This is a genomic window from Cognaticolwellia aestuarii, assembly GCF_002000025.1.
Taxonomy (GTDB): Bacteria; Pseudomonadota; Gammaproteobacteria; order Enterobacterales; family Alteromonadaceae; genus Cognaticolwellia; species Cognaticolwellia aestuarii.
In genome coordinates this window covers 1-57671 of the sequence record NZ_MUZV01000014.1, presented here as the reverse complement: position 1 = coordinate 57671, position 57671 = coordinate 1, and the positions used below count along the sequence as shown (strand labels likewise).

Genomic DNA, 57671 nt, shown 5'->3' with positions numbered 1-57671 from the left:
TTGCTTTTGAAGGTTTTTTACCGTCAAAATCAGGTGCAAGACAAGCAACATTAAATGAGTTGGCTAACGAAACTCGCACTTTAGTGTTTTATGATGCACCGCGTCGCGCTATTGATACCGTCGAAGATATTGTAAAAACGCTTGGCGGTGAACGCTATGTGGTGATGGCGCGTGAGTTAACCAAAACATTCGAAACTATTCACTCTGACACAGCTGAAAATTTATTAGCTTTTTTACAGGCGGATCCCAATCAGCTTAAAGGTGAAATGGTACTAATTATCGAGGGGAAAAAAGTTGACCCTAATGACATTCCTGCTCATGTTATTGCAACATTGAAGTTGCTGTTAACTGAAATGAAGCCTAAAAGGGCCTGTGCCATAGCGGCTGAAATTCATGGCGTGAAGAAAAATGCTCTGTATGACTACGCACTTGCCATGAAAGATTAACAGCTAGCTTATTGCTACCGGCTTTATGGTGTAATTACTGATGTCTTGGCCAATATCTTTAACTGCCATAAAGCCCGCTCTGTTTTTCAGCCTTTGCAAATAAGCCTGTGTTTGTGGCTGGTACTGCTTGGCTAAACCCAATAGCTCGCCTAAATAAAGTGCATAGCCTATGCTGATATCCGCAACGGTAAATTTATCATCAATCAGATAATCTTTGTTTTCTAAATGAGCATTTAAGCGCTTCAAACGTGCTAAAAACCAAATGGCATAGTCTTTAACCACTTGTGATTGTTGGCGTTCAGGTTGCTCAAATTGGCTGTACCTTAACACTAAGGTTTGTGGAAAAGTCAGTGTGGCATCACTAGTAAATAGCCAATTCAAATAATTGCCATATTCCGGGTGTGTTACTGGTACGCTTAAGTCATGATGGGGATAGCGTTCAGCGAGATATAGCAGCATAGCACTCGACTCGGTTAGCGTAGTGTCACCATCTTTTAAGAATGGCACAGTACCTAACGGATTAATTGCTAAATATTCTTTTGCTAAAAAGCGCGGCGGGAAGGGCAATGAGTGTAGTTTATATTCAAGCTGCATTTCTTTTAAAGCCCATAAGGCACGCAGTGAACGGGTATTATGGCAATGCCAAAGTTCTATCATAAATACGCTCCATTTTATGTTTTGAAATTACTATAACAGCAGATGCATGTCGACGATATTTAATTTCGCCTTTAGTAAATAGACCTTAGTGTTGATTTGGGGTAGAATGCGCGCCGAGTTGACGAGACAATCGCTGCTTCATCGTTGTGCCTTCGGGTAGACAGATGGGGGGGAGGAAAGTCCGGGCTCCAATGAGCAGGGTGCCAGGTAACGCCTGGGCGGCGTGAGCCGACGACAAGTGCAGCAGAGAGAAGACCGCCGATGGTTGTTCTTAGGAACCTCACAGGTAAGGCTGAAAGGGTGCGGTAAGAGCGCACCGGATTGCTGGTAACAGTAATTGCAGGGTAAACTCCACCCGGAGCAAGACCAAATAGGGTTTCATGACTAGGTTAATGCAAATTAGCATAGTATAAGCGTGGCTCGCGTGGAAACCGGGTAGGTTGCTTGAGCTATAGAGCGATTTATAGCCTAGACGAATGATTGTCACTTTTCTTCGGAAGAGATACAAAACCCGGCTTATGCGTCAATCTCACCAATTTTAGATGCCGCTTGATTATCTAATCGATAGTTAAGCGGCTTTCTAAAATCTCTTCAAATAAAATCATTTCGTTAAAAAAGTACTCTGCGACTCACTATGTTGCACTTGCTTTTGCATTCTATATTAAGTTGTTCACGCTAAAGTCGCGGTATATATTTTACGTAGCATTATTTGTCTTCAACTCTTTTGAATTGCTTTAATGTCGAGATGCTTAGCAATATTTATAATTGATGAATTCATATTTATTTGATGAATTTTTTAAATGGTGCATCTACGGGAGTATCAGCAAGGTGATTAGTGTAGTTACTCATCACTTTTTGCGATAAACCGACAATAATCTCAAGTAATTGCTGTTTAGCGTAACCTGCTGCAAAAAACGCCTCAATTTGTTCGTTGCTGATAACGCCACGCTCGCGTGTCATCGCTAATGTTGTTTCACGTAGCACTTCTAATTTAGGGTTCGCCAGTGGTGTTTTGTTGACCAGTGCATCAACAATAGCTTGGTCAACATTCATAGAAGCTGCAATTGCGCTATGCGCTGGTACGCAGTAGTGACAGTTATGTTCAACGTTAATTGACTGCCATACCACGGTAAGCTCTTCAGCATTGAATGATGTTTTTTGAAATAAATCATGCAGCACTTGATAGCCTTTAAGCAATGTTGGTGCTTCAGCCATTACGGCGTGTAAGTTGGGTAACATACCAAATGCCGCGACTGAATCAGCCATTAAAGGTTTTGCTTCTTCAGGTGCGTTTTCTGCTGTGTATAAAGTAAATTCTGTCATGTTTAGCTCCAATAATTAATTAAGTTTAACTAGCTTGTTGCACATAGTATTTGATTTTGAGCGACTGCTCAAGTTAAAATTGAGCGAATGTTCAAGTTGATTGGCAATAATATGGTTAATAAAATTAGATTTGAACGCGATAATGTCATTCGCGTTGCTAGTCAGCTATTTTGGCAAAAGGGTTTTTATGCAACATCAACGCGCGACTTACAAGAAGCCGTTAATATGCGCCCAGGTAGTATTTACGCCGCATTTGGCTCTAAAGAAGGGTTATACAGTGAGTCATTAAAAGATTACACCGTACAAATGAAAAGTCAGATAGAAGGCTTTTTATCAAGCGCTGATTCGGTGCTTGGTGGCTTACGTGCTTTTGTAGAAAATGTTGTCATTGAAACAAAAGATTGTTGCCCAAGTGCTATTTGTATGTTGGTTAAAGCCAACAGTGAGTTTTCTGAAAAGCACTCAAGGTTATACACTTTAAGTGTAGAGTTAGCGGCTGAATTTGAAAGCTATTTAACCCAGTTATTCGAACAAGCGATCAACAACGGTGAATTAAATAATACGCTTACTGGCCTTGAATATGCCCGCTTTTTTCAGGTGCAATTTACCGGTTTACGCGGTTATTTTAATCGCCCTAATGTAGATAAATTAGCTCAACCCATGATTAATCAAATGTTTATGCTAATGAAAACGTTATAAATATATTAACAGTATTGTTATAAAGATAAGTTAAAGAATAAAGCTAACGTATCATACAAGTAGCACCCGAAAGAGAAGTTTCCGTAGGGCAATGAGCCAGTTTATTTGACTTTCAAAAATTGAAACACAAGGCCAAGTTATGAAACCCATCGTAGCATTCTGTTTTTACAGCAAACCTAGCTGCACAATAAATCATTACGCCAAAGGTTGTTGAGTTTCAATGTACTTTATTGTTTAGAATTACTTTTGAATGTAAAAGATTAATTTTTATATTGCTGTTCTTGATTAAAAACAGCATCATTTAGTCCGTTACAAGCAGACTGAACATTATAATCATGCCAAGTAAAAATGTCTTTAAACCAAAGCAGCAAAGAAGCCAAGATACTCAGCGTAAGCTGATTGCTTCGTTACATTTATGCTTGCAAGATAAGTTCTTTGAGCATATTTCTATTAAAGAGCTAGCTGAGCGTGCAGGGGTTTCGGTAGGAACTTTCTATCGTCGTTTTAAGGATAAAGAGTCGCTATTGCCATTGCTCTATCAGGACTTTGGTGATGATCTTTTACAATGGGTTGGCCGCCTTGAACTTAATCAATATAGTGATCTGACAGCAGCAGTAGAGCAACTTTCAGTAGAGGTTTATAATTTTTTAGTTTCTCGGAAAAGTATTTTTCGCACCTTACATTTAAATTCACGATTACATTCATCATTACTCGACTCAGATGAGCTTGTTGATCGTCGAGCAATATACCGCCGATTAGCTGCTGTATTGTTAAAGTTTGATACTGAAATCAAGGTGGCTGAACCACGCAAAGCTGCTGATATGGTTATCTTTATGATGATCACCAGTTTGTTAGACAAGGTGCTTTACCCTTCATTAACACCTGCTATTGCAACTAACGCCAGCGCTGAAGAGTTGACGCTTGAGCTACCCAAAATTTTACTACCCTATCTAAAACTAGAATCAATATAGTCAATTAGTACTATTTGCCGAAAATAGTTTGCAAAAGCTAATCGGAGACATTAAGTTATTGCGAATCAATATTCACCTTAGAGCTACTATGAAATTTACTAAAATATTCGCGTTATTAGGTCCTGGTATTGTCTGGGCTGCCACCAGTATTGGTGTTTCTCATATTGTTCAAGCAACACGTGCTGGCGCTGACTTTGGCTTTGCCCTGTTAGGCTTTATTATCCTTGCGCATGTGGTTAAGTATCCATTTTTTTTATTCGGCCCTAAATACGCAGGGCTTACCGGAAAAAGCTTACTTGATGGTTATAAAAGTGTCGGTAATTGGGCATTTTATTTGTTTTTATTTTTAACCTTTGTCACGATGTTTTTTGTTCAATCGGGTGTCACGATAGTGACATCAGCACTAGCAATGAACCTGTTTGGTGATGTGCTTTCACTATCGCAGTGGGCGGCGCTAACCTTAGTTATTGTTTGCGCGGTATTAATTATTGGCCACTATAAATTATTGAGTTCTTTACTTAAGTGGATGATGCTTATTTTAGTTATATCGAGCATTATTGCATGGTTTGCAGCGGTTAATCGCTTAGGGTTTAGCCCTTCAGCTGAAGCGCCGGTTATTTCATTAACCTCTGCTGCGAGTATTGCCTTTATTGTTGCGCTAATTGGTTGGATGCCGACGGCTATTGAAGTGTCGGTTTGGCACTCTATTTGGACCACATCACGTGTTGAAAAACCAGGTAAATCATCAGCTAAAAATGCGACTTTAGATTTTAATATTGGTTACTTAACGAGTTTTTTACTAGCAATTATATTCTTATGGTTAGGGGCGCTATTAATGTTTGGCCAAGGAGAAGGCTTTGCTAAATCAGCGGCAGCTTTCGCGGGGCAATTAGTAGGAATTTATAGTAAAGCTTTAGGTGATTGGAGTTGGTTGCTGATGGCTCTTGTCACCTTTATTGCGTTATTCTCAACTACTTTTGCGGTAGCTGATGGCTTTCCACAAGTATGGCGACGTGCTGCTTTGCTTGCTAGCAATGAACAAAGTGAGGCTACAGACAAAAGAGCAAACAAAATTTATATTGGCTCGTTATTAGTGCTAGCGGTGGGGAGCTGGTGGATTATTAGTGACTTCAGTGCTGACATTAAAGCGCTGCTTGATTTTGTTACCACGGTTTCTTTTGTTAGTGCGCCAATTTACGCTTGGCTAAATTATAAGGTGATGATGGGGGCTGATGTTTGTCAAACGCAAAAGCCGCAAGGCTGGTTTAAAGTATATACTTTAGTATGTTTGACCGTGCTGACCTTATTTAGCGGCTTCTTTTTGTGGTGGAAATTTTTATCTTAATATCATGCTAAAGCGTTCCGGTTTTTATAACTGAAAAAAGCCTGTGTTCAAGCGCTCACGTTATTGAGCGCAACACATTTTATTAGCCTATATTTAACGTGCTTGTTAGCCAACTAGCTTAATTTGTCAATTTAGCGGGGCTATTTACAAGCTATTGTTAACAAACAATTAGTCATGAAAGATGATGAATAAACAAGGTTGTTTTTAGCCATATTTAATACAAGAGAGAAGAAGCATGATGCAAATTAACGGTGGCTGCCATTGCGGCGAAATAGAATTTGAAGCTGAAGTTGACGAAAATAAAGTGATTGTTTGCCACTGTCTTGATTGCCAAAAGTTATCAGGAACAGCATTTAGAAGTGTTGTGGTATCTGAGCCTGACGGAGTTAAGTTTACTAAGGGTCAGGTGAAAGAGTATATTAAAATTGCTGAAAGCGGCAATCAACGAGCGCAAGGGTTTTGTGCAAATTGTGGTAGTGCACTTTATGCCACTTCAGTTGAGCCATTAAATAGAGTGTATGGCATCAGAGCGGGTTGTATTGAGCAACGTAATTTATTAACGCCAAAAAATCAAATTTGGTGTCGTTCAGCTGTTCCCTGGTTAAAAGATATTGCCGATATTCCTATGTACGATACGATACCGATGAAGTAGTCACATATACCCAAACCACTTGAAAATGCAGTTTCAGAGTTAAGCTAGGAAATCAGCGCAAGGCACAGCACGCTGATAATGGTTATTCCCTTATCAAGTGCTGCAACGCTGCACTGATTTTCTAGCTTAGCTCCCGCAGGGCAAGGCGACAAAGGGTCATCTCCGGCGTTATTGATTTCGACAATGGAACAACCATTCCTTTCAATCAATGCCTTGGTGCTAACCCTTTTTCGACTTGCTGAATCCTGCATTTTCAAATGGTTTGGGTATAATCAGGCCTTTACTGTGAAAAGGGCATGAATAAACAGGGGTATTTAGGGGGTGTTTACTCGCTAACGAATTTTACAGCGAAATTTCAAAAGGTCATTCAACCCGTAATGAAAAACGGGCATCTACTGATGCCCGTTTTTAGTTACAACGTTCTGCTTAATGGACTTAGCAGCTAATCTTCTTCAACCAAAGTCATTAATGACGTATTACCACCAGAAGCGGTAGTATCAATACTGACGGTTTTTTCTGTTAATAATCGTTGGATCAAACTATCAAAATATTCAGAGCTGATCACCGGTAATATTGCGCCTTGACGTTCAGCTAATTTTTCACTGATATAATGTTTACGATCACAGTTACTGTCTACTACAACGCCTGATAACGCTGGGTGCGTTAACATCGTTGATAAGTGACGTAAGCGAGCAACTTGGAAAACACCAGCATCAGCGACTGTCGAGAGGAATTTATCTCTAAAGGCGATAGCTTCGTCATAATACAAGTCAGATACCACACTAATAACGGTATTACCGGTTGCCAATGCCGTTACAATCGAAAGTACCCAGAAGTGAAAGCTAACCGTAGAGTCAGCAAAACAGATAATATTGCCGCGATTTTCTAAATAAAGCACGTTTGACTCGCCCGTTGGCCCGGGTAAAAATGTTGGCTTTTTCATGCGTTTTTCAATATCAATCAACTGTGATCGTGCTGATTTCAAGGTGCGATTTAAATCGTCGGCTAAGTCATCAACAATATCAACGTGGGCAATTTTTGCTAACAATTGTCGCACACAAGAAAGGCGAGTATTTAACTCGGTTAAGCGCCAAGCTTTTTCTGCTGCATTGGCCTTATCCATGAATAAAATAGCTTCGTTTTCTGATTGCACATCACCATCTAATGCTTCTACTTGCGAAGGTAATAAGTTAAATTGCTCGGCATCTGGCGTTGCTTTTTCTATCACTAAACGGGTTAAATAATTCGGTCCACCTGCTTTGGGTCCAGTACCTGAAAGGCCGCGGCCACCAAAAGGCTGAACACCAACAATCGCGCCGATCATATTACGGTTAATATAAACATTACCAGCACGTGAAAGTTTAGCTAAATCAAAGGCGCGATGCTCAATACGGGTATGAATGCCCATTGTTAAGCCAAAGCCCGTGCCATTAATTTTATCAATAACCGCTTCTATTTCGTTACCTTTAAAGCGCACAACATGCACACAAGGACCAAAAACTTCCTGCTTAAGTACGCTAATATCGTTAATTTCATACAGGCGTGGTGCGAAAAAGAAATGTTCATTATCAGTCACGTCATCAGCAATCGAGCATTGGTATAACAATTTACCGTGGTTTTGCATGTAGTCGCTGTGAGCATTCAGAGCGTCTAGTGCTTTTTGATCAATCACCGGGCCGATATCAGTGCTTAGTTTTGCAGGGTTACCTACATGCAACTCAGCTAAGGCGCCTTTGAGCATAGTGATCACGTCATCAGCAATATCTTCTTGTAAAAATAGTACGCGCAGCGCTGAACAACGTTGACCTGCTGATTGAAAGCCTGAAGAAATAACATCATCAACGACTTGTTCTGGTAAAGCGGTTGAGTCAACTATCATACAGTTTTGACCACCGGTTTCGGCAATTAATGGCACTTGATCGCCACCACGCTCAGCTAAGGTTTGTGAAATTAGCGTACCGGTTTGTGTTGAGCCAGTAAACATCACCGTTTGAATGCGTTCATCAGGAATGATCACGCTACCCACTTCGCTACCACGGGCAATAACGGCTTGCACAACACCTTCAGGTAAGCCTACTGACTTCATTAAATCAATGGTGCGTAAAGCAATTAAGCTGGTTTGTTCAGCTGGTTTTGCTAATACAGTATTACCGGTAGCAATAGCGGCGGCAACTTGACCTAAAAATATTGCTAGCGGGAAATTCCATGGACTAATACATAAGATAACGCCACGGGCTTCTAAACGTTCATCGGCGGCAATTTCAACGGCTTTTTCAGCATAGTAGCGACAAAAGTCAACCGCTTCTCTGACTTCATCAATACCGTCTTGTGCTATTTTACCGGCTTCTTTAATGCATAACGCGATCAACTCGTCAGTATGACGCTCAAGAATATCAGCAACACGACACAGTAAAGCTGCTCGTTCAACGACTGGCGTGGCTGACCATGAAGGAAAGGCAGTTTCAGCAACGTCAATCATCGCTAACATGTCGGCTTTGTTATGGTGCTGATGAAAGCCAATAATTTCACTGTGATTAGCTGGGTTTTTCACCGCAACACTGCCTGATGGTACATCATTTTTATTGAGCAAATTGTCAACAAACCAATTATCTAATGACGCTTTCAGTGGGGTAATAACATTGATATCAGTTAAATCTAAACCCTTTGAATTATCACGGCCTAAACCTTTTGCGTCATGGTATAAAGCAATTGGCTTGATGATTTGATTGTTGTATTTATCTTTTAAGCGTTGAGTTTTTTCAACAGGGTCGCCCAGTAATGACTCAACCGGTTGTGACTCATCAACAATGGCATTAACAAAAGAAGAGTTAGCGCCGTTCTCTAATAAACGACGGACTAAATAAGCTAAAAGGTCCTCATGTTGACCTACTGGCGCATAGATACGACACTGAATTTTTTCACCAGCTACAATTTGATCGTACAAAGAATCGCCCATGCCATGTAAGCACTGGAACTCAAAGCCTTCTTTATCATCGCCAGCCAGTTCAACAATAGTTGCTGCGGTATAAGCATTATGCGTAGCAAATTGTGGATAAATAGTATCTCTGTATTCTAATAGTTTATTGGCGCAGGCATGATAAGAAACATCGGTTGATGACTTACGAGTAAAAACAGGAAAATGAGCATGGCCATCTTTTTGAGCATTTTTTATTTCGGTATCCCAATAGGCACCTTTTACCAAACGCACCATCATTTTTCGGTCAACACGAACGGTTAATTCTCGTAGCCAATCGACCACAAAAATAGCACGTTTTTGATAAGCTTGTAGTGCGATACCAAAACCGTCCCAATTGCCTAATTCATTATCACTAAATACCGCTTCAATAATATCAAGTGAAATGTCTAACCGTTCAGACTCTTCAGCGTCAACGGTTAAACCAATGTTATAACTTTTCGCCTGTAAACAAAGTGCTTTTAGTTTTGGCACAATTTCAGCCATTACCCGTGTTTTGTGGGTAAACTCATAGCGAGGATGAATAGCAGAAAGTTTAACGGAAATACCTGGTACTTTACGTGGATCGTTTTTACCTGAAGCAACGGCAACTTTACCGATAACTTCTATCGCATCTTGATAGGCTTTTAAATACCGGTCAGCGTCGGCCATGGTGCGAGCGCCTTCGCCTAGCATGTCGTATGAATAAACATAGCCTTTTTGCTCTTTCTCTGCGGCACGCTCAGTTGCTGCGGTAATGCTCTCGCCCATAACAAACTGTTTACCCATAATTTTCATGGCATAGTTCATTGATTTACGAATAACGGGTTCACCTAAACGACCAATGGTTTTTTTCAATAAACCCAAACTGTCTTGTTTACGTTTATCAGCATAGTTAACCATAGTGCCGGTAATTAATAAGCCCCAAGAAGATGCATTCACGAATAAAGAATCGCTGCTGCCCAAATGGCTGCTCCATTGGCCTTGCGATATTTTATCGCGAATGAGGGCATCTTGCGTGTGCTTGTCTGGCACTCGAAGTAAGGCTTCGGCCAAACACATTAATACTACACCTTCTTCACTTGATAGTGAGTATTCATTTAATAAAGCATCTATTGCGCCATTACCTGATTGGTCTTGACGAATTTTTAATACCATTTTTCGAGCTCTTTCCCAAGCTCGGCTTCTAGCACTGACATTAACTTCAGCTAGAGGGAGAATATGATCTACTGCGATGTTTTCATCAATACGATAAAACTCACGAATTTTCTGACGAATAGGGCAGTCTGTGATAAACGAACCATTAAAAAGCATATGCTTTTCCTCAAAATGACTAAATAGTAGCCTGTTACTAGTTAGCGAAAGTTACAATAGAATAATTCGTGCATTCTAAATAAAACTTAACCGTATGTGCTAGCTAAATTTGTCTTTTAAGCCATTTAAAATGCCGTTAAAGTTTAATGCCGCAGTAGAATGTATTTGATGTTAATAAATTTAACATCTGTAAAATTGAATAACGGTGTTTTCAAAGCAAATAAAATGCGGTTCAGATTGAAAAAATAGCGACATTATTTTCTTCGCAACGCCATATTCGTAGTTAACGTCATCTTTAATGCTATGCTTGATACTTGTAAAAAATAAAAGTCACTGTCATTAGACAAATGTACTTGATTGCTTAGCTAAATAAGGCAAAATAAGGTTTAACATTTTAATTATATCGTCATTATTTAATGTCGCTTAGTAGTGATAACTTGTCATAATGTGCTTGTTGTTTTACTCGTGATTAAATAAACGTTGGATTAACGCTGATAGCATAAAAGAGGAACTGATGGCCGTTTTAATTAACAATCAAACGCAACAACGTTGCCTACTGCAATCTCATCATAGCTTTGGTCGACTTAAAAGCTCAGTTAATACTTACGTCAGCGATGCATATATCTCTAAAATACATGCTTTTATTGAATGGAATGAGCAGCACTGGCTACTGCGTGATGTCAGTAGTAATGGTACTTGGCTTAATGGTAATAAATTATCTCGTGAACAAGTTGCCCAGCTTAATGTTGGTGATGTGATCACCTTTGCAGGTAAATCTAATAATGCATTTGAGGTGTTTGATGTTAGCCCTCCTTGTGATTGCTTGATTCCCGTGGCGCATAACAGCGATGCTATTCAATTAGAGTATTTACATTTATTACCGAGTCAAAAGTCGCAAAATATCGTCCTCAGCTATAACAACCAAACCTACTCTTGGTGGCAAGAAATTCTTGACGATAATTTGAATCAACCAATTTCTGCCAGTGAACTTGATGATCAAGCGTATTTAGATATTGACGGCTTAACATGGCAGCTACAAATTAACCGCAGTATTGCTGAAACACAATTGCTCAGACCTAGTGTAACTTCGCTTGATGAATTAAGTTTTTTATTTCAAACCAGTTTAGATGAAGAAAGCACCCATGTTGTTATGCAAAGCGGCGAAGAGCAGATTGATTTATTAGTACGTAGTCATCACTACCTTATGCTAACACTTGCTCGTCAACGTGCGAAAGATATGCAAGCAGGTCTTGATGATAGTGAACAAGGTTGGGTATATGCCGAACACCTTGCGAAAGATTTAGGACTAGATGCTAGTCATTTAAATATACAAATTTACCGTATTCGTAAACAGTTCGTTGATGCCCTAAATAACGCTTGTGAGTCAAATAACATTATAGAGCGCAATGCCGGTAAGCTACGTTTAGCCAGTAAGTCTTTTTGTATTCATAAAGGCGATAAAGTGGAATGTGATACGCGTCAAGTAAGTTTACTGGAAGTCGAGCCAAACGATAGTTATAAAATGAGTCAAAATATCACCAGTTATGCTGGCCAACGAGCTCATTAAGTTACTGATTATTATGCGTGTATTGGCGAAATGATATGCAATAATATTGAGTTAAATAAAAATAAAAATAACTTCAATTCGGGCATATCAATAACACTTGGTATGAAAATGAATTAATACATAATCAACTGAATATAAAATATCAAGTGAATCCAGATAACGACACCCTCATCATTGCAGATACTCAATGCAGCGAAGTGACCTTGCTTTCTGAGCAGGAACAAGCGGCTCAAGCACAGCAAGTTAATCATAACAGTATGACGCACTTTAAAATTATCGATATTCTCGGTAAAGGCGGCATGGGCGCTGTTTATAAAGCTAAAGATCTGGCTTTAGAGCGCTTTGTTGCGATTAAAATGCTGCGTATTAGTGATGCACAAGAGGCTTTAATACTGGCAGAAGCGAAAACCATTTCTAAACTAAATCACCCTAATATAGTGACCATTTATGATATTGCTCGTGACGGCGATAGCAATTTTATTGTTATGGAATGGGTAAATGGTCGGCCATTAAATGCTGTTATTCCGCCACAAGGTTTGGCGCTAAATATCGTTATTGATTATGCCAAGCAGATGGTGGCGGCACTTGCTTGTGCCCATCAGCAACAGGTTATTCACCGCGATATTAAACCGCAAAATATTATGGTCGATATAAATGGCCAGATTAAAATACTCGATTTTGGCATTGCTGCCTTGTTAGAGCCAAATAGAAGTGTCGAGCTAGAGCAAACGCCAGAGTCAGCACTAAAAACCGCGTCAACACCAGCGAAAATACCGTTAGTAGCCACTATTGTTGGCGATGAAAATAGCGATAAAAAATCGTCATCATTAGCAATAACAGGCTCTGTACAGTATATGGCACCGGAGCAAATTCAAGGGCAAATGGGTGATGCGCGGTCAGACTTATTTTCTTTCGGCATTGTTTTGTATGAAATGTTGGCCGGTGTTAAACCTTTTTTAGGTTTTAATTTGGCGCAAATTACTGACGCTATAACGCAGGGAAAATACACCCCGTTAGCCGAACTTATCGCTGAACGTGAGGTTGAGCGCAAACTTGTTGATAAAAATATTGCGGAAACCGGCGGCAAACCGCTCCAGCTTAGCGTACCAGTCGAACTCATCGCTGTGGTTGATAAGTTACTGCAAACTAAGCCTGATGCACGTTATCAAAATGCGCAAGAGTTAGCGCAAGATCTTGCCGGCATTGATCAGCAGCTGAGAGAGAAAAAAAATTGGTGGCAGCAGCAACATTGGCTGACCCAAAGCTTATTTATTTTACCGATAATCGCTGTTTTAGGTTGGAGTGTACGCAGCGTTTTATTCCCGCCCAGCACGCAAGAGTTGATTGCTCGGCAACTGGTGGAAGCAAAAAAAATTGCTTTTTTACCGTTCGATAATATTAGCGGCGATCCGGTGTTACAAATTTTTAGTGATGGTGTCGCGACTATGCTCAGTAGTGATTTAGCGGAAGTCGGTTATCAGCAAGGTGATGGTAGCACTTGGGTACTACCAACAAGTGAAATTAGACAACTTGACGACCCGAGCGTTAGTGGAATTTATAATAAATATGGTGTTGATACTATAGTGACTGGCAGCATTCAGCATATGGGCTCTACCCGCAGTTTGCATTTGAGTTTAGTGAACGGCGCTGATGGTCGGCAGTTAAAGTCTATTCAACTGACCTTAGATGCAAATAATTTATTCGCAGCGCAAAGTGAAATACGCCAACAGGTAATGAACTTACTCGGTTGGCAAATACCTGCGGAGTTAACCGCTCGATTTGCTGCGCAAAAACCGGCCTTTGACGGTGCTTATAAACACTACTTAGCTGGCCGAGGCTACCTATACCGCTTTGATCATGAAGACAATATAGCTAAGGCATTGGCGGCTTTTAATGCAGCGATCAGTCTCGACCCTAACTATGGCGATGCTTATGTCGGGTTAGCAGAAGCCCAGTTACGCAGTTTTATTGAGTTTAAAGATACTCATTTTCTTAAGCAAATGGAAAGTTCGGTAGAGCAATTGCAGCAAATAGATGCTAATCACCTTTTGCTAAGTTATTTGCAAGCTGAGCTGAAACTTAATCAAGGCGAATATGCCCAAGCGGTAGAATTATTTAAGCAGAGTATTGCTTTACAACCACGATTTTTAAAGGCTTATACCAGTCTTTCGCTTGCTTTTATGCAGCTAGGCAAAGGTACTCAGGCAGAGCGAGTATTGATGAAAGCCTATGCTTTAATGCCAAACAACAATGCGATATTAGTAGAGTTAGGGCTTTTTCATTATAGCAATGGTGATTATCAGCAAGCGATTAGTTACTTTGAAGTACTGGCACAACAAGCACCGAATAACTATATTGCCCATCTCAATATTAGTGCTTGTCACTACCTTTTGGGTGATACTGAACAGGCTATTTTTTCAGCAAAAAAATCACTTGAAATTCAACCGAATGCCGATGGTTTTGCTAATCTTGGTACTTACTATTTTATCTTAAAAGATTTTAATAAGGCGGTAAACGCCTATGAGCAGATGATCATCTTAAATGGTAGTGATTATATTAAATGGGGAAATTTAGCCGATGCATATCGTTTTGCTAATAATCCTAAATATACGGAGACCTTTCAGCAAGCAATTGAGCTTGCTGAAAAAGCTTTTGAGTTAAACTCTAATAATAAAAATGCTATTGCTTCGTTAGCTTATTATTATGCCAATATAGGTAATGTTGAGAAAACATATCTTTATGCTAAAAGGATCGATCAAAAAGATACAGGTGCTGATAATTTTCTCATTGCTGCAGCTTATGCACGTTTAAAAATAAAATTAGCGGCACTGAATTACCTAAAATATGCTATTGCTAATAACTATTCCATTGCCGAAATTACTTCATCACCTCTATTGGAGCACTTAGCAAGCGATGAGGAATATCTTCGATTAATATCAGAGTAGTTTAATTTATCGCTTTACAATAACTTGAGGATCCCAAGCGATTGAAAACTTATCACCATTAAGTTTAAAGTGAATATTAATGATCACCGTATCAGTTTCAGTCGCCCCTTCGGTGATTACTGCTTTATAAGTTACTTGCGCTTTACTTTCTGTTGATACCTGATGTAAATCAAAACGATTTTGCAGAATGTTTTTCCATTTAAACTTCGCTTTGCTGCTATCGCTGCCGTCGCCATTATTCCATGCTTGTAGCCAACAGGTCACAGTATCGCCGTCGCTCATTTCAAACGGCGGTGTTATTTTATCTTCACCGGCGCTGTCTGATGAGTAGTAAAAATAAGTCGACTCTTGCTCAGCAGTTAGATAAGTGACTTTTCGGCCTTTGCCATTAAATTGGTGCGCAACATTACCGTTATTAATGTCGTTAGCAAGTTTACTAAAGTCCATATTGACATAAAAAGTGATATCTTCAGCGGCTGTTTCGTTGGCGGTCTGCTCAGTGGTCATAATCTTGTTCTCTTCAGTTGTTATTAGTTATTAGTTATTAGTTATTAGTTATTAAGTATCTAAGATAAGTGTTTAGTGACGCTTGTCAGAAAAATTATCGATACGAGAAAATGGTTAATTAGCCTGAAGTAATATGCAGATATATTTATGAGTTGTGTTTTGCTAACACTACTTCTCAATAAAAGGCTGAACAATAAACTAGCAACCGAGAATGAATAAATCAATACTTAAAAAATCCGGTTAATGAAAGCAATAGTGAGTAGACACTCTTTATTGATTTTTATTGAGCTTAAATGTTGGGTTTTAACTTAAGCTATTGAATATTAGTTTTTTATGCGGTGTTAATTCTGTGCGAAGTCTTGCCTTAATATTATCAATAAAGCTATTGCTATTATTTGGACTTTTGACTGAAGTTAGTCACCATAGTAGAAAAAGCAGTTTTAAATTTTTTCGCCAAAACTGAAGTTGTTTTGCTTGGTGTTAGTGGCTGTTGACTAAGCTTGTTTAGCCTGTCATTTTGCCCAAATAAATCAATAGTGGTAATTTCTGTTTTTGCAATAGTATTTTTTGATAATAATTTAACATTGCTTGGTTTAACAATGCTTGGTTTAACACTGCTTGGTATCGGCTGTTGATTTTTTTTTATCTTGTTGTTACCGATATCATTTATGTTGCGATCAAAATTATCGTTACCAATGAAGCCATACGAGCTGGCATCAACTTCGATATCATCAAAGTTAAAGTCTTGAGGCACAGGGTCTTGGCGAGTTGCGCCAGACTTATAATATTCACGCATAATTTTCATATAATTGATAAATGACCTTGGTACGCTCATGTCTCTCTCCAATCGATAACTATTCATGGTTATTTTGGCTCTACTTATATTTTATGGTTGATAACAGTTGAATTTTTACGATCTATTCGTACTTTATTGAGCAACTTGTTTTGTGTGCCTACAGGCTAACTAAAAACATTCACTTCAAGTTTGATATCATAGTAGTTGAGCACTCAAGATAACCATTACACGACATTACATGGGCTAGGTAATGGCATTTGTTACATGGCGTATAATCTCTAAAACTCAGCCATAGCTGGCATGTGATTAGAGGCTAGGGATAGTGGCAAGTTATTATTTTATAGTGTGTAGTTGTGAGAATAGTGATTGAATAATTCAATAACTCTTGTATCATTAACGGTAATTAATCTTACTTTGGCTACTCGTGATTTTTAACCTTTCTAAATCATTAATGATATTGCTGCTATGTTTGACTTTCATCGGTCAGTCAATGGCAACGACAGCTATGTCTTATCATATGATGAGCATGTCGGGGAAGGGCGAGCACACACAAAGTCAAGAGATGATGGAACATTGCAACCAAAGTATGGCGATGGACTCAAGCGTTGAAGCAGAAGCTAGTTCAGAAAATTGCTGTGTTAAAAGCTGTAATTGCTTTACCGGCGGTTGTGCAACCGTTATAGCATTAATTAAGTACACAGGGCATTACGCTTTTTTTTCCTCGCCTAGAATTCCTTCATATGCTGACTCGATAACTAGTCAACAGCCAACCTCTCTTTATCGTCCACCGATATTAAGCTAAATACAGCATAATTGTGTCCAAAATTTGGCACATTTATTTTCATCTTTTCTGTATTAGGCTTTTTGATTTTGTGCTTTAAACTCGTATTACACACATCAAATTACCCTAATTAATCGTAAATTATTAATTATTATCTCTATTGGGGAAATTATGTCTTCAAATAAAATTATCTTAAAATTCACGGCAATTTTGGTCTTGGCATGGCTTGTTGCTAGCTGCTCAGATAACGAGCCCGTAGCTGATAAATTAGCGACTGCTAGCGTTAATGCTACAGCGGTTCATTTAGAGGTTTATAAAAGTCCAAGCTGTGGATGCTGTGAAAAATGGCTCAATCATATTAATGGGCACGGCTTAACCTCAACGGTATATAACCAAGATAACTTATCGTTGATCAAAACCGAAAAAGGCATTGCGCCTAGATATCGCTCTTGCCACACCGCTATTTCGCAACAAGGCTATGTTTTTGAAGGGCACGTGCCAGCCAAGTTTATTGAACAGTTTCTGCAAGAAAAACACCCGAACGATATTATCGGTTTATCCGTTCCCGCTATGCCTGTTGGTAGCCCTGGAATGGAAGTTGACGAGAAGTTTCAACCTTACCGAATTTTGTTACTGAAGTCTGACGGTAGCTATCAGGTATATGCCAGTATTCAGTCGTATGAGGAACAATTCTAATGCTCAGAAATCGTAACAATAGCTTAGTAACGATAAAGTTAAGTCTTGGCTGGTTAATGATGGCGAGCTTGACTGTTTTTGCACAGCCTTCAGTAGCAACCACAAAGGTTTTGACCTTTACGCAAGCGATTAAAGCAGCACAAAAACACGACCCTTGGTTACAAGGTAATCGTTATCAACAAGACGCTGTTGAGTCTGCCAGTATTGCCGTTGATACCTTGCCAGCTCCCAAAGTGTCGTTGGGGGTGGCGAATTTACCCATCAATGGTTTCGATATCAATCAAGAGGGGATGACGCAAATTAAAGTATCCGTTGCCCAAATGTTCCCTCGTGGCGAAACATTAAAGTTTACAAGCCAACAACTTAAGCTTGAAAGTGAAGTTTATCCTTATCAGCGTTTAGACCGAGAAGCAAAAGTAGCGGTCACGGTAGGTGGTGCGTGGTTGGATGCTTTTAGAGTACAGCAGAGTATGGTGTTAATTGAAAAAAACAGAGCTTTGTTTGAACAATTAACCGAGGTTGCTACGGCCAGTTACTCATCAGCGCTAGGGAAAACTCGTCAGCAAGATTTGGTTAGAGTACAGCTTGAATTAACTCGATTGGAAGAGCGGTTAGATCAACTTGCACAACAGAAAAGTAACTATGATGGCGTGCTCTCACAGTGGGTAACAGAATTAACCACAGAAAAAAATACCACTGAAGAGACTGATTTATTCACCGGTTTGTCATGGCATAACTTTACACTTAGCCAGCAGTTACCGACCATTGATTTGCTAAATCGTCAGTTAATTTATGCCGAGACCTGGCTTAAGCCACAAGCGTTAGTGGCTTACTTTTTTTCGCATCCTGCTGTAGTAGCGGTTAATAAAAAAGTTAATGCGACAAAAACAGGTATTAAACTCGCTAAACAAAAGTACAAGCCTGAGTGGGGCGTTAACGCTAGCTATGGCTATCGTGGGGATGATCCTATGGGGGCAAGCCGAGCCGATTTATTTTCGGTTGGTGTTACTTTCGATTTACCTATTTTTACAGAAGATCGTCAAGACAACGAAGTACGCTCGGCTGTCTCTAAAACTGAAGCGATAAAAACAGAAAAGTTATTATTACTGAGACAGTTACTCGGCGCTTATTCTAGCGCTAAAGGTCGACTTTTACGTTTAAAAAACAGACAACATTTATACCAAACAAAGCTACTGCCACAAACGCATGAGCAAGCGGAAGCTGCATTGACGGCTTATACCAATGATGACGGCGATTTTTCTGAAGTGGTACGTGCACGTATTGCGCTGTTAAATGCCGAAATAGACCACTTAACGCTCAATGTTGAAGAACAAAAAATACACCTGGAATTAAATTACCTTTTTATCGGCGGTATTAATTCAACGATGACTAACAATGGCCCGCATGCTGATAACAGTCGCCAATATGCAATGATGTCTGGAGAGAGCAAATGAGCAGTAACACAGAACAAAATAATAAGCCGATAACAATTGCGGTGGTCAGCGGCATGGTGATTGGGGTTATATTAACATTTTTTGCATACAGCCAATTTGCTCCTATTACCGATGGGCAAGACGTCAGTATGGCACCCGCAGAGCAAAATCCACTCTATTGGGTTGCACCTATGGATGCTAATTATCGTCGTGATAAGCCTGGTAAATCACCTATGGGCATGGATTTAGTACCGGTTTACGCTGACGATGGTAGCGGACCTGATGAAGGCGTGGGTACTATTCGAATTTCTTCCAATGTCATTAATAACTTAGGCGTGCGTACGGCTGAGGTGAGTTATCAGCGCTTAACGACAGAAATTAATACCGTTGGTTATGTGACTTATAACGAAGATAAGTTTACTTATATTCACCCGAGAGTAGCAGGTTGGATTGAAAAATTACATGTTAAAGCTGTTGGTGACCCAATAAAAAAAGGCCAAGCGTTATACGACATTTACTCACCAGAATTAGTTAATGCTCAAGAAGAGTTATTACTAGCATTAGCTCGAAAAAATAAGTCATTAATTCGTGCTGCTGAGCAAAGGTTAAGTGCGCTGAATTTGCCGAAATCTGATATTGCACAACTTAAACAAAGCCGAAAGCCCCAACAAAAAATTACTTTTTATGCACCGCAAGATGGCGTGGTAGAAACATTAGCAATACGTGAAGGTGCTTATGTTCAGCCCGAAACTATGATGCTGTCGATTGTTGATTTAAGTGAAGTTTGGTTAAAAGCTGAAGTATTTGAGCGACAAACTGCGCAGTTATCGATGGGAGACAGAGTGGTGATGCGTTTAGATTACTTACCCAACAAAGAGTTTATTGGCAGTATTGAACATATACACCCGATGCTAAATGCCAACACCAGAACGGCCATTGTACGCTTACGATTTGATAACACGACAGGCGAGCTAAAGCCGAATATGTTTGCACAAATAACTATTCAAAGTCGTGATAGTGCTAGCGCTTTAGTAATACCTAAAGAAGCCTTGATCAGAACGGGTCATCAAGACCGAGTTGTTTTGGCATTAGGACAAGGCAGCTTTAAATCTGTTGCGGTTGATGTTGGTCGGTTCGATCGTGATAGCGTTGAGATACTTGCTGGGCTAAATGAAGGTGAAAAAGTCGTCAGTTCGGCGCAGTTCTTACTGGATTCTGAGTCAAGTAAATCATCTGACTTTAAACGAATGAATCATGATGATATGTCGAATTCCATGGCTGGCATGGCGATGTCTCAGGCTCAAGAAGTTGCTGGCTCAAGCGCTGACGTATCTTGGGCAAGCGCTACCGGCACGATTAATTCATTAATGCCTGATCATGGCATGATTAACATCAGTCGTTCAGCTATCGAAAAGTGGCGGCGACCGGCAGCAACGGTAGATTTTATTACTGATGATAACGTTAGTTTGACTGGGTTGAGCCAAGGCATGTCGGTTAAGTTCAGTTTTGAAATTCGCGATGGTAACTTTGTTATTGTTGAAATATCTCCACTAACTGATGAAGAAACATCAGCAGCCACTTCTCATGATGAAGCCAGTGCTGTTGATCATTCAAGCCACGAGTAAAGGAGCTAAACAGTTATGATTGCTGCGATTATTCGTTGGTCCGTTACTCACCGTTTTTTTGTGCTACTGGCTACGCTGTTACTGGTGGGGGCTGGTTTATTTGCAATAAATAAAACCCCTATTGATGCTTTACCTGATTTATCTGATGTACAGGTGATCATAAAAACCAACTACCCCGGACAAGCACCACAAGTGGTCGAAGACCAAGTGACATACCCGTTAACAACGGCCATGTTGTCAGTACCTGGAGCGGTGACTGTACGAGGATATTCTTTTTTTGGTGATTCCTATGTTTATGTCATTTTTGATGAAGATACTGACTTATATTGGGCTCGCTCGCGGGTACTAGAATATTTAAGCCAAGTAGCCCCAAGTCTACCAAGTGATGCTCGTCCACAACTCGGCCCTGATGCTACTGGTGTTGGTTGGGTATATTTGTATGCCTTAGTTGATAAAACTGGGCAGCATGATTTAAGTAAACTACGAAGTATTCAAGATTGGTTTTTAAAGTATGAGTTGCAAACTGTGCCCGGCGTTTCAGAAGTTTCTGTGTTGGGCGGCATGGTTAAGCAATATCAAGTCAGGGTTAATCCCGATAAATTAAGGGCATATGGTATTCCGCTGTCGTTGATTCAAACGGCTATTAAGCAAGGTAATCAAGAAATAGGCGCATCGGTTGTTGAAATGGCAGAAGCCGAATATATGGTGCGAGCGACCGGCTACATCAAAAGTATTGCGGATCTTGAACATATTCCATTAGGTGTTAATCAAAATGGCACACCATTATTGCTAAAAGATGTTGCTGAGATTGGCACTGGGCCACAAATGCGTCGGGGTATTGCTGAACTTAATGGCGAGGGCGAAACCGTTGGCGGAATTGTTGTGATGCGTTTTGGCGAGAACGCTCAGCAAGTGATTAATCGTGTAAAAGCAAAACTAGCGCAACTTAAAAAAGGTTTACCAGCGGGTGTAGAAATTATACCGGTTTACGATCGTTCAGCGTTAATTGAGCGTGCGGTTGATAACTTAGCGTACAAGTTGTTAGAAGAGTTTGCTGTGGTTGCACTGGTTTGTGTTATTTTCTTGTTTCATGTGCGCTCATCTTTAGTGGCTATTTTCAGTATACCTGTGGGGATATTAAGCGCTTTCTTAGTCATGTACTGGCAAGGACTGAATGCCAATATCATGTCATTGGGCGGTATCGCTATTGCTATCGGCGCCATGGTTGATGGTGCTATTGTGATGATAGAAAACATGCATAAACATATGGAACGGCTGACGTCACAAGGCAAAGCCTTAACCAAAGAAAACCGTTGGCAAGTGGTGATTGATTCAGCCAGTGAAGTCGGTCCGGCATTATTTTTTACTTTATTAATTATTACCGTGAGTTTTATTCCGGTTTTTACTTTGGAAGCACAAGAAGGGCGAATGTTTGCGCCATTAGCCTTTACCAAAACTTATGCCATGGCAGCAGCTGCGGCACTGGCGATTACTTTAGTACCGGTTTTAATGGGCTATTTTATTCGTGGCAAAGTGTTAGCTGAGCATAAAAATCCGGTCAATAAACTTCTCACTATGCTTTATCTGCCAGCGCTGAAAACGGTCTTACGGTTTCCAAAAGTAACCCTGTTAACGGCTGTCGCGGTGTTAGCGATTGGTTTTTATCCGCTCGATAAAATCGGCAGTGAATTTATTCCGCCATTGGATGAAGGCGATCTGATGTATATGCCGACAACGTATCCTGGAATTTCTGTCGGGCAAGCTCGTCAGTTATTACAACAAACCGATAAACTGATCAAAACGGTACCTGAGGTTAACACGGTATTCGGTAAAATTGGCCGAGCCGAAACCGCAACTGATGCCGCGCCATTAACTATGATTGAAACCTTTATTCAATTAAAACCGCAAGCACAGTGGCGCGAAGGGGTTACCACCGAAAGTTTAAAGCAAGAGTTAGATGCTTTAGTTAAGTTGCCAGGCGTGACTAACGCTTGGGTGATGCCAATAAAAACGCGTATCGATATGTTAGCCACCGGCATTAAAACCCCGGTAGGTATTAAAATCGCAGGACCTAAATTGGATGTTATTCAAGATATTGGTCAGCAAATCGAAAAAATATTGGCTGATGTTCCAGGTACCGCTTCGGTTTATTCCGAGCGTGTTGCCGGTGGTCGTTATATCAAAATTGATATTCAACGTGCTAAAGCCGCTCGTTATGGTTTAAATGTTGCTGAAATTCAACAAGTTATTGCAACAGCTATTGGCGGTATGAATGTGACTCAAACGGTGGAAGGTTTAGAGCGTTACCCCGTAAATTTACGTTATTCGCAAGATTATCGCGACTCACCTGAACAGCTCGCCCTATTGCCGATTGTTACGCCTAATGGCCAGCGTATTTCATTAGGTGATGTGGCTAATGTTTTTATTGAAGATGGCCCACCAGGCATTAAGTCGGAAAACGCGCGTTTAAATGGCTGGGCATTTGTTGATATTGAAGGTGTCGATATCGGTGGCTATGTTGCTGCGGCGCAGCAGGTGGTTGACGATGAGCTTGTCTTACCTGCGGGTTATTCGATTGCTTGGGCTGGCCAGTATGAATATATGGAACGCGCAAAAGCTAAGTTGGCATATGTGGTGCCGTTAACCTTGTTTATTATTATTGTTTTACTCTACTTAAACTTTAGAAATGTGATTGAAGTTGCGATGATCATGGGGACTTTACCGCTAGCAATGGTGGGCAGTATTTGGCTAATGTATTTGGAAGGTTATAACTTTTCTGTGGCTGTTGGTGTTGGTTTTATTGCGCTGGCAGGTGTGGCAGTAGAGATAGGCGTGATTATGTTAGTGTACTTAAATCAAGCCTATCAAGCTATGCTCATTGAGCATCATGAAAAATCTATCACGACGACTAAAACTGATGTGTTACAAGCAGTATTACATGGCGCCGGTATGCGTGTTAGGCCGGTAATGATGACCGCAGGCACCGTCATTGTTGGCTTATTACCTATTTTATACGGTACTGGCACAGGCTCTGAAGTGATGAGTCGAATTGCTGCACCTATGGTTGGCGGTATGTTTAGTGCCGTAATTTTAACCTTACTGATTTTACCTACACTTTATTACCTGTGGCGATCAGCGTTAATTAAGCCGGTATAAGTATCAGCGTATTTCGTTTCAGCTCGGAGGAATGCGCTTTATAACGCATTGATTTTTAGCATTATTGGCTTAAGTCGCTTAATCCGAGCTGGAGTTGTTTTACCACTTGACCTGTGTCTTAGACACAGGTGTAAGATGAGTTATTATTTTATTAATATTGCACAAGGTGTGGATAATGAAAGTAACTGAATTAGCAAATGCATTGCATACCACCGCCGATACGGTGCGTTATTACACGCGAATCGGATTTATTAGTGCCAGTAAAAAAGCCGAAAACGGCTATAAATCATATGATAAAAAAGCTCAACAACGACTTAAGTTTATTTTAAGTGTTCGTCAATTAGGCTTCACGGTTAAAGAAATCAAAGATATTTTATCTCAATCAGATCAAGGGCACACTGCATGCCCGCTAGTAAGAGAAATTGTCGAACGTCGATTGGCCGAAACCGAAAAGCAATTTCAGCAGGCGCTGCTATTAAGGGAGAAGTTAAAAAAATCAATTACTGACTGGCAACATAAGCCAGACAAAGCACCTACTGGGCATATGATTTGTCATTTAATTGAAGGCGATATCACTGAGGCTAAGCTTGATAGAGGTACTAGTCATGAATAAGTTTGAGCGTAATTTAGCTAAAAACAAAAGCCAAGAACTACTGGTTGAAGGGGCAAGCTGTGCCAGTTGCGTTAATAAAATAGAAACCGCATTGCAGCAGGTCAAAGGTGTTGAGCATGCTGAAATGAACTTTGCCCTGCGCACTGTTGTGGTGACGGGTGAGGCTGACGTTGATAGCCTGATCAATAAAATTGAAACTATTGGCTACAGTGCCAAAAGTAGCCATCAAGCAAGTGATGAGCAGTTATTAGATGACAAAGAAATTGCTGATGAAAAATATTACGCTCAATTAATCAAACAAGTGTGGATAGCCATGGGGCTTGGTGCGCCATTGATGATTTATGGTATTGCCGGTGGCCCTATGACTGTTGATACATCATTAGCGCGAGCCGTTTGGTTGTTAATCGGATTGTTATGTCTTGGTACTATGTACTTCGCTGGTAAGCACTTCTACATAGGAGCTTGGAAGTCTTTTGTTAATCATAATGCGAATATGGATACTTTGATTGCTTTAGGGACAACGACCGCTTGGCTATATTCAATGATTGTCGTGCTTTTTCCAATGGTATTACCTGAGATGGCGCGTCATGTTTACTTTGAAGCTACCGCGATGATCCTCGGGCTGATCAACCTTGGGCTTGCCTTAGAGGTGAAAGCAAGAGGACGAACCAGTGAAGCGATCAAGCGTTTAATTGGCTTACAAGGAAAAACCGCACGTGTTATTCGTCTTGTTGCCGGTAAGGAACAAGAAATTGATATCGCCATAACACAAGTGCAGCTTAATGATATTGTCCGTGTTCGACCTGGCGAAAAAATCTCTGTCGATGGTGTCGTGGTACAAGGGCATACCACCATTGATGAGTCTATGTTGACGGGTGAGCCAATGCCGGTCGAGAAAGCTGAAGAAGACGAGGTTGTGGCCGGCACGTTAAATAAGTCAGGCAGCATTTTATTTAAGGCGACTCGGATAGGTAAAGATACGGCATTAGCGCAAATTATTACTATGGTAAAACGAGCGCAAAATGCTAAGCCACCCATTGGGCGTTTAGCGGATGTGATCTCAGGATACTTTGTGCCGATGATTATCATCATCGCTATTGTTAGTGCTTTAGCTTGGCTTAATTTTGGCCCTGATCCTACTTTGGCTTTTGCCGTGGTTTCTGCCACAACGGTGTTAATTATTGCTTGTCCATGTGCACTAGGATTAGCCACACCAATGTCGGTGATGGTCGGTGTGGGTAAAGCCGCAGAAGCAGGCGTGTTAATTCGTAATGGCGAGGCCTTACAAAGTTCGGCGAAAATCACCGCCATGATCTTGGATAAAACCGGCACTATTACTGAGGGAGCACCAACGGTAACTGACATTATTGTTATCGATAAAACCTATACAGAACAGAATATTTTAACCATGGCCGCCAGTATTGAAAGTGGCTCAGAACATCCATTAGCACAAGCGATTGTTAATGCCGCTATTAAACAAGGTATAGATCCTGAAAATGCGAGTGACTTTAAAGCCATTGCCGGTCACGGCATTCAAGCTAACGTTAATGGTCAGCAATTGTTATTTGGTAATCAAAAACTGATGCTAAGTAAGCATATTGCGCTTAATGGTTTTATTAGCCAAGCACAACAGTTTGCTGATGAAGCTAAAACGCCAATGTACCTTGTTGTTGATAAAAAGTTAGCCGCAATTATTGCCGTATCAGACCCGATCAAAACCGACTCTGTTGCTGCCATTAAACGTCTACAAGCCAGTGGTATTCGCGTGGTTATGCTCACCGGTGACAATAGAGCAACCGCAAATGCTGTAGCAAAAAAAGTAGGTATTACTGAGGTTTTTGCTGAAGTGTTACCAGCTGAAAAAGCTAATAAAGTGGCAGAGCTGCAAGCGCAAGGTGAAATTGTTGGCATGACTGGCGATGGTATTAATGACGCGCCGGCGCTGGCGCTGGCCAATGTTGGCTTTGCAATAGGTACGGGAACCGATGTTGCTATAGAAAGTGCAGATATCACACTAATGCGAGGCTCGTTACATGGGCTTGCTGATGCGATTGCCATTAGTAAAGCAACATTACAAAATATTAAACAAAACTTGTTCGGTGCTTTTATTTATAACGTCGCGGGTGTGCCAATTGCTGCTGGTGTGTTGTATCCATTTTTTGGCTTGCTATTAAATCCAGTTATTGCCGGCGCCGCAATGGCCTTTTCGTCACTAACGGTTGTCAGTAATGCCAATCGTTTACGATTTTTTAAAGCTAAAGAGCATTAATAACAGTATTGGAGAATATCGCATGATAATTGTTAATATCATTGGTTTAGCGCTTATTGCCATAGTTATATGGTGTTTTTGGTTATATAAGCCGACTAAAGTTGCCGATAGGCGTAAACAAGTCCGTTGAATTACCTGCCATGTTAGCAGGCGAATACGCTTTTTATTGCTCGATGAAAATGTACATAGGCACACTAGTTGTTGAATAAAAAGCACGAATACAGCAAGGGCTTTCGCAACTTGATTAGCTGTTTTTGATCATTAAAGGCAGCTTAATTGAAATTGATTTCTCCCTTTTCTTTTTGCTTCATATAAATATTGGTCAGTTAATTCAATCAATTTAGCGCTGGTGATTTTGGCGCTTTTAGATTTTAACGTGGCACCGACTGAAACAGAAGTTTGCACATTTTTTTTGTCAATTTTTAAATCAAAAGTAGCGACATCTGCGACTATTTCTTGGCAAACACTTTCAAGGGTTTTTTCATCTGCTCCGTAAAGAATAAGTGCAAACTCATCACCGCCGATTCGAAAGCCAACATCTGTTGAGCGACGACATTTTGCATCGACGACTTGGGCTAATTTTTTTAATAGGTCATCACCAGTGCTGTGACCAAAAGAATCATTTACTGCCTTGAAATAGTCGGCATCAATAAAAATAAGTCCAATGCTGGTTTCGTCACGCATTGCGATTGAGGTAAGTCTCTCTATTTGCTCTTGAAAAGCTCTTTTATTATTAAGCTTGGTTAAGCCATCAGTTATCGACTCGTTATATAGCTTATTGATTAATAAATAGTTTTGATAAATAGTTTTTTGGCCGACTAAGCTAACGGTTAAGCAAATGCCGGTGACAAAGCTCAAAATAATTAAGATAAATAATAAATCTGAAAGTTGATGGTCGGCATGCAGTTTGACTAAGGTATAGACAGATAAAATAATAACGGTTGCAGCACTTGCTTGCTTAATAGGTAATACCAACAACAAACAACCAAACATAATGATCAGCACGATACCAAGCTCAGAAAATGCAAAGCCATTTAATTCAGAAATATAATAAATTAAGCTGTGATTCAAGCCGCTGCCTAAATAGATGATCAGCATTAAGAAGACATTTGAGCGGATAGATTTAGGAGGTTTGATCCAATAAAGAAAATTTAAATACAGCAGGGGAATAATGACAAAAATAAACCGTGTTGATAGTGTTATTTTATATATTTCACTTGGAAATTTTATGACGTCCATGACAGCAAATGCGATATATAAAAGTAATGCCACGATCAAAGCCCAACGGCGCATGCTTAAACATTGCGACATTAAAAAGGTTGAAAAGCTTTCGGGTTTATTAAAATTTTTTTCGCTAACGGCTGTATTCATATAATTTGAAGCATAATAGAGGCTAAGCGGGAATATTCGTTTTTGTATTGTTGTTACAAAATTACCCCTTTACCTATACAGTACACCTTAAGTTTTTATCCGTACCCGTGTTTCTAACACTTTTACTATTTTGGTGCAATCAGCAAATACATGAGCTGTGCGTTTATTGTTCGACTGTTGAATGTAAATGATGACGGTTAATTAACGCTATTTTTAAAATGAAAAGTAGATAAAATTAGTGGATTTACCCGTAGCCGTTATTTGCAATAATGAGTTTAAAATTCAGACGAAAGCAACGATTTCCCTCCTTTTTTATAAGCCTTGTAATTTAATCATGGTTTATGAATGGCAATAAAATCATGCTTTACGGACTAAATAGGTAAAAAAGTATTTTTAGAGCCGCTAAGGTTTGCTATTTGTGATGTCCTAGCATATTTTAACAAACAATTATCAGCCTATTATTTGGGCTGAAGACTTCTTTAAGGCACTTATTATGAATCTAGACAAATCGACAAAACGTATCGCAAAGAAAGTTAAAAATGGTTTTCAAGGTTATCCGCAAATAACACTAGCTTATTTTGGTCCCACAGAAGATTGCGCGACACAAGTGGTGGTAAGTTTTATTTTAGAGGCAGGAGCAAGTGCTCAAGAAGAACGTTTTTCGAGTGAACATGATGTTAGAAAAGACGAAACGATCCAAACCACGTTAGTTAAAATTATTGAACGTGCCGAGGCTAAAACTGTTGTTGAAGTTGCAGGCGTCGCCATTATCGAATAAAGCATTAAATAACTGAGTTATTCAGGTTAAGTAAGGAAAATAAAGTGAATAATTGAGAGCTTTGCTATTCATCACCTCAGCTAATTTAGTGAGATATCGTCGAGTATGGTATTATCGCAAAATATCTCTTCGCAAATATCTCAGTATTATATTGCTATGCCAAACCTTGAATCTTGTTTTACCTCATTTTCTCAGTCTGTTGCCGATATTAGCTTGCCTGAAAAGTTTACCTTTCCGTTCTATTATCAGCCACAGACACTTGCTATTGCTGCGGTTGAACAATTGCAGCAGACGCTAGAAAAGCACCCTGACATTATGGGTGGTGCAGGCGATGCAGGTAAAATGTTAGGTGTTTTGGTGGTTAAGAATGCTCAACAGCAGTTAGGTTATTTATCGGCTTTTTCAGGGCAGTTAGCATATGATAATACAGCAATAAATTTTGTTCCTGCAGTGTCTGATATGCAATTACAAGATGATGCTTTTCTAGCTGAAAATCGTATTATTAACAACATTAATGCTGAAATTGAGCAATTAGAAACCAGTGAGCAACTCACAAATGCAACGAATGCGCTTAATGAGGCGACTAACCTTTATCAACAGGCGTTATCAGCGCAGCAACGGTTAATAGTTGCTAATCGCCAAGAAAGAAAAAAGCAGCGAGATGAAGCCGTTGCGCAGTTAGCCGCGGATGAATTTGAGCAGCTAAAAATTGTATTGGCAGGGCAGAGCATTTACGAAAAAAAACAGCTACAAGCCTTAAAGCAAGATGGACAAAGTAAGCTGGCATTATTGCAGCAAACCTTAGACAACATTACCAGCGAAATTGCCAAATTAAAGAAGCAGCGTAAAGCCCGTTCTAAAAATTTACAGAAAAAACTTTTCGCGCAATATCAGTTTTTCAACGCCAACGGTGCCACTAAAGACCTCAACGCTATTTTTGCTGAGCTACCTGATCATACTCCACCAGCAGGTGCGGGCGATTGTGCTGCGCCTAAATTATTGCAATATGCTTATTTACATAATTTAACTCCCGTTACTATGGCTGAGTTTTGGTGGGGCGCGGCACCTAAGTCAGCTATCAGGCAGCATAAGAATTACTATCCTTCTTGCTACAGTAAATGCCAGCCTATTTTAGGGCATATGCTTCAGGGCTTAGATGTTGAAGATAACCCCTTGTTGATCAATCCCGCACAAGGTAAAGACTTAGCCATCGTCTATCAAGACGACGATCTGTTAGTGGTTAATAAGCCGGCTGAGTTTTTATCAGTGCCGGGGAAAACCATCACCGACTCTGTGTATATGCGAATTAAAAACCAATTTCCAGAGGCGTCTGGGCCTTTAATTGTGCATCGTTTGGATATGTCGACTTCAGGACTGTTGATTATCGCCTTAAATAAGCGCGCTCATAAAGCGCTTCAAAAACAATTTATTGAGCGCACCATAGAGAAACGTTATGTGGCTTTAGTTAGCGGTAATGTTGAAGCTGATTTTGGCACGATTGAATTACCACTACGGCTAGATTTTGATGATAAACCACGGCAAATGGTTTGTTATCAGTACGGTAAACCGGCATTAACAACTTGGCAAGTATTGGAGCGAAAAAATAACACCACGCGTTTACACCTATTTCCTAAAACGGGACGTACGCATCAACTACGCGTACATTGCGCTCATCAAGATGGTTTAAATATGCCGATTGTCGGTGATGATCATTATGGTTCAAAAGCACAGCGACTGCATTTACATGCCGAGTACTTGTCGTTGCAACACCCCATTAATCATCAAGCTTTAGTTTTTGAAGTTGCTGCAGACTTTTGAGTTAGTTGATTGGCAACCTTGTTGCTGCTATAAAGCCGTTAGCAGCTAATAAATTATACTTAAATAACCTGAACTCTGGATAATGAGTGCTTGATATTCAAGTGCTGCTTATCCAGAGTTCAAGTTAAATAGACTGGCCTTGGTAAATTAACCTTTCTAATTTATTGAAATTATGGGATATTCATTAGCAACTAATCAAAGTTACGGAATGATATTACTGAGAAATTTCAGTAATAAGTAGTTAATTGCAAGGATAAGCATTGAGTATGCTCAACGATATAATAACTGAAATCAGAGCACTAATTTCTGATGTTGCGACAGGTTTTAATACTCAAGATAAAGATTTATACCCTTTAGGTGATGTTAATAATAGCGATGTTTACCACTCTATTATTGCTTCGCTTTGCCTCCTAGAAGCTACCGAAATTACAAAACGCATTGAACTACTTGACGCTAAAAATGATGATTGCGGTTTATGCTAATTGTTATTTTATGGCTGGCTAAATAGTGTGAACATACAACACGAATAGCAATACTGATCTGTCAGTTACAAGCAGCACAAAGTGCTAAGAGCCGACTGATATTTTTGGTTATCTTAGAGTGCCATGAGCTAGCTAGAAGAAACTTCCGTGGTGATTTAGCTACTCAGGTTAATGGCTTTAAAGCTAAGACTCTATTGTTGATAAGTTTTTTGGCGATGAGATACCGAATTGAGTAAGCCAATACAACAAGTGCTATTCGTAATACGATTGAGAGTAGCTAGGTTACAAAACTTAAAGCGAGACTGTTTAGCGTTTGCTCAGTTTCGCTTCGTTTCACATTTTAGCAAACGATTATCAGGCTTTTAAAAGGGCACAAACTATTATGTCAAAACTAGGTATTATTCTACTACTGTGCAGCTCTTCTGTATTTGCAAGCGAGACAAGTGACTGCGGAAATAACGAGCAGGCTGTCCTCTTATCCAAATTGATCATGGAGGATAGCGAGCAAAAGCGAAGCAAAATTCGCTGTAATAGAGTATTAACTGCTGTCGCTGAGGCTAAAGCTATCAAAATGGCAGATTTTGGCCTTGTTATGCATAATCTGGGCGGAAGCCCCAATGATCGATTAAGGGAGGCGGGCTATAAATTGCCTAAACATTATGGTGGTGACTTTAATAGCAACCAAGTTGAAGCTATTGCCGGTGGCTATTCAAATGCAATAGCAGTATGGGATGCTTTTAAGAGTTCAGATGCCCATAGATCGCATTTGCTTGGTGAACATGAATTTTATTTAGAGCAAGATGAAATAGGTGTTGCGTTTATAAAGAAAAATGAGTCGCCTCACGTCGAGTATTGGGTAGTATATTTAACAAAGGGATATCAAAAAAATCAATCTTATCCTACTGATGCTAGTGAAATACCGAATAAGAGTTTGTTTATCCTACAACAAAAAAAACAATAAAATAACACCGGTTTAAACATTAAGCTCAGGTAGTGCTTATGATTTCGTTTAGCCGTAAATTATAGTAAATGAATAAAAAGCACTTTAACGGGGCTTGTTATTTTAAGGAAATTTTTATGGCTGAATTAAAAAAAGAGTTACCGTTTTTGACAAGGTATATGGCACTCATCTTTACTTTAATTGGCGCTGATTGGTTACTTTTTACCATCGGTGTTAACTATAACATGTGGTCTGATCCTTTTGATCTTTTTAAATTTATCATTAAGATTATTACTATATTGGCTTTATATTTTACAGGGATTAAATTTTTCAGTTGGTTATATAGTGCATCACCACAAAAGATTGAAAAGTGAATGGGTTGCTTTCATGCAGTACCGTGAGTAAGTTAACTACTCAGTGTAAATGAGTTAGTATTTTGTACTTTGGATTCATTTTTTTAGCCAACAATTTTATGCTCGTTATTAATGGGCTATACGGATGGGAGACTGCAGTGCATGGATATTTTTATTCCACTGGGCATTATTATTTTACTCGTTTTTATCCAAATCAAACTATTTAGAGATATGTGTAAATACTTATCTGCTGCTTATTCAGAAGAATGGGAAAAACTATCAGAAAACGCTATGGGAGCATCAAAGCGGTCAGTCACAAGTGCTAATTTGTCAGCGTCACTTGAGACAGGTTTTTTCTCTACGGTTACTGATGTTGAAGTCGTCAGGTTTTTGAAAGCTAGAAAGTTGATTATGTATATAATGGGCGCTATGGTTTTATTGCAACTAGTTATGGCATATTTACATTAATATCAGTGGTTTAATCTAAAAATCACTCTATCCTCTGTGTTAACGTATACCTCCTCAGCATTTTGAGGAGGTAAGCACAAAGCAAACGAAATTATAGTTTTCGACCTAAGCGTTTTTCTATTTGCTTTTTCTCCCAATCAGCGCCAAAAAAGCTATAAACTTCAAACACACTCAAACCGTGTGATATCACACCAATTCCCCAACCTAATGCAGCCCACCAAGCCCAATAATAACCAGGGCTAACAAGAAAGTTCAGTAAGAATAAACCGAGTACAACAACTGCATAATTAATCAGATGGCTATAAAATCCCTTAATGTCCTGAACATGTTCGATAATTCGAGTTTCTTCATCGTTGTAGGTGTCCGAGTTGCTCATATCCTTCTCCTTTAGTAATTCATCAAGTTCAACCTCAAAAACAGCGGCAAGAGATTTAAGTGATTCCAAACCTGCTTTTTGACCACGTTCAATGCGTTGAATTGTTCGAATACTCAAACCACTAAACTGGGCTAATTGCTCCTGAGACCATGCTCGTTTAAGTCTTAATTTTCGAACGGTCATTTACTTCCCCTTGTTGCTGTTCTGGTTAAATTATTGATTAGTTACTCTTCTTTTACTACGACTTTTACCTGACAACTTTGTGACAGTTGTTAAAATTCAGTAACTTATAGTGTTGTTGAGCAGGCTCATCATGACATGTTAATTTCCTTGAGTAACGTGGCTGCATCGTCAAATTCGTATATTTCAACCTTTGTCATAATATCTTTTAGTTGTTGATGGTAGCGCTGTTGATGTGTCATCGATAATAATGTCTGAATGGTATCTATGGCTGCTACATCATAATTATCTACATCTATAATTAATTGCTCAAATAATGCTTTGCAATCATTAACGTTAAAGGTTTGCTCAACGACGGCTTGCTGTTCGAGTTGAGTTAATGATAATTGAATACGGTTTAGTTCATTTCGACACTGTTCAAGTCGTGAGGCTTTTATATCATGCTGTATGGCATCATCTTCTAATTGCTGGCAAAGTGTATAAAGTTGTTGAGCACCGATATTACCCGCAACACCTTTTAAGGTATGAGCCAGCTGTTCAGCTGTAGCAAAATCATGGTTACCCGCTGCCAGTGCTATAGGCTCAATAGCTTGATTGTAGTTATGCTTAAACTTAAGCAGCAGTCGCAGATATAATGGCTGATTATATTGTGCTATTGCTAAACCTGCGGCGGTGTCGATACCCTCAAGCTCAGGTAGGCTAAGTACGTCATTTTCATATGAAGGCGTTTGCTGTTGATGATTACTTGGCTTGCTCGGCACAACCCATTGAGCTAATTTACTAAAAAGTTCGCTAGTATTAATGGGCTTGCCAATATGTTCGTTCATACCTGAACGTAAAGATTTTTCTCGATCGCCAGCCATGACATTGGCGGTCATGGCAATAATAGGTAAATCGATAAAGCGTGCATCTTGGCGAATTTCTCGTGTTGCAGTGTAACCATCTTTTACTGGCATTTGGCAATCCATCAGCACACCGTCAAAGCTCTCCTGTTGCAAATAATCTATCGCTTCTTGACCGTTATTGGCTACGGTTACTGCAATGCCGTGATGGCTTAATAGTTCGGTTGCCAATTCTTGGTTTATCTCATTATCTTCAACTAACAATATTTTTGCCCCTTGCAAGGCATTGATTGCCGACTGCTCAATAAGCGGAGCTGAGGTATATTTAATGTTTCGTAGGTTTTCATGCCCTAAAGCAATTAATAAGCTGTCGAGTAAATTCGAAGAAGTAATTGGCTTACAGGTAACGTAATATTTATCATCGCTATTGAGTGCTTGGTTTGCTACTTCTTGTCGGTTCGGCAAAATATGTAATATGGGTAAATCGATGCTAGCATCCCGAATTGAACTGATATCACGACAACTTTGCTGATCAGTGCAATTAACCAGATCAAAAACTAAAGCATCAAAAGTTTGGTTGCTTTGTTTTAACTCGGCCAGCGCGCTGGTGACTGAGTTGAAGTGCTCGACAATAAAGCCAAACGATTGCAACATGCGCAGTAAAATAGGTTTATAGCTCTCGTTATCAGCGATTAAAGCAACTTTTCCACCTTGAAGTGATGATAAATAAGGCCTTTTGGCTTGGCTTTGGGCTAACGATTGGCATTGATAATCGACAGTAAAATGAAATTGACTGCCTTGTCCTTCTTGGCTTTCTAGCCATATTTCGCCACCTAATAGCTCAACTAAGTGTTTACATATTGCTAACCCTAAGCCTGTACCACCGTATTTTCTTGTGGTTGAAGCGTCAGCTTGGCTGAATGATTGGAAGAGCTTTTCTTGCTGTTCGGTGCTCATTCCTATGCCGGTATCACAAATAGAGAATTGTAAGGTTACCTTGTTATTGTGCTTTTTAAGGCAAGATATATGAATTTTTATTTCACCGTGTTCTGTGAATTTCGCGGCATTACTGCCGAGATTGGTCAGTATTTGACTAAGACGTAAAGGGTCGCCAATTAAGTCAATAGGAACGGCTTTTTCAACGTCAAAAATAAGCTCAGTTTGTTTCTCTGTTAACTTATCTACTAACATATTACCGAGGTTATCGAGAATATCGTCTAGGCAAAATGGAATAACTTCGATATCGAGCTTATTGGCTTCAATTTTTGAAAAATCCAAAATATCATTTACTAAGCCTAATAAAGACTCGGCAGCACGATTAACTTTAAAAATATAGTTTTGTTGTTGCGGCGATAAATGGGTTTTCAGTGCTAACGCTGACATGCCAATTATCGCATTCATTGGCGTACGTATTTCATGCGACATATTAGCCAAGAAGTTAGATTTTGCTTTTACCGCATCTTCAGCTAAACACTTAGCATGTGCTAAGGTTTGCTCGGCCATTTTTTGTTCACTGATATCAACAAACGTACCTAGTAGGCCGCCAATACTACCATCGGCTTTGGCAAAGCTTTTTACCCAGTACATGGTTGAATGGGTTAAACCATCGCCGTAAACCAACGGAATTTCTTTTCGAACCATGCCCATTGAAGCAATAAGAGCGGTATCTTCTGCTTGGTAAGCTTGTCGATCAGCCAAGGGTAGATAGTCAAGGTCGAGTACCGTTTTACCAATAACATCTTCGCGCCTGACATTGAACGTTTCTTCATATGATTTATTAACGTTAATAAAGCGCGAATCGGTGCCTTTAACAAAAATAGGATAAGGAATAGTATCAGCCAACGCCTGTTGAAATAGCACTTGCTCTGCCAGTGCTTGATCATTAAGTTTACGTTCGGTGATGTCTCTGACAATAGCAACGATAAAGCGCTCGTTGTGAATATCAATTGAATTTACGGTAACCTCGGCGGAAAATTCATCGCCATTTTTACGTTTGCCGAGTAATTCTAAGCGTTGTTTTTCAGTGTGGGGTGCGTTCAGTAGACGTTCGAAAACCTGTAAACATTTTTCTTCGGGTAATAAGCGTTCAATTTTCTCACCTATAAGCTCATCTTTGTCATAGCCAAACATCGTTAATACTTGTGAGTTTACAATACGGTGTTCGCTGTTTTTATCTAACATTAAAATAGCGTCAGGTGCCGATTCCATCAACGCAGCAAATTGTGCTTTAGCGGCGTTTCGTTGTGTTACATCGATAAGGGTTAGTCGTACCTCAGTCAGTTGGTCATTTTCATCGTAGACAGGTAAAGCCGATAGCATGGTATCTATGGTTTGGCTGTCACTAATTCTTACTGGAATTTCACATTCCAAAAGATGAGACTTATTCTGAAATATGCGATGAACATAGTGCTTTGGATCGACAAATTCTTGCCAATTTAAGGACACAAAAAGCTCTCTAGGGCGCTTGAACATCTTGGCAAATACACAGTTGTGCTTGATAAACTGGCCTTGGCTATTTAACGTGGCGTAAGCAACGGGCGCGTATTCATAAAGCTCCCACATTGCCCGTTCACGTTGATGTAATTCGGTGGTGCGTTGCTTAACTATTTTTTCTAATTCAGCTTTTGAACGTCGCATATATTTTGTTGAACGTTGGCCAACAGTAACGGTAAATATATTAGCGGTTAAGGTCAGTAATAATGTGAAAAATGAAATTAACATTAATTTATTACGCAGCGAGTTTAAGCCTAACATTGCTTCATTAACGTCGATTTCTGTTGCTATACCAAAGCCGTATTCTGAGTGCCATAACCAAGCCCCGTAAACGCTTACGCCACGGTAGTCGTTGTAACCTAAAACATTGGTCGCTATTTTGTCTTTTACTATTAAGTTACTGTTATTCTTATACATTGTATTTATAAGGTGATTAGCCATATAGGTAAATGGTAAAGCTTGAGTATCAATAACGGCATTCGGTGCTTCGGTAATATTAATTTGCGGGTCTTTTAGCGTGATCAGTTGGTTATTTTTACTATGATCTTGAAAGTACTTTAATATCGACAGTCTGGCTTCAAAACGACTTTTAGAGAGCATTTGCCCTTGCTCATTCACCAAGTAACTATCGCCTGATGCCCCAATACGACCTTGCTGCATAATGTCAGAAATTTGGCCGCTAGTTTGAATTTTTAGTGCTAATGCTGCAATAACGTGTTGATTATCATCAAATATAGGGATAACAATAAACATGTTGAATTGATCTATCGGGTTACTGCTATTACCAAAAAGGACGTTCTGATCGGTTTTTATTGGCGAGACAAAGCGTGTTTCGCCAGCAAATACGCTACTTAGCAGTTCAGGTTTTTGTTGTGCGATGACATTGATTTTCCCCAAGTTTTCATTGTGATTTGAAGCAATGCTTATATTGTCTCTATTGATGATAGAAAAGCCTTGGCCTTGCAGGTTACTTTGTCGAAAATATTGTCGTATATCTTGCAATGCTGATGAGGTGATTAGTTTTTCTGCTTGTGGCGCTTGCTGATTTAATTTTTGGGTTAATTGAATAATTTTTTTGTCAGCACTCATTTGCTGTAATAAGTATTCTTGTTCACTTACCCAGTCATTAAGTCTGGTTTTTGTTGCACTGACAACAGACTCAAGATTTTTCTCTATGCTGCTTTGTGTGCTTTTTTCATTATCTTGTAAGGTGAGATATATTACGCTGAAAATAATGGTGATATTCAATACTGAAATTGAATGCACAATAAACGGAAATTTTCGTGACGCCATAAAGGCAACTAAGCGTTGTTGGGTTATAAGCTTAGGTAATACTAAAGTGATAGATATTAATAATAATGATATCAATACCATAGATATTATTAATAACGTGCTACTGTCGTGACTAATATGCTTATCTGCAAAGTTTTCTAAAGCATCATCTAGTAAAATGTTTTCAGGTAAAAAAGGTGAGTTTGTCATACCAAGTTGATGATAAATTTCGTTTATTTTTTCCATTCTGGTACGAGCAATTGAGCCAATAGCAATAAACTTAGCCAAAATAACTTTACTGATTTCCTCGGCTTCAAAGCTTAAGTGCTCATGAGATTTACCTTGGCTGTTATATTTTTTTTCGATCAGTTTAATAACTTCAGCTTTATGGTTTAGCGCGTATTTCCAGCCTTTGATGGTTGCTTGACGAATAGCTTGCACACGTTGTGGGTTATTTTTTACTTCTGATTCGCTAGTAAATAGGTTGTCACCATAAAAATCGATGCCGTAATCTCTAGGATCGATTGTAAAAATATCTATGTTAGCGCGGGCAAATTCAAATGGTTCATTGGTGTTATAAATTAAAATTGCGTCCGTTTCACCGTTAATCAGTGCCGAAAATTGTTCGTTATTGTCTTGCCAAGTAAAAGCACTCATTTTAGCCTGAGCTTGTGCTTGCAAGAGCATAGCGGTGACAGGATCGAAATTTTTTGATGCTGAGCTCATCATGATACGTTTACCGATGAGATCAAATGGGCTAGAAATATTAGAAGATCGCAAAGTGGCAAGGTTTGCCGGTGAGTGCTGAAATATTTGTGCAACGATAACAACGGGTTTGCCTTTGCTTTTTGCTACCAGTAGGCTGGAATTGCTGATGCCATAATCGGCTTTACCTTCAATAACATAATCGTCAATGCTTCCTTGGCCATCAAACTCTCTTAACTCTACATCTAAGCCTAGTTCTCGATAAAAGCCTTGTTCTTTGGCGGCATAGTAGCCAGCAAACTGAAATTGATGTAACCAATTCAGTTGAATCGACACTTTATCGAGCGCTTGTGCCGAGCCTTGGCTACTAAAGACAAAAGCAAGTGTGCATAATATGGCGATGAAGCAATTTCTCAGCCCCAAAAAATTTGACATTTTATTTGTGCTCAGCCCATTGCTTAATAATATCGGCGAGTTGTTTAACACCGTCGGTTAATGCGGCAGGACCTGGTTGCAAGATATCGGTTGAGTTGACCTCGTAAATATCGCCATTTTTTATTGCGGGTATTTCCTGCCAACCGACTCTAGAGGTAACTTTGTCTTGATCAAATTTACGGCCACACCAAGAGGCAATGTAAATGTCAGGTTGTTTGGTAATAACATCACTAGCATCGGCAACAATACGGTTTTTAGCTAAAGATTGTGTCGAAAACTCACGATAACAGTCAATGCCACCGGCAATTTCGATCAGTTCACTGACCCAACCAATGCCGGTAATTATGGGGTCAAACCATTCTTCAAAATAAACTTTCGGCCGTACGGGTAATTCATCAGCTTGTTGTTTGATAGTGTTTAAATTATTTTGTAATTCAGCAACCAATTTTTCGCCTTTTTCTGGCTGGCCAATTAAGCCTGCAAGTGTGCGGATCATTTGCAAGGTTTCGCTAATACTTCGATGATTAAAGCAATGTACTTGTATACCTTCCTTTATTAAATCAGCGACAATATCAGCCTGCATATCAGAAAAGGCTAAAACTAAGTCAGGTTTTAATGCTAGAATTTTCTCGGTTCTGGCGGTGATGTAAGCACTTACTTTGGTCTTTTCTTTACGTGCTCGTTCAGGGCGCATCGTGTAAGCAGAAATACCAATAATACGATGATCTTCTTCCATCAAGTAAAGTGCTTCTGTGGTTTCTTCTGTTAAACAGATAATGCGTTCTGGCCATTTAGGTGCAGGAACAGGAGACATGTATTTTCCTTGTGGCTTATAATTTGGCATGTTTATAGATCAGATATTAACTGAGATATTTTTAGCTTACCAAAAGGTGAGCGACAAAGATCAATTTTTTGTGGTTTATATAAAAATATTTATCATATTAATAGCATAAGCTTTTTTGCTAAACTGTTGGCAATAATACCGATCGAAATAGGAAGAGTAGCTTGTCAGTATTTAATATCTACTTATTGCGTCATGGCGAGCTTGTGCAAAGCGGTATCCTTTGCGGTCGCAGTGATATTGCCTTATCTGATACGGGTAAGCAGCAGCTTATTAAAGCCACGCAAAATTTACCTGAAATATCCTACTGCTATAGCTCGCCGTTGCTTCGGTGTCGTGAATTTGCCGAGCGATATTGTCAGCAACAAGGGCTGTCGTTGCAGGTGTTAGCCGAACTACAAGAAATGAACTTTGGTGATTGGGACGGTAAGTCGTATCAAGCATTATGGCAAATAGCGACAACAGATGGCGAAGTCACTCCAGAGCCCCAGTTAACCTTAGGAAACTTTTGGCAAGATCCTTGGCAATGCCAACCGCCTAATGGGGAGTCAATGGCAAGTTTTACGGCACGGGTTGACCACTTTTGGCAGCACTTATTAGCGCAATTAAGCCAAGCACATCAGAAAAAAACTGACTCATCTAATCGTTTAGTATTTAGCCATGGTGGCGTTATTAGATACCTGCTAGCTAAAGTTTTGGGACTGCCTATTCCAGGCACTTATCATATGACTAACTTGGATGTGCCTTATGGTGGCTTAATACACTTGCAAGTTGCTATTGATGATAACGGTAACGCTTGGCCTAAATTAATGCTCTGATTATATGCCCTTATTATTTTAGTCCTTTAGTATGAAAGTTAATTGGCACTCTATAGCAATAGATTGATTTTTATTGTTTTTATTGCTTTATGCGCTATCTGATATAAAAATAAACCTTGCTATTTTCCCCTAGCTGTCGATAATCTCGGCAATAATTAAATAATGTCATATTCAAATACACTTTTTAAGTTGCTTAAAAGCATTTAAATTCGTGAGACTGGGAATGTGGTGAAAGTCCACAACTGTACCCGCAACTGTAAACAGAGCGATATATTAACCACTAAGCATTTTCGAAAGAAAATCATTGGGAAGGGATGTATCTAGATGCTGTAAGTCAGGATACCAGATGAATATGAACATTAATTGCTACGTCGAGCGGGTTACTCGAGACACTATCAATTTTTTATTGGTGACGATATCACTGATGAAAATAGATTTGCTCCCCAAAAAACTCTCATACTATCGACGTTAATCATCATATACCGATCTACTAACAATTTTTTATTTAGTACGGTCTGATTTAGGTAATGTCATGTTTGAGATCCAAGCGGTTAGTTGTGAAAATTTAGAAAATATTCAAGCCAAAATCGATGGTAAAACCAAGCCATTAGGTGCATTAGGTGATCTTGAATTACTTGCTAAACAAATTGCACAAATACAGCTAATAAGCACGAAAGCTGATACCAAAAATAATATTCTCAATGATGACCCAACTAACGCCCAGCACAAGTTACAACTTGTCTCTCCCCATTTAACGGTATTTGCCGGAGATCATGGTATTGCCAGTGAAGGTGTTTCTATTGCGCCAAGTGACGTTACTAGCCAAATGGTGGCAAATTTTGCCAATGGTGGTGCTGCGATTAATGTGTTTTGTCAGCAATTTGGTTGGCAATTAAGTGTAGTTGATACGGGTATTCTTCATCCTCCAGCGGCTTCGTTACCGGTTATTAATCAGCGCTTAGGTAATATTACGCAGGCAATTAATCAGCAAGCTGCAATGACGGAGGCTCAAGTAGAGCAAGGCTTTGAGTTTGCGCAGCAACACATCAATAACATTAGCCGTAAAGGCTGCAATATTGTGGCCTTTGGTGAAATGGGTATTGGTAACACTACGATAGCATCGGCCATTATGGCGGCAATAATGAAAGTGCCTGTTAGCGATGTGGTTGGCCGAGGTACCGGTGTATCTGATGCTGTGGTTAAGAAAAAGCAACAAGTTATTGAACAAGCTTTGGCATTGCATGCTGAAAATTTAGTGGATGCAAAAGCTATTTTACGCTGCTTAGGTGGCTTTGAACTAGTGCAAATAACCGCTGCTATGCTGGCGGCTGCAGAAAATAATATGCTGATTATCGTTGATGGCTTTATTTGCACCGCAGCGGCTATGTTAGCCATTGAGCTCAATGCTAATGTCAAAGGTTATATGGTGTTTGCGCATTGTTCAGGTGAACAGGGCCATCAAAAAATGTTGCAATGGTTAAACGTTAAGCCGCTATTAAACTTAGGTTTACGCTTAGGTGAAGGTACAGGTGCTGCATTAGCGCTGCCTATGCTTCAAGCTGCTGTGGCATTTTATAATGATATGGCAAGTTTTGCTGATGCCGAGGTTACTGATGTCACTTAAGCGAGAAACGCTGCGTGAGCAATGGCATTTATTGCTTTTAGCGATCAGTTTTTTTAGCCGAATTCCGGTAGAGCTTAAAGTTGATGTTACAGAAAATATGCTTAATCAAGCCAGTCGGTACTTCGCCGTAGTGGGGGTTTTAATTGGTGCTTGCTCTGCTCTCGCGTTTTACTTGAGTGCAAGTATATTGCCAATCGAGTTAGCACTTTTAATCGCTATGTTTAGCAGTGTTTTGTTAACCGGTGCGTTTCATGAAGACGGTTGGGCTGATGTTTGGGACGGTTTTGGCGGTGGTTGGACTGTCGAAAATAAGCTTAATATCATGAAAGACAGCCGTTTAGGTACTTATGGCGCTGCGGCATTATTTTTTATCTTGATGATCAAGTATCAAGCGTTGTTAGCACTTATTCAGCAAAATATAACCCATACGGCTTTGTTAAACGAAAGCATGCTAAGCGAGAGCTTGAGTATGTTGTCGATACTCGTTTTAGGCCATGGTTTAAGCCGAGTGCTGGCAACCAGTTTAATTACTGACATGCCTTATGTGAGTGAAGATGCCACGTCGAAGGTAAAACCTTTAGCACAAAGCCTATCAAGCAATAGTTACTTAATTTTATTGAGCACTGGCGGCTTGGTTATCGCGTTTACTTTATCGTTCAGTATTGCTTGGAAACTGGTCGCTATTTTATTGCTTACTCGTTGGTGTTTAAAGCGCTGGTTCACGAAACAACTTGGTGGTTATACCGGTGATTGTTTAGGGGCAGCACAACAACTGTCTGAAGTGGTTATTTACCTTGTTTTATTATCATTGACTTGATTAAACAATGAAATATTTATAAAAGGTGGCAATGATGAGTAGAGGCAGTGATGAGTAAAATACGTTTGGTTATTGGGGGAGCTCGCTCGGGTAAAAGTTCACTGGCGGAGCAACATGCTAAAGCGTCAAACCTACCGGTAACTTATATCGCTACCGCACAAGCATTTGATGATGAAATGCAGCAACGTATTGCTCAACACCAAGCTGATCGTCCTGAACATTGGCGATTAATAGAGTCGCCATTGCTATTAGCAAAAGCCATCACATCAGCAATATCAGAGAGTAATGCCTGTGAGCAAGGTAGCTGTATTTTAGTGGATTGTTTAACGTTGTGGCTAAGCAACAGTTTATGTAAACCATGTGCTGAAACTCATAATACTACCGATGTTAACTTAGCTTATTGGCAACAAGAAAAGCAGCAATTATTGAGCCTATTAAAAAGTCTTCAGCAACAAGCTAGCACTGAGTCGCGCACAATAGAAATAATTTTAGTCAGTAATGAAGTCGGTCACGGCATAGTGCCGATGGGCGAGCTTTCACGTCAGTTTGTTGACCAGGCCGGTTGGTTACACCAAGCACTTGCTAGCGTTGCTGACGAAGTTGAATTTGTTATGGCAGGCTTACCGTTAACATTAAAGTCAGCTACAAAAAGTTGCTCTCAAGATATTCAAGATATTGATACAAAAGGTAAATTGTGAAAACATTAATGGTGCAAGGCACTACTTCAGACGCGGGAAAAAGCACCTTAGTTGCCGGTTTATGCCGCGTATTAGTCAATGCCGGTATTAACGTGGCGCCATTCAAACCGCAAAATATGGCGCTAAATAGCGCGGTTACTAAAGATGGCGGTGAAATTGGTCGCGCGCAAGCTTTGCAAGCGATTGCGGCAAAGGTTGAAGCACGAGTTGATTTTAATCCTATTTTGTTAAAACCTAATAGTGACACTGGCGCGCAAGTTATTGTCCATGGTAAAGCAATATCCAACATGGAAGCCGGCAAGTATCACGACTACAAAAAAGTGGCGATGCAAGCGGTGTTGGAATCGCATCAGCGTTTAGCTAATGATCATGAGGTATTGCTGGTTGAAGGTGCCGGTAGCCCAGCTGAAATTAACCTTCGCGCTCATGATCTTGCCAATATGGGTTATGCCGAAGCCGTCGATTGCCCGGTGATTTTAGTAGCTGACATTGATCGTGGTGGTGTATTTGCTCACTTAGTTGGCACGCTGGCGTTACTTTCTGAGTCAGAGCAAGCAAGAGTGAAAGGTTTTATTATCAATCGTTTTCGCGGTGATATTAAATTGCTTGAGTCGGGCTTAGATTGGCTTGAACAGCGCACAGGTAAGCCGGTATTAGGTGTGCTGCCTTATTTACATGATTTAGCGTTAGACGCAGAAGATGCCGTCGCGCTTGATAATAAAGTTACGCAAGCGAAAGTTAAAATTTTTGTGCCACTACTTCCACACATGAGCAACCATACTGATTTTGACCCATTACGTTTGCAACCCAATATTGATTTGCAATACATCCGCATTGGTCAATCGTTACAAGGTGCTGATTTAATTATTATTCCGGGCAGTAAAAATGTTACCTCAGATTTAAGCTTTTTAAAGCAACAAGGTTGGCAGCAAGAAATTGAACAACACTTGCGTTATGGCGGCAAGGTGATGGGCATTTGTGGCGGTTATCAAATGTTGGGTAAACAGATATTTGATCCTGAACATATTGAATCACATGTTGAGCAAATATCAGGCCTAGGCTTGTTAGATTTCACCACCACGCTAACGCAAAACAAAACACTAAGCCAAGTAACGGCGAACATGAGGTTAAATGGTGAAACTTGTCAGTTAACTGGTTATGAAATTCATTGTGGTGTCTCTACTGGCCCAGCATTAACTCAACCATTACTGCATATTGAAAGTGATGGTTCGGGTGTAAATCAGCGGATAGCAGACGGCTGTATCTCAGATGATAAGCAAATTATTGCCACCTACTTACATGGCTTTTTTGATTGCCCTGAGCCGACACAAGCGGTACTCAATTGGTTAGGTATAAAAGACATTTCACAGCCAGTTGTTGATATTAATCAGCACCGAGAAGTACAGTTAGAGCTCTTGGCTGACATCTGCAAAAAGCATTTGGATATGGATAAAATTCAACAGATTATTCAGCAAGGTAAAACAACCTAGTGACTTTGTTAGTTTAGGTTGTATTTGTTAACGTAGCACTTGTTAGTTTAGTCTTAGCTAGCAAGTAAGCAGCTATAAAAAAACCGCTTTAAAGCGGTTTTTTATTATCAAATATTGCCGTTATTACCGTGAGCTTTATTACTCAATAAAAGCAATGGCTGTTGGGTTTAACTCTGTAGCAAATCTTGGTAATTCTTTTTCATTTGTTTCAGTGTTAACTACGTCTACACCTGGGTTTTCAGGGTTACTAACGCTGATCCAAAGATAATTTGCTGCATCTAAATTGATGTGGCTAATTTGCTCTGTACCGGTTTCCGCTATGGCTTCGTCAGCTACTACACCTGTGGTTGGGTTGAAGCTATAAACTGTTGAAAGCTCACGGTAAGGTGAGTAAAAAGTTTCACCTGCAACAAAGTAGCCTTGGGTTGCTGAAACAATAACACTTGAACCAATAAATGCTGCGGTATTGTCGACGATGTCATCGGCAGTTAATACCGTGCGTAAGCTGTAATCACTTGCGGTGATTGCTTCAATGCGGCTCAACGTTAAATCAGTATCAGTGTATGAGTTACGTGTTGTCACATAAACAACCCCGTCTTTATTAACAATACTGCCATTTAACGGGTTTAAACCTGCTAAAGGAATACCCATAACTGCATCATCAGCATTGGCGTTTGTTTCTATTTCTAAATCTGTTTCAGTATCAAAAACAGCTACATAGGCAGTGTTTGGAGAATAAGCATCTGATAAACGTTGTAAAGTAATAAATAGCTTACCATCAACAATAGTACCAGCAGATGGGTTAGGCGTGCCGTTACTGTTGTTGTCAGCTATGTAGGCATCAAGGTTTAATTCACCGATTTTAAAGTCTTCAGCTGTTGTTGCTTGAGGGTTTACAATCCAAACTTTACTTGAGCCATAACGTAAAATATAAGCTTTAGTTTCATTTACCGAAACAATATCGTATGGGTTGCGTGATGTAGAGTCGCCAGAATCTTGTGTAGTGTTCGTCCATATAGCGGTATCTAGTGCATCAGCATTATATTTTGAAATGGTGTCAATAAAGAAACGACCAATATGAAAAACGTCTTTATTGTAACTACGTACCGTGTAGTCAGAACCATCTTTAATATAGTAGCCTTTGGTAACGATTTCAGTGGCTGGGTCTATGGTAACTACTTCTGAGCCAGAGTAATCAGGTGCGACCGTCTGTACAACAGCAAATGACGGCGTATCTTTAACGTCACCAACGCTTACTTCAACAGCTAATTCACCTGTTAAACGCTTTTTGCTGTCGTCAGTTGCTACGATAGTGACAGCAAATGGGCCAGTATCACCATTTTCAAAATCAGGAGCGCTTAAAAAGCTTAGTTCACCTGCTTGCGTAATAGTAAATAAACTACTTGAAGCGCCAGTAAGTGACAAGGTAATAGCATCGCCATCGGCATCAGTTGCGTTATACGTGCTAACTAATGTTGTATTTTCTTCAACGACTGGGCTAGTTGCGCCTGTTACCAGTGGTGCATTATCTTTATCAGAACCACCGCCACAGCCAGCAAGTACTGCTGTGCTAATAGCTAAACTAAGTGGCAATATTTGCTTTTTAAAAGTTGTTAACATTTATAATCCCTCTATTGTGTATTTTATTTGAAAGCTGCGACCCTGCGACGTTCTATTCGCGAGATCTTTATATTGGTCATTGAACATATTGTTGGCGCTAAAAGACACGCGGTGCGCGCCTTGTTTCCAGTATATCGCGAGGTCAGACACTGTGCGGTCTGACGGTGGACCGTTGCCTAAGCCACTTTCGTCATTTTGAAATTTGTTAATGAGATTGAAGTACAATTCTTTATCTTGGCTAGTTTTAAATGAAACCTGCCAGGCTTCATTTACTTGGTATTTAAGCGCGATGCTATATTGCTGATGGTAGATGCCAGGTAACTTATTTTTATCAAAAGCAACAAAGCTCGATTCAATTTCAGTATCAATAATGTTGGTTTGCAATAACAATGACAGTGATTCAAATAGCTGGTAATTAAGCTGCATTTCAAAACCTAATAAGTCAGCATCACTGACATTTTTGTAGCTACCAACATTACTTGAGTTAAAAATTGCGACAATCGAGTTTTCTAACTTTTGTTGATAAATAGAAGATGATATTGATAATTTTTTCGTGTTGTACTGACCACCAAGCGAGAGCGTTAATGCTTCTTCAGGTAATAGATCATCATTACCCTTAAAAGAGCCTCTGTCACCAAACAACTCGTATAAAGTGGGGGTTCTTACCCCATCACTTAAGTTCGCGGTAATTTTAAGGTTATCTTGTTTAAAACTTAATCCCAGCTCAGTGGTTAAGTAATCTTCATTGTCTTGAAATTTTTCAGCATCCGGTTGGTTGATTGCTGCGTTGGCGTTTTCTTCTCGCAAATTACTGACTAATAAGTAGGTTTCTAATGGTAATGACTCAGGTTGCCATTCCAAACGGGAACCGATATTAAACTTTTTTTGCTCAGCTGAAATATCGCACGAACTATTACCACTGCATGTTGCAGGTTGTCCATTATGGCTACTAATCGAGGTAAAGGTTTGTTTGTCGAAACTTACAAAGGGAATAAAATTAAATGTCTGCCATGTCAGTAGTGGTTTAAGGCCAATATGGTGTTTTTTAGTTTCATAGTCATTAATATCAATACCTACTGAATCCAGACTAGAAATATAACGCTCGTCTTTGTTTTCAGCATATGCTTCTAATTCCACAGAATTTAGCCAAGATGAGTCACTTAACCACTGATGCTGGTAGCTATAGCGTAAACTATCTGAATTTAAGGACGATATATTTTCGGGTGAATTATTTCGGTAATTTGGTAGTGCTTTTTCTTGATCATTGTACTGCACATTTAAGCGGATCTGATGCTGGCCAAATTGCAGAGTATCATTGATGAACAAGGTCTTCTTGGTAAATTGATTATTTCTTAAAGCTTGTTCTTCGGCTTTGCTGCTATTTTCAATACTTTGCGGCACAAGAAAATCATAGTCGTTGTCGCTTTTAACATAATTACCACCAAATGACAGGCTATGAACTTTAAAAGCTTTATTAAATAATAAGTTACTTTCACGGTAACCAAATGAACCTGTTGCCAAGGTCAATTTAGCGGCGTCTTGAGTGGGGTTATACGTATTAATGCGGATAACGCCACCAATAGGAGTCGATCCTGTACCAATGGCTTGGTTTTTACTTATTTCAATGCTTTCAATTTGTTCGGTGGGAATTTGATTTAAATCGAAACCACCAAATTGACTATCATTAATCAGTTGGCCATCAATATAGAGCTGTACTTGTTTACTGTTAGAACCACGAATTGAAACCGAAACAGGGTTACCAATCCCGCTAATTTGACGAATTTGAATACCATTAACTGATTGCAGAATATCGGCAAGTGTTTGTGATGAGTTAACAAAGCTTTCGCGCTGCAGCACTTGATAATTTGGCGAGTTGAAGCTTTGATCATTAACGACTTCAATCACTTCGATATCTTCATTTTTAGTTGGCTCAACTTGCGCAAAGGCAGGCATAGCCACAGGGAATATTATCGGTAAATATCGTAAATAAGAGAACATCAACACCTCAAAAGTTTTGAGGGAGATACGGAAGATTATTGGCGATATAGCTGCTGCTAATGCCATTAGAATTCCGTAGCGCCCACCGCACTGCAAGTAATTTTATGTTGATTAGGCCGGTCTCCGGGCTTAACTTTGTTAATAACAAAGTATTACCGTTGCGGGGGCAGCGTTAGAATTATGCTTGCAGCAGTTCACTAACTTCCCGATTATCTCTTCATTTTTACGTAAATAACGTATAAATATCGAGCACCTAAGCAATTTTGAGCCGTCATTCTGAGCCGATTACCATAGCTTGTCAACCGTTAGCTTATTAAATCTGCTGACATAAAAAATAGCGTTAACTAGGCGGCGCTTAGCCCGAAGATATTGTTTTTTGGGCTAATGTGCAGGCGTTAATAAGCCGTTTTAGCGATTTCTCTGTCGTGATGCCAAACCTCAGTGTGTCTTGCTCGTCAGCGAGTCGACAATATACGCCTTGTTGGCAAAGGAGATGATAAATTTTCTCAGCATGCTCAGCCTGATGAAAACGTAAAGTGAGGAATAAATCACAGCCTTGGATATCAGAAACTAATGTTTGAGAAAATGCTTGCCAAAGGCTTTTTTCTTGCACTTTTCTCAGTGCTGTTAACTGTGACTTTTGTTGCGTTTGCCAAGCAGAGTCGTTGAGCGCTTGCGCTGCAATAACTTGTGCAGGCCCGTTAACTTGCCATGGGCCAAGTAGGTTGTTAAAGCGTTCACACCAAGCATTATCTGCAATTAAAAAGCCAATGCGAATACCCGCTAAACCAAAAAATTTGCCAAATGAGCGCAATACCATGATATGACCACTATCACTAATCGTATCAGTAATATTATTGCGATGAAGGTGAGGGCAGTATGACTGCTTGCTTGGCATAACATCCATAAAGGCTTCATCAAGGACTAATAAGCCGTTAAGCTGACAAATTTTTTCATGATATTGCTTAATTACACTCGGTGCGAAAAACTGACCTGTTGGGTTATTAGGGTTGATCACTACTAACACGCTATTTGGTAATATCGTTGTAATATCAGGTAATAACGTTTGATAGAAATGTAATTGATAGCCTGCGGTTTTCCATGCATGAGCATGTTCTTTATAGCCACGCTCGGGTAGATAAACATTGTGAGCAAGACTGTTTTGTTGGCGGTATAACTCAGGTAAGGCTTTGATAATAGCTTGGCTACCATTAGTAACAACAAGTGCTGAACATTGATAATATTGCTTTGCCGCAGCAATAAGTTCAGGGCTGCGTTGAGGTAACTGTTGCCAGGCGCTTAATGGTATATCAGGAATGGGGTAGCTAATGGGGGCAATACCGGTTGATAAGTCGAGCCATTCACTCATTGGAATTTGATATTGCTCGGCAACTTGTTGTAGTTGACCGCCATGAATTAAGGCCATTTTTGCTCACCTTTATAAGTTTTCTTGTTTAACTGCCGATAAAATTATCTGTTTAGTGGTACTGAAAATATGTAAAACCGCTTGAAAGCTTTATCTGTCAAGGCTTACCCGTAAGCAAACGTCAAAAGGCAATCGTTAACAGACAGTCAGTAGTATGCGATTAACTGAAAAATCAATACCGTGATTACAACGAGTAAGCTTGCTCGGATCACTACCTTTAAACTGCTTGGAATATCTTCTCTGGTTACCTCGTCTCCGGTACCTAAAGTGACAGAATGAACAACCTTGCCATGATATTGTGCGCTGCCGCCTAATTTTATTGCCATAACCGTAGCACCAGCCGCCATTACCCAGCCACCATTATGGCTTTTGTATTGATTACCTTGGCTGTAAGCATTGTATATGGCCTGATAGCAACGCTGCTTAGGTAAGCCTTGTAGCGCATAAAGCAAAGTAGAACATTTACCTGAAACAAAACCCAAAACATCATCTAAACGCGCACTTGCATAACCAAAATTAATAAAACGAGAGTTTTTATAGCCCCACATAGCATCTAAGGTATTGGCAAGACGATGTAAAATAACCAAAGGTGCACCACCAATAAGGTAGTAAACAAGTGAGGCGATAACCGCGTCATGGCCGTTTTCTAACATCGATTCAACCGTTGCTCTCGACATTTCTTGCTCGCTAAGCGCTGAGGTTTCGCGGCTAACAATGTAACCGGTAAAGCGGCGTGCGGTTTTTAAATCGTCAGACTTTAGCGGTCGATAAATTTGCATCGCATGTTGCTGCAGACTATTTAACCCGATGGCCAAATAAAGTATCGTCGCATCGACTAATATTTGACCATACCAGGTTAATTGCTCACTAAAGCAATAATAAAGTACCGGCAATGGCAGTACGAGTAAGCCCCACGCTATAGCACCTAATAGCTTAGTTTTTATTACCGACACAGTATTTATTGTTGCCGGTGTTGTGTTTTTTTCTAAGCAATAAGGGTTGAGTAATGCCTCTACTTTACTTGCTAACCAACCAAAGCCAACCAAGTAATGAAAGCGTTTTGCTTCACCTAAGGTTTTATCTAACAACAATGCGATGATTAAGGTTAGCAGCACGCTAAACTCAGGCAGTACCACGATAGTTTCTTGTAATATGCTCTGCACTATACTGTGCTGAAAAATAGGCTCAAACAATGTCATTACTGCCTTGATATTTTTGAATTAAAAGCTCAATGCGCATAAACTTCCTGACCAAATTTTTGCTCTATCTCAGCAATTTGAATTGGCTATCCTGATGGTGGTAAGCCAAGGTGAGCAAACAGCCATTATCGAACAGCTGATAAGCATTACCCGTTGAACTTTCGCCTAACTTTTCCAACAAACAACGCAGAGCTTCACCATGAAAAATCACCAATAAACTTTTGTTTTGCTGGTTTTGTGCAAGAGACTCTAGCGTTTGATAAATACGCTCGCCACATTGCATAGCGCTTTCACCATCAACCGGTTTTAGCTCGGTAAATTGCTGCAATATTTCGTGATAATGTTTATCGTTTTTAATATCTTCAACATGCTTGCCTTGCCAGTGCCCCAGATCTCTTTCAATTAAACCGCTTAAGTTAATGGTTGGAACATCTAATGTTTTCTGGCAAATGGTTGCGCTAGCAATGGCTCGCCCAAGTGATGACGAAACAATTAACGTGATATCTTTATTCATTAGTTGTTCGGCCAGCGCTGCTGATTGTTGTTCTCCTGCTGGTGTTAATGCACTGTCTAATTGCCCCTGAAAACGCTGCACTTTATTCCATTGCGTTTGTCCGTGACGTGCTAAATATAATAGGGTTTTCATTGATTAGCTTGGTGCCTTTGCTACAGCAGTTAAAACGCTATTATACCCAGTCTATTACGCTATTTACCAATTCAGAATTAATGAGTAACTGTTAGTAATAACCTGTCGTTTGTTGATTCTCTTGCTGAGGCGCTCTAATATCAGCACCAGTAATGGTACACAGGAGTTTATTGCTGTGATGCACTTTAAGCGTACAAGTGAAAAAAGAGAGCAAAATAATGAGTGAGTTCGAAAAAAGTGCGACAACTGCCTCGCAAGATGAAAAAGCAAAAGCGAAAGAGCAAAAACATATTGAACGCCAGAAAAAAATTAAAGCCAGTGTTGCTGAACGCGTAGCACAAGCAACTGAAGAACGTGGTGTATTTGTGGTTATTACCGGCAACGGTAAAGGCAAAAGTACTTCAGGATTTGGCACTGTGTTACGAGCCATTGGCCATGGCCAAAAGGCCGGAATAGTGCAATTTATTAAAGGTTCGAAATGGGAATGCGGCGAAATGAATATTTTAAAGCAATTTCCTATTCAGCATCATGTCATGGGCACTGGCTTTACTTGGGAAACCCAAAGTACTGAAACCGATATTGCGGCGGCAAAAGTTGCATGGCAAAAAAGCAAAGAAATGCTCAGTGACGAAACGCTCGATATTGTTTTACTCGACGAAATGACCTACATGGTTACGTATGGCTACATTGAACTGGACGAGGTTATTGCCGCTTTAAACAATCGACCTAAAATGCAACATGTATTGATCACCGGGCGTGCCTGTCATCGTCGATTGATTGAATTGGCAGATACAGTGTCTGAAGTTCAACCGATTAAACATGCCTTTAAAGCTGGCGTAAAAGCGCAAAAAGGCCTTGATTGGTAATTGCGCTTATAGGATGTATGAAACAGCATGGATGCTCAGAGATAAATCAAGACGATAAATAACTGGCATACTTTTTTGCTCTCCTTTGCTTTTTAATATGAATAAGAAAAAGAGAGCTCATATATTTGTCCTTATTTATTTTGTTACGTCAATAATTACACTGTTTATTTATACAGAGCAATGTGGTTTCCTGCTTTCATCCAATAAACAGGAAATATTCGCGTTTATGTCTTTGGCATAACGAAATGTTTTATTAGTAACTTATTGTAGATAGTGAATAAATCGGGTATGTTTTGATTATCATAAAATTATGAAAGAAGGATTTTTTCCTTGTTTAAACAAGGATTTTTTCCTCATAATAAGCTGTTATGTGTTTAGGAGAGTTGGGTGTTTGAAAATAATGTAGAAATAGCTTTAGATAAAGTTGAAGCAGTTAAGAAATTCTTCACTGCTTATTCCAGCTCAATTGTCTTATTTAATACAAATGCTATTAGAGCCGTTTCTCCTAATTTACCACCTCATATTCAAGCTCTCATGGATTCAGGACAAATGGGTGTAAGGGTATTAGAAAGAGCACCTGTAGGCGGTGAACATGTTCCCGCAATCGAAGCTAATATCGATGAAGTAAAAAGATATATGCTTGACGAAGGTCAACATAAAATTTTCGAATACTCTATTACGTTACTTTATTCTTCATTTGAAGGTTTTATTAGAAACTGTTTTTGTGAAATAGATCCTGCAAAAGAAGATGCAATTATTTATGTAAGTCCTCAATCGTTTGCAGAGCTTAATTTACAAACAGACTCACCTGTAATTCAGGATCTGTTAAAAATTAGAGAAATACGCAATTGTTATATGCATAACAAAGGTATTTGGGACAGTAAATCAGCTAGTAAATTATCAAAGGTTGTAACTAATTCTAAAGACGAAAGCTACCCTTTGCAGTTACCTAGTTCTACAGGTGAGGTTTATACGACCTCAGTTGGTGAGCTAATTCAAAAGCCTATAAATAGTGCAGCTGTTTTACTCTGGATGTGTACAGTATTTGAAGGCTTTTACAATAGTGTAAAAAACACATAACAAGAAATTAAACAAGGACAAAAAACAGTTGGCTTTTTGTTCACTACGTTCACATATTTTAGCCAACTATTTTTTGCCTGTTAATTGGGCGTTAGCTGTACAACATAGAGTCGAGTTTTAATGAAATATAATGCAATCAACTTTAAAGATAAGTTTACTAAATTTACCGAACATTGGTCTCCTCGTGTAATTGCTGAGATGAACGACTATCAGTTTAAACTGGTAAAAGTTGAAGGTGAATTTGTATGGCACGATCATCCGGATACGGACGAAGTTTTTATTGTAATTGAGGGGTGCCTTAACATTGAATTTCGAGATGGCATAGTTACATTAGAGTCAGGTGAAATGTTTGTAATTCCAAAAGGAATTGAGCATAAACCTACGGCTGCTTCTGAATGTAAAATCATGATTGTTGAACCTAAAGGTGTTGTTAATACAGGTGATTCTGGCACTGAGCTTACAGCCCAAAATGATGTATGGGTGTAATGTACAGCTAACAAGGCAAATCAGCAGGACTAAAAACAGTTGGCTGTTGCTCGTACCTCGCTATTTTAGCCAACCATTTTTAGCCTCTGTTTGAGGCGTTATATTGCTTTCGATGATTGGAGTTAATTTGCAATGATGGATCAATGGGGCAAATATACAACTAAATGTAATCGATGTGGTTTAAGGTACTTAGAAGAAGAGTTTACTTGTCCTCATTGTGCAGGTAAAACTAATGCACAAATAATTAAAGAACTTCATATCCCACACTCCGAGCAATTAGAAGAAACCTCTGGAATTGGTAGGCAGTTTTTTTATATAGCAGTTATTCTAGGCTGCATTTTATTATTAATTTTTTAGCTTTGGTTAATTAGCAATATAACAAGCTAATAAATAAGGACAAAAAACAGTTGGCTGTTTTCGTTCCTCAACATTTTAGCCAACAATTTTTTGCCCATTATTAGGGCGTTATATGGCACGGAAGTATGTGGTTAATCGATAGGACTTGGTTCAAATATTTATCGCTAGTGATAATAGCTTTTATTGCTTACATCTCCTCTGTAAGTGCAGGTGATAGCTTTAGAGTTATTTTTGGCTCTCTTCTTTTCATAATCAGCATCCTTTCTTATTTAGCACTTATTGCGAATAGTGTTAGGGAACGAGTCTTCCTTATTACCAAAAGCAGTAAATTTATATATCTTTATTTTGCTATAAGCATTGGTTACATTATTTGGTGTGTTACATTAATTTTAGCTATTTCCAATTCAACAGACTTGTAGTGTAATGCCATATAACAAGCTAATTAATAAGGACAAAAAACAGTTGGCTGTTTTCGTTCCTCAACATTTTAGCCAACAATTTTTTGCCCATTATTAGGGCGTTATGTTTTAAGGAAAGTATAAGTCTAATGCGCAGTTCAGGCGTCTATACGAAACTAAATCTCTGTTTAAGTTTATTTTGTATTGGAGGCTTATTCGCGTTTTTTGGTAATCTCGTTATTTCTATTGTTGGTTGTGTATTTTTAGTTGTGTCATTTTTTATTGGCAAGTTTGGCGTTAAATGCCCTGATTGTGGTTGTAATTGGCTTTTTACTTTTTTCACTCGCACAACATGGAACTTGAATATCAAAGAGTTATATAACCTTGAATCTTGCCCTAGGTGTAGTTTAAAACATAACAAGCAAATTAATCAGGACAAATAACAGTTGGTTTTTGCTCCTGCGTCGCTTATTTTAACCAACTGATATTTGCCCATTATTTGGGCGTTAGGTGAATAAGGATGTCATGCGTAATCTGATAGGTCTATTTCTATTTTTCACAATAAACTCTTGGGCTATGAAACCATTACCTGTGGTTGAATTGACACCTGAACTTTCAAAAAACCTTGATTTTAGAGTGTCATTTGAAGTTACAAATAATGGTACTGTAATATTTATCGCAGCACCTACAGATATAGATTCTTGCTCTTACAAAAGAAATTTTGTTGAAATTATTAACTCTAAGGGTGAAGTTGTTGCAACTACACAAACCAATGCAAGCGTTTCGACTGGTGAAGTTCAGATAGATGGCTTTATTTCAGAGTTAACATTGGATATGCGCATAGGTATAACTTATCTGTGTCTGCCGAAGTCTGGTAAGAAAGGTAAAATATATTTGGTTAATTCTATTAAAAAGTACTTAATTAATACTCAGCAATAAATTCACCTAACAAGAAATTAAACAAGGACAAAAAACAGTTGGCTTTTTGTTCACTACGTTCACTTATTTTAGCCAACTGTTTTTTGCCTGTTAATTAGGCGTTAGGTGTTTATTAAATTTTGTCACAAGTAACTATTCTTCTAAATTAATAGGACACCCATCTCATAAATTAATAGGACACCCATCTCAAATTGAACAAACCTAGTCTGTAGACTAAGCTCAAATGACTTTTCTCATTTATATCAGATACGTGATGACTAGCCCCAGAAAGCAATAATTACCAGGACACCCATCCCAAATTGAACTAACCTAGTCTGTGTACTAAGCTAAAAGGACCTTTTCTCATTTATATCAGATACGTGATGACTAGCCCCAGAAAGCAACAAATCAGTTTAGCTGATACGCCTTACTATCACTGTATGACACGCTGTGTCAGGCGTGCGTTTTTATGTGGTGAAGATAAGCACTCAGGCCAAAGTTTTGAACATCGACGCGGTTGGATAGAAGAAAAATTACATTTCCTCACCACGGTTTTTGCTGTTGAAATGTGTGCTTATGCGGTGATGAGCAATCATTATCATGTGGTGTTATTTGTTGATGAAGACAAAGCCAAGCAATGGAGCATGAATGAGGTACTTGAGCGCTGGCATCGGTTGCACAAAGGTACGCTATTAACCCAGCAATACCTCAATGGCGATACGCTCGCAGAGCCACTACTGGATATGGTGAATACTACGGCTGATATATATCGCCAGCGCCTTATTGACGTCAGTTGGTTTATGCGTGAAATCAATGAAAAAATAGCACGTCAGGCGAATCAAGAAGACGATTGCAAAGGCCGGTTTTGGGAAGGGCGATTTAAATCCCAAGCTTAAATTAACTAAATTAACAGGACACCCATCCAAAATTGAACAATTTTAGTCTATAGACTAAGCTCAAATGACCTTTTTTCATTTATATCAGATACGTGATGACTAGCCCCAGAAAGCAACAGATTAGTTTAGCGGATACCCCTTACTATCACTGTATGACACGCTGTGTCAGGCGTGCGTTTTTATGTGGTGAAGATAAGCATTCAGGCCAAAGTTTTGAACATCGACGCGGTTG

43 protein-coding genes, 1 other RNA gene, 1 pseudogene and 2 riboswitches (1 of these 47 running past the window's edge) are annotated in these 57671 nt (G+C 39.5%); of the genes and pseudogenes, 31 read left to right on the top strand and 14 right to left on the bottom strand.

The genetic code is table 11. The features are described from left to right. On the top strand, positions 1-446 hold the 3' portion of the coding sequence (rsmI, locus tag B0169_RS17195) for a 16S rRNA (cytidine(1402)-2'-O)-methyltransferase (protein ID WP_077288140.1). It extends 406 nt beyond the left edge of the window; 446 of the gene's 852 nt are visible here — the last part of the coding sequence; its start codon lies off the left edge, out of view; it ends in the stop codon at positions 444-446. Positions 447-449: 3 nt separating this feature from the next. On the opposite strand, the gene B0169_RS17190 is transcribed toward rsmI, so the two are convergent. Further along, positions 450-1103, bottom strand: a complete 654-nt coding sequence (locus B0169_RS17190; protein WP_235838621.1) for a glutathione S-transferase family protein — start codon at positions 1101-1103, stop codon at positions 450-452. A 114-nt stretch (positions 1104-1217) separates the two neighbouring features. On the opposite strand from B0169_RS17190, the gene rnpB reads away from it, so the two are divergent. Continuing rightward, positions 1218-1639, top strand: an RNA gene (gene rnpB, locus B0169_RS17185) — RNase P RNA component class A. Between the two features lie 244 nt (positions 1640-1883). Here the strand turns inward: rnpB and B0169_RS17180 are convergent. After that, positions 1884-2426, bottom strand: coding sequence for a carboxymuconolactone decarboxylase family protein (locus B0169_RS17180; RefSeq protein WP_077288139.1), 543 nt, complete (start codon positions 2424-2426; stop codon positions 1884-1886). Between the two features lie 111 nt (positions 2427-2537). Between B0169_RS17180 and B0169_RS17175 the strand changes: the two genes are divergently transcribed. The 4 genes from B0169_RS17175 to B0169_RS17160 all read left to right on the top strand — a co-directional run bounded on the left by B0169_RS17175 (position 2538) and on the right by B0169_RS17160 (position 6093). Further along, a complete protein-coding gene (locus B0169_RS17175) occupies positions 2538-3125 on the top strand; it encodes a TetR/AcrR family transcriptional regulator (protein WP_077288158.1) in 588 nt (195 codons plus the stop codon). A gap of 335 nt (positions 3126-3460) precedes the next feature. Further along, positions 3461-4096, top strand: coding sequence for a TetR/AcrR family transcriptional regulator (locus B0169_RS17170; RefSeq protein WP_077288138.1), 636 nt, complete (start codon positions 3461-3463; stop codon positions 4094-4096). An 88-nt stretch (positions 4097-4184) separates the two neighbouring features. After that, positions 4185-5441, top strand: coding sequence for an NRAMP family divalent metal transporter (locus tag B0169_RS17165; RefSeq protein ID WP_077288137.1), 1257 nt, complete (start codon positions 4185-4187; stop codon positions 5439-5441). A gap of 238 nt (positions 5442-5679) precedes the next feature. Next, positions 5680-6093, top strand: a complete 414-nt coding sequence (locus tag B0169_RS17160; protein WP_077288157.1) for a GFA family protein — start codon at positions 5680-5682, stop codon at positions 6091-6093. Positions 6094-6535: 442 nt separating this feature from the next. Here B0169_RS17160 and putA read toward each other — a convergent pair whose 3' ends face one another. After that, positions 6536-10360, bottom strand: a complete 3825-nt coding sequence (gene putA, locus B0169_RS17150; RefSeq protein ID WP_077288135.1) for a bifunctional proline dehydrogenase/L-glutamate gamma-semialdehyde dehydrogenase PutA — start codon at positions 10358-10360, stop codon at positions 6536-6538. 514 nt (positions 10361-10874) lie between these two features. Here putA and B0169_RS17145 point away from each other — a divergent pair. Then, the gene (locus B0169_RS17145) at positions 10875-11927 is read left to right on the top strand and encodes an FHA domain-containing protein (protein WP_077288134.1); all 1053 of its coding nucleotides are present in this window, start codon (positions 10875-10877) and stop codon (positions 11925-11927) included. Positions 11928-12073: 146 nt separating this feature from the next. Then, complete coding sequence (locus B0169_RS17140) at positions 12074-14872, top strand: serine/threonine-protein kinase (RefSeq protein ID WP_143323589.1); 2799 nt, start codon at positions 12074-12076, stop codon at positions 14870-14872. A 6-nt stretch (positions 14873-14878) separates the two neighbouring features. Here the strand turns inward: B0169_RS17140 and B0169_RS17135 are convergent, their stop codons facing one another. Both B0169_RS17135 and B0169_RS17130 read right to left on the bottom strand, forming a co-directional pair. Further along, positions 14879-15379, bottom strand: a complete 501-nt coding sequence (locus tag B0169_RS17135; protein WP_077288132.1) for a hypothetical protein — start codon at positions 15377-15379, stop codon at positions 14879-14881. Positions 15380-15770: 391 nt separating this feature from the next. Further along, positions 15771-16214 (bottom strand): hypothetical protein, encoded by a 444-nt coding sequence (locus tag B0169_RS17130; RefSeq protein ID WP_143323588.1) that lies wholly within the window; start codon positions 16212-16214, stop codon positions 15771-15773. A 385-nt stretch (positions 16215-16599) separates the two neighbouring features. Between B0169_RS17130 and B0169_RS17125 the strand changes: the two genes are divergently transcribed. The 7 genes from B0169_RS17125 (at position 16600) to B0169_RS17095 (ending at position 26748) form a co-directional block, all read left to right on the top strand. Next, complete coding sequence (locus B0169_RS17125) at positions 16600-16977, top strand: CopL family metal-binding regulatory protein (RefSeq protein ID WP_268875733.1); 378 nt, start codon at positions 16600-16602, stop codon at positions 16975-16977. A gap of 150 nt (positions 16978-17127) precedes the next feature. Then, positions 17128-17652 (top strand): DUF411 domain-containing protein, encoded by a 525-nt coding sequence (locus tag B0169_RS17120; protein ID WP_077288130.1) that lies wholly within the window; start codon positions 17128-17130, stop codon positions 17650-17652. Then, the gene (locus tag B0169_RS17115; protein WP_077288129.1) at positions 17652-19106 is read left to right on the top strand and encodes a TolC family protein; all 1455 of its coding nucleotides are present in this window, start codon (positions 17652-17654) and stop codon (positions 19104-19106) included. Before B0169_RS17120 ends, B0169_RS17115 begins: the two co-directional genes overlap by 1 nt. Beyond that, positions 19103-20710, top strand: a complete 1608-nt coding sequence (locus B0169_RS17110) for an efflux RND transporter periplasmic adaptor subunit (protein WP_077288128.1) — start codon at positions 19103-19105, stop codon at positions 20708-20710. The genes B0169_RS17115 and B0169_RS17110 overlap by 4 nt, the downstream gene beginning before the upstream one ends. Before the next feature lie 15 nt (positions 20711-20725). Then, a complete protein-coding gene (locus B0169_RS17105) occupies positions 20726-23866 on the top strand; it encodes an efflux RND transporter permease subunit (RefSeq protein WP_077288127.1) in 3141 nt (1046 codons plus the stop codon). A gap of 175 nt (positions 23867-24041) precedes the next feature. Next, positions 24042-24479, top strand: coding sequence for a MerR family transcriptional regulator (locus tag B0169_RS17100; RefSeq protein ID WP_077288126.1), 438 nt, complete (start codon positions 24042-24044; stop codon positions 24477-24479). Then, on the top strand, positions 24472-26748 hold the full coding sequence (locus B0169_RS17095; RefSeq protein WP_077288125.1) for a heavy metal translocating P-type ATPase: 2277 nt from the start codon (positions 24472-24474) through the stop codon (positions 26746-26748). Before B0169_RS17100 ends, B0169_RS17095 begins: the two co-directional genes overlap by 8 nt. Positions 26749-27009: 261 nt before the next feature. On the opposite strand, the gene B0169_RS17085 is transcribed toward B0169_RS17095, so the two are convergent. Next, the gene (locus tag B0169_RS17085) at positions 27010-28041 is read right to left on the bottom strand and encodes a GGDEF domain-containing protein (protein ID WP_158077116.1); all 1032 of its coding nucleotides are present in this window, start codon (positions 28039-28041) and stop codon (positions 27010-27012) included. Positions 28042-28612: 571 nt separating this feature from the next. Here B0169_RS17085 and B0169_RS17080 point away from each other — a divergent pair. The 6 genes from B0169_RS17080 (at position 28613) to B0169_RS17055 (ending at position 32958) form a co-directional block, all read left to right on the top strand. Continuing rightward, on the top strand, positions 28613-28897 hold the full coding sequence (locus B0169_RS17080) for a hypothetical protein (RefSeq protein ID WP_077288123.1): 285 nt from the start codon (positions 28613-28615) through the stop codon (positions 28895-28897). Between the two features lie 156 nt (positions 28898-29053). Then, the gene (locus tag B0169_RS17075) at positions 29054-30715 is read left to right on the top strand and encodes an RluA family pseudouridine synthase (protein WP_077288155.1); all 1662 of its coding nucleotides are present in this window, start codon (positions 29054-29056) and stop codon (positions 30713-30715) included. A gap of 266 nt (positions 30716-30981) precedes the next feature. After that, positions 30982-31197, top strand: a complete 216-nt coding sequence (locus B0169_RS17070; RefSeq protein WP_077288122.1) for a hypothetical protein — start codon at positions 30982-30984, stop codon at positions 31195-31197. 382 nt (positions 31198-31579) lie between these two features. After that, entirely contained in the window at positions 31580-32158 is a 579-nt protein-coding gene (locus tag B0169_RS17065) for a CAP domain-containing protein (protein WP_077288154.1), read from the top strand. A 116-nt stretch (positions 32159-32274) separates the two neighbouring features. Next, on the top strand, positions 32275-32511 hold the full coding sequence (locus tag B0169_RS17060) for a hypothetical protein (RefSeq protein WP_077288121.1): 237 nt from the start codon (positions 32275-32277) through the stop codon (positions 32509-32511). A gap of 141 nt (positions 32512-32652) precedes the next feature. Next, on the top strand, positions 32653-32958 hold the full coding sequence (locus tag B0169_RS17055; protein WP_077288153.1) for a hypothetical protein: 306 nt from the start codon (positions 32653-32655) through the stop codon (positions 32956-32958). A gap of 91 nt (positions 32959-33049) precedes the next feature. On the opposite strand, the gene B0169_RS17050 is transcribed toward B0169_RS17055, so the two are convergent. The 3 genes from B0169_RS17050 to B0169_RS17040 form a co-directional block, all read right to left on the bottom strand. After that, entirely contained in the window at positions 33050-33517 is a 468-nt protein-coding gene (locus B0169_RS17050) for a 2TM domain-containing protein (protein WP_077288120.1), read from the bottom strand. Positions 33518-33645: 128 nt separating this feature from the next. After that, the gene (locus B0169_RS17045) at positions 33646-39261 is read right to left on the bottom strand and encodes an ABC transporter substrate-binding protein (RefSeq protein WP_077288119.1); all 5616 of its coding nucleotides are present in this window, start codon (positions 39259-39261) and stop codon (positions 33646-33648) included. Between the two features lies 1 nt (position 39262). Beyond that, positions 39263-40075, bottom strand: coding sequence for a cobalamin-binding protein (locus B0169_RS17040; protein WP_077288118.1), 813 nt, complete (start codon positions 40073-40075; stop codon positions 39263-39265). A 191-nt stretch (positions 40076-40266) separates the two neighbouring features. Between B0169_RS17040 and B0169_RS17035 the strand changes: the two genes are divergently transcribed. The 5 genes from B0169_RS17035 to B0169_RS17015 all read left to right on the top strand — a co-directional run bounded on the left by B0169_RS17035 (position 40267) and on the right by B0169_RS17015 (position 45549). Then, positions 40267-40920: a histidine phosphatase family protein gene (locus tag B0169_RS17035; RefSeq protein ID WP_077288117.1), complete on the top strand. Its 654-nt coding sequence runs from the start codon at positions 40267-40269 to the stop codon at positions 40918-40920. A 183-nt stretch (positions 40921-41103) separates the two neighbouring features. Beyond that, positions 41104-41285, top strand: a riboswitch (cobalamin riboswitch). Between the two features lie 167 nt (positions 41286-41452). Continuing rightward, positions 41453-42544 carry a nicotinate-nucleotide--dimethylbenzimidazole phosphoribosyltransferase gene (gene cobT, locus B0169_RS17030; RefSeq protein WP_077288116.1) on the top strand — a complete coding sequence of 364 codons (1092 nt, stop codon included), beginning with the start codon at positions 41453-41455 and terminating at the stop codon, positions 42542-42544. After that, positions 42534-43361, top strand: coding sequence for an adenosylcobinamide-GDP ribazoletransferase (locus B0169_RS17025; protein WP_077288115.1), 828 nt, complete (start codon positions 42534-42536; stop codon positions 43359-43361). The genes cobT and B0169_RS17025 overlap by 11 nt, the downstream gene beginning before the upstream one ends. 50 nt (positions 43362-43411) lie before the next feature. After that, positions 43412-44059, top strand: a complete 648-nt coding sequence (gene cobU / locus B0169_RS17020) for a bifunctional adenosylcobinamide kinase/adenosylcobinamide-phosphate guanylyltransferase (protein WP_077288114.1) — start codon at positions 43412-43414, stop codon at positions 44057-44059. Beyond that, the gene (locus B0169_RS17015) at positions 44056-45549 is read left to right on the top strand and encodes a cobyric acid synthase (protein ID WP_077288113.1); all 1494 of its coding nucleotides are present in this window, start codon (positions 44056-44058) and stop codon (positions 45547-45549) included. The genes cobU and B0169_RS17015 overlap by 4 nt, the downstream gene beginning before the upstream one ends. 138 nt (positions 45550-45687) lie before the next feature. On the opposite strand, the gene B0169_RS17010 is transcribed toward B0169_RS17015, so the two are convergent. The 5 genes from B0169_RS17010 to B0169_RS16990 all read right to left on the bottom strand — a co-directional run bounded on the left by B0169_RS17010 (position 45688) and on the right by B0169_RS16990 (position 52438). Continuing rightward, positions 45688-47169: a cadherin repeat domain-containing protein gene (locus tag B0169_RS17010; RefSeq protein WP_077288112.1), complete on the bottom strand. Its 1482-nt coding sequence runs from the start codon at positions 47167-47169 to the stop codon at positions 45688-45690. After that, the gene (locus tag B0169_RS17005; RefSeq protein WP_235838619.1) at positions 47170-49233 is read right to left on the bottom strand and encodes a TonB-dependent receptor; all 2064 of its coding nucleotides are present in this window, start codon (positions 49231-49233) and stop codon (positions 47170-47172) included. A 31-nt stretch (positions 49234-49264) separates the two neighbouring features. Further along, positions 49265-49439: riboswitch (cobalamin riboswitch) on the bottom strand. An 83-nt stretch (positions 49440-49522) separates the two neighbouring features. Beyond that, a complete protein-coding gene (gene cobD, locus B0169_RS17000) occupies positions 49523-50593 on the bottom strand; it encodes a threonine-phosphate decarboxylase CobD (RefSeq protein WP_077288110.1) in 1071 nt (356 codons plus the stop codon). 146 nt (positions 50594-50739) lie between these two features. Next, complete coding sequence (locus B0169_RS16995) at positions 50740-51792, bottom strand: cobalamin biosynthesis protein CobD/CbiB (protein WP_077288109.1); 1053 nt, start codon at positions 51790-51792, stop codon at positions 50740-50742. Between the two features lie 64 nt (positions 51793-51856). Next, positions 51857-52438 carry a histidine phosphatase family protein gene (locus B0169_RS16990; protein WP_077288108.1) on the bottom strand — a complete coding sequence of 194 codons (582 nt, stop codon included), beginning with the start codon at positions 52436-52438 and terminating at the stop codon, positions 51857-51859. 218 nt (positions 52439-52656) lie between these two features. Between B0169_RS16990 and cobO the strand changes: the two genes are divergently transcribed. The 5 genes and pseudogenes from cobO to B0169_RS16955 form a co-directional block, all read left to right on the top strand. Continuing rightward, a complete protein-coding gene (gene cobO / locus B0169_RS16985) occupies positions 52657-53304 on the top strand; it encodes a cob(I)yrinic acid a,c-diamide adenosyltransferase (protein ID WP_077288107.1) in 648 nt (215 codons plus the stop codon). Positions 53305-53691: 387 nt separating this feature from the next. After that, a complete protein-coding gene (locus tag B0169_RS16980; RefSeq protein ID WP_077288106.1) occupies positions 53692-54384 on the top strand; it encodes a hypothetical protein in 693 nt (230 codons plus the stop codon). 120 nt (positions 54385-54504) lie between these two features. Further along, a complete protein-coding gene (locus B0169_RS16975) occupies positions 54505-54870 on the top strand; it encodes a cupin domain-containing protein (RefSeq protein ID WP_077288105.1) in 366 nt (121 codons plus the stop codon). 1280 nt (positions 54871-56150) lie between these two features. Next, the gene (locus tag B0169_RS16960; RefSeq protein WP_143323587.1) at positions 56151-56564 is read left to right on the top strand and encodes a hypothetical protein; all 414 of its coding nucleotides are present in this window, start codon (positions 56151-56153) and stop codon (positions 56562-56564) included. Positions 56565-56926: 362 nt separating this feature from the next. Further along, a pseudogene (locus B0169_RS16955) lies at positions 56927-57436 on the top strand (transposase); the annotation flags it as partial. Positions 57437-57671: the final 235 nt, after the last annotated feature.

Bases quoted from the DNA above. Each gene is read 5' to 3' on its own strand.
- cobT (WP_077288116.1), top strand. From the start codon at position 41,453: ATGTTTGAGATCCAAGCGGTTAGTTGTGAAAATTTAGAAAATATTCAA.
- B0169_RS17165 (WP_077288137.1), top strand. From the start codon at position 4,185: ATGAAATTTACTAAAATATTCGCGTTATTAGGTCCTGGTATTGTCTGG.
- B0169_RS17010 (WP_077288112.1), bottom strand. From the start codon at position 47,169: ATGTTAACAACTTTTAAAAAGCAAATATTGCCACTTAGTTTAGCTATT.
- B0169_RS17100 (WP_077288126.1), top strand. From the start codon at position 24,042: ATGAAAGTAACTGAATTAGCAAATGCATTGCATACCACCGCCGATACG.
- B0169_RS17095 (WP_077288125.1), top strand. From the start codon at position 24,472: ATGAATAAGTTTGAGCGTAATTTAGCTAAAAACAAAAGCCAAGAACTA.
- B0169_RS17105 (WP_077288127.1), top strand. From the start codon at position 20,726: ATGATTGCTGCGATTATTCGTTGGTCCGTTACTCACCGTTTTTTTGTG.
- B0169_RS17050 (WP_077288120.1), bottom strand. From the start codon at position 33,517: ATGACCGTTCGAAAATTAAGACTTAAACGAGCATGGTCTCAGGAGCAA.
- B0169_RS17065 (WP_077288154.1), top strand. From the start codon at position 31,580: ATGTCAAAACTAGGTATTATTCTACTACTGTGCAGCTCTTCTGTATTT.
- B0169_RS16990 (WP_077288108.1), bottom strand. From the start codon at position 52,438: ATGAAAACCCTATTATATTTAGCACGTCACGGACAAACGCAATGGAAT.
- B0169_RS17085 (WP_158077116.1), bottom strand. From the start codon at position 28,041: ATGCGCCGTTGGGCTTTGATCGTGGCATTACTTTTATATATCGCATTT.
- B0169_RS17055 (WP_077288153.1), top strand. From the start codon at position 32,653: ATGGATATTTTTATTCCACTGGGCATTATTATTTTACTCGTTTTTATC.
- cobU (WP_077288114.1), top strand. From the start codon at position 43,412: ATGAGTAAAATACGTTTGGTTATTGGGGGAGCTCGCTCGGGTAAAAGT.
- B0169_RS17080 (WP_077288123.1), top strand. From the start codon at position 28,613: ATGAATCTAGACAAATCGACAAAACGTATCGCAAAGAAAGTTAAAAAT.
- B0169_RS17120 (WP_077288130.1), top strand. From the start codon at position 17,128: ATGTCTTCAAATAAAATTATCTTAAAATTCACGGCAATTTTGGTCTTG.
- B0169_RS16975 (WP_077288105.1), top strand. From the start codon at position 54,505: ATGAAATATAATGCAATCAACTTTAAAGATAAGTTTACTAAATTTACC.
- B0169_RS17045 (WP_077288119.1), bottom strand. From the start codon at position 39,261: ATGTCAAATTTTTTGGGGCTGAGAAATTGCTTCATCGCCATATTATGC.
- B0169_RS17060 (WP_077288121.1), top strand. From the start codon at position 32,275: ATGGCTGAATTAAAAAAAGAGTTACCGTTTTTGACAAGGTATATGGCA.
- B0169_RS17180 (WP_077288139.1), bottom strand. From the start codon at position 2,426: ATGACAGAATTTACTTTATACACAGCAGAAAACGCACCTGAAGAAGCA.
- B0169_RS17145 (WP_077288134.1), top strand. From the start codon at position 10,875: ATGGCCGTTTTAATTAACAATCAAACGCAACAACGTTGCCTACTGCAA.
- B0169_RS17025 (WP_077288115.1), top strand. From the start codon at position 42,534: ATGTCACTTAAGCGAGAAACGCTGCGTGAGCAATGGCATTTATTGCTT.
- B0169_RS17175 (WP_077288158.1), top strand. From the start codon at position 2,538: ATGGTTAATAAAATTAGATTTGAACGCGATAATGTCATTCGCGTTGCT.
- B0169_RS16960 (WP_143323587.1), top strand. From the start codon at position 56,151: ATGCGTAATCTGATAGGTCTATTTCTATTTTTCACAATAAACTCTTGG.
- B0169_RS16995 (WP_077288109.1), bottom strand. From the start codon at position 51,792: ATGACATTGTTTGAGCCTATTTTTCAGCACAGTATAGTGCAGAGCATA.
- B0169_RS17170 (WP_077288138.1), top strand. From the start codon at position 3,461: ATGCCAAGTAAAAATGTCTTTAAACCAAAGCAGCAAAGAAGCCAAGAT.
- B0169_RS17070 (WP_077288122.1), top strand. From the start codon at position 30,982: ATGCTCAACGATATAATAACTGAAATCAGAGCACTAATTTCTGATGTT.
- B0169_RS17110 (WP_077288128.1), top strand. From the start codon at position 19,103: ATGAGCAGTAACACAGAACAAAATAATAAGCCGATAACAATTGCGGTG.
- B0169_RS17160 (WP_077288157.1), top strand. From the start codon at position 5,680: ATGCAAATTAACGGTGGCTGCCATTGCGGCGAAATAGAATTTGAAGCT.
- B0169_RS17040 (WP_077288118.1), bottom strand. From the start codon at position 40,075: ATGTCTCCTGTTCCTGCACCTAAATGGCCAGAACGCATTATCTGTTTA.
- B0169_RS17005 (WP_235838619.1), bottom strand. From the start codon at position 49,233: ATGGCATTAGCAGCAGCTATATCGCCAATAATCTTCCGTATCTCCCTC.
- B0169_RS17115 (WP_077288129.1), top strand. From the start codon at position 17,652: ATGCTCAGAAATCGTAACAATAGCTTAGTAACGATAAAGTTAAGTCTT.
- B0169_RS17135 (WP_077288132.1), bottom strand. From the start codon at position 15,379: ATGACCACTGAGCAGACCGCCAACGAAACAGCCGCTGAAGATATCACT.
- B0169_RS17130 (WP_143323588.1), bottom strand. From the start codon at position 16,214: ATGAGCGTACCAAGGTCATTTATCAATTATATGAAAATTATGCGTGAA.
- B0169_RS17190 (WP_235838621.1), bottom strand. From the start codon at position 1,103: ATGATAGAACTTTGGCATTGCCATAATACCCGTTCACTGCGTGCCTTA.
- cobD (WP_077288110.1), bottom strand. From the start codon at position 50,593: ATGGCCTTAATTCATGGCGGTCAACTACAACAAGTTGCCGAGCAATAT.
- cobO (WP_077288107.1), top strand. From the start codon at position 52,657: ATGAGTGAGTTCGAAAAAAGTGCGACAACTGCCTCGCAAGATGAAAAA.
- B0169_RS17075 (WP_077288155.1), top strand. From the start codon at position 29,054: ATGCCAAACCTTGAATCTTGTTTTACCTCATTTTCTCAGTCTGTTGCC.
- putA (WP_077288135.1), bottom strand. From the start codon at position 10,360: ATGCTTTTTAATGGTTCGTTTATCACAGACTGCCCTATTCGTCAGAAA.